Origin of the sequence: Streptomyces sp. NPDC059785, from assembly GCF_042732375.1 — a bacterium.
Lineage (GTDB): Bacteria > Actinomycetota > Actinomycetes > Streptomycetales > Streptomycetaceae > Streptomyces.
In genome coordinates this window covers 1-57,671 of record NZ_JBHWHV010000028.1, presented here as the reverse complement: position 1 = coordinate 57,671, position 57,671 = coordinate 1, and the positions used below count along the sequence as shown (strand labels likewise).

The following is a 57,671-nucleotide window of genomic DNA, read 5'->3' as shown; positions in this document are numbered from 1 at the left end:
GCAGCACGTCGGCGCCCGAACCGTCGCGCGGGTCGAAGGTGTTGAGGGCGATTCTGGTGATGTTCCCCGCCGTGTCGAGGAGCTGCCCGGTGATCTCGGTGGTGTTGCGCGCCATGCGTATCACGTCGTCCCGGCTGGGAAGCGACGGAATCGGGGACATGAGGCCCTCCTCGCCACGGAGACACGGAGACACGAAGGCATGCGCCGTGCAGGCCGTTCCGGCGGGCCGCCCCCGGAAACGAGGGGCGGCCCACCGGTGCCGGCCTCCAGCATGCCCCCTCCGGCCGCCAGGGACGCGGCATCCGGGCCATACGTGACAGCAACGCCCACGAGTGGCGCGCGAGTTGTACGTGTCCCGGGCCGCGCCCTCCTCCGGCGGTCTACAGCTTGACGATCATCTTGCCGGTGTTGTCGCCGCGCAGGACGCCGAGGAACGCCTCCAGGTTGTTCTCGATGCCCTCGACGACGGTCTCGCGGTACTTGAGCTCGCCCGAGCGGACCCAGGGGCCGACCTCCTCGACGAACTGCTTCTGGAGGTCGTAGTGGTCGCCGACCAGGAAGCCCTGGATGCGGCCGCGGGTCTGGATGAGCCGGGCGAGGTTCTTCGGGCCGGGCGCGGGCTCGGTGTTGTTGTAGACCGAGATCATGCCGCAGACCGCGATCCGGCCGTCCCGGTTGAGCGAGCCGATGGCGGCCTCCAGGTGGTCGCCGCCCACGTTGTCGAAGTAGACGTCGACGCCGTCCGGGGCGGCCTTGCGCAGCTGGTCGCTCACGGCGCCGTTCTTGTAGTTGAACGCGGCGTCGAAGCCGTACTCGTCGGTGAGCAGCTTCACCTTCTCGTCCGAGCCGGCCGAGCCGATCACCCGGGAGGCGCCCTTGAGCTTCGCGAGCTGGCCGACCTGGCTGCCGACCGCGCCCGCCGCGCCGGAGACGAACACCGCGTCGCCCTCCTTGAAGGCGGCGGTGCGCAGCAGGCCCGCGTACGCGGTGAGGCCGGTCATGCCGAGGACGCCGAGGTACGTCGAGAGCGGGGCGGCGTCCGGGTCGACCTTGACGGCCTGCTTGGCGTCGATCGTGGCGTACTCGCGCCAGCCGCCGAAGTGCAGCACGTGGTCGCCGACGGCGATGCCGTCGGCCTCGGAGGCGACGACCTCGCCGACCGCGCCGCCCTGCATGGCCTTGCCCAGCTCGAAGGGGGCCACGTAGGACTTCGCGGCGCTCATCCGGCCGCGCATGTACGGGTCGACGGAGAGGTACTCGTTGCGCACCAGGACCTGGCCGGGGCCCGGCTGCCGGATCTCCGCCTCGGCCAGCTCGAAGTCCTCGGGCTTCGGCCAGCCGACCGGACGGCTGAGCAGCCGCCACTCACGGCTGACGGCGGGGAGCTGGGGGGTGTCGCTCATGCGGGTGCACCTTTCGGGCGCTCGGATTTTTCCACTGATGGCTCAGTGTTAGTTCAGTACCTGAAACAACGATGCTGCTGAACATTTCACCATGTCAAGTAAGCGGGTACCCTGATCCCATGGCGGCACCCAAGAACCACCCCGATGCCCTGACGCTCGAGGTAGTCGGCCTCATCGGCAGCGTCGTGGCCCGGTACCACGAGGAGTACGAGGAGGCCGCCGCCGAGCACGCGCTCACCGGTGCGCAGGCGCGGCTGCTCAGCCTGCTCGCCCTGGAGCCGCTGCCCATGCGGCGGCTGGCCCGGAAGCTGAAGTGCGAGCCGTCGAACGTCACGGGGATCGTGGACCGGCTGGAGGCGCGGGGGCTGGTCGAGCGGCGCCCCGACCCCGACGACCGCCGGGTGAAGCTCGCGGCGCCCACGGACGAGGGGCTGCGGATCGTGCGGGATCTGCGGGATTCGCTGGACTTCGCGCGCGAACCGCTTTCCGCGCTCTCGCGCGCGGAGAGGGAGGCCCTGCGGGATCTGTTGGTGAGGATGCTGGCGGCGTGAACGCTTCGACGCCGTGAGGTGAGTGCCGCGGGCTGCCGGATGGCGGCTGCTGCGCCGTCGTGGCTGGTCGCGCCCACGCGGCGGAGCCGCATATCGATACAGCCCCGCGCCCCTACGGGGCCGCGGCCCCTTGGGCCGCCGCCTACCTCACGTGCACCACCACAAGAAGCGGTCGCAGTCCTCTGTTGGGGTCGGGGTCGGGTCCGGGTCCGGGGACGAGGGCTCCTCCGTGGGGGCCGAGGGGCTGTCCGGGGGTGTGGTGGTGCCGGGGGCCGTGGTCTGGTCGTCGCCGGTGGCGGAGTCCGACGACGACGGTTCGCCGCCCTCGTCCCCGCCCTCGTCCGGGTCGCCGTCCCCGTCCTCGTCCGCGCCCTTCCCGTCGTCCTTGCCCTTGCCCTTGTCCTTGCCCGATCTGGAGGACGAGGGGGACGCGGAGGGGTCCGCCGAGTCACCGGCGGCGGCGTCCTCGGCGGTCGCTCCGCCGGACCCCGCCGAGCCGCCGGCGGAGGCTGATTCGCTCTCGGCCGACTCCTGTCCCGAGGACGCGCTGTCCGGCGCGGATCCCGGTGCGTCGATGCCGAGTTCGGCCAGGCTCAGACCGCCGGCCGCGAGGAGCAGCCCGGCCCCGACGAGCAGCGCCCGGCGCCGTCTGCGCCGGTGCGCGGCGGCCTTGCGGTCCCGCCGCCCGGCCCGCCCCGCGGACTCGTCAGGCGCGTCCTCCGGCGCCTCGTCGTCGCCCGGTTCCTGACCCGGCGCCTCGCCCGGAGTCCCACCCGGAGTCCCGCCCCCGTCGGGTGCTTCGGCCCGGGTCAGCACCTCGGTCTCGTCCGGCGCTTCGGCCCGGGTCAGTACCTCGGTCTCGTCCGGCACTTCGCTCTCGACCGGTGCCCCGGTCTCGCTCGCGCCGCGGTCCCGCGCCCGGCCCCGGCTGCGGCCACGGCCGCGGCCCTGCTTGCGGGCGGCGGCGCGGCCCGGCCGCCCGGGAGCGGGGGCCGCGGGCGACGGGTCGGCGCCGTCCGGTTCCCGGTGCGCGCCGAGGTCGTCGGCGGGCGGCGGGAATCCGACCGGTGTGCCGCAGCCCGGGCAGGCGAGAGCGCCGTTCAGGTGCCTCTGGCACGGGTGGCAGTAGTCCATGACGCCGGAAGACTAAGTTCCTCACAGCCAACCTTCATAGTCGTGGCTGTGAAAGTTGTGTGGGGAAGGGCCCGCTGACGCATACGGCGGCCGGTTTCGCGGCATCGCGTGCGCGACGAGCGCGGCATACCACCGAAATCCGTCGCGGACGGTTGTGTTCGACCCATTGACACCCACGGGGCCGCGTCCTTACTGTCACGCCAGCATTTCGAACGTGTGACGAAATCTCGAACAGAACCAGACGACACAAGGGGCAACTGCCGTGCGCATCACGGGAATCAGCACGCACGTGGTCGGGACGCCGTGGCGCAATCTGACCTACGTCCAGGTGCACACCGACGAAGGAATCACGGGAGTCGGCGAGACCCGGATGCTGGGCCACACCGACGCGCTGCTCGGCTATCTGCGGGAGGCTCAGGCCAACCACATTCTCGGCTCCGACCCGTTCGCTGTCGAGGACCTCGTCAAGCGGATGAAGTACGGCGACTACGGGCGCGCGGGCGAGATCGTGATGTCCGGCATCGCGGTGATCGAGATGGCCTGCTGGGACATCAAGGGCAAGGCGCTGGGCGTGCCGGTCTGGCAGCTGCTCGGCGGCAAGGTCACCGACAAGGTCAAGGCGTACGCCAACGGCTGGTACACCACCGAGCGCACCCCGGAGGCGTACCACAAGGCCGCGCAGGGCGTGATGGAGCGCGGTTACAAGGCGCTGAAGATCGACCCGTTCGGGACCGGGCACTTCGAGCTGGACCACGAGCAGAGCCTGTACGCGGTGTCGCTGATCGAGGCCGTACGGGACGCCATCGGCCCCGAGGCCGAGCTGATGCTGGAGATGCACGGGCGCTTCTCCCCCGCCACCGCCGTCCGGCTCGCCCGCGAGCTGGCGCCCTTCAAGCCGGCCTGGCTGGAGGAGCCGGTGCCGCCGGAGAACCTGAAGGCGCTGGAGAAGGTGGCCGCCAAGGTCGACATGCCGGTGGCCACCGGTGAGCGCATCCACGACCGGATCGAGTTCCGCGAGCTGTTCGAGAGCCAGGCCGTGGACATCATCCAGCCGGACGTCGGCCACATCGGCGGTATCTGGGAGACCAGGAAGCTGGCCGCCACCGCCGAGACCCACTACATGCTCGTCGCCCCGCACAACGTGGGCGGCCCGGTGCTGACCGCCGCCTCGCTCCAGGTCGGCTTCACCTCCCCGAACTTCAAGATCCTTGAGCACTTCAACGACTTCGCGGACGCGGAGATCAAGAAGGTGGTCAAGGGCGCGCCGCAGGTGAACCCCGAGGACGGGTGCTTCCACCTGTCCGACGCCCCGGGTCTCGGGGTCGAGCTGGACACCGACGCCGCCGCCGAGTTCCCGCAGCAGCAGGCCCGGTTCGACCTGTGGGCGGACGGCTGGGAGCAGCGCAAGCCCAAGGGCACCCAGTGAGCACCCCCGACGCCACCGCCACCGCCGTCGTCGTCGAGGCGCCCGGCGAGCACCGGCTCACCGCGCACGAGCCCACCGCGCCGGCCGCCGGTGAGGCGCTGGTACGGGTGCACGCCGTCGGCATCTGCGGCAGCGACCGCGAGGTCTACCAGGGCAACCGGCCCGAAGGGTACGTGCGTTACCCGCTCACGCCCGGCCACGAGTGGTCCGGGACCGTCGAGGCGGTCGGGGCGGGCGTGCCCGGCTCGCTGGTCGGCCGGAAGGTGGTCGGCGAGGGGTTCCGCAACTGCCAGGTGTGCGACCGCTGCCACGCGGGCGAGACCACCCTGTGCACGGCCGGCTACGAGGAGACGGGCTTCACCCAGCCCGGTGCCATGGCCGGCACGCTGACGCTGCCCGCCCGGCTCCTTCACGTGCTGCCCGACGACGCCGATCTGACGGCCGCCGCCCTGCTTGAGCCCGCCGCCTGCATCGCGGCGGCGGCCCTGAAGGCGAACGCCCGGCCCGGCGAGCGGGTGGCCGTGGTGGGCACCGGCACCCTCGGCATGTTCGCCGTGCAGTTCCTGCGGGCCGGCTCCCCGGCGGAGCTGCTGGTGGTGGGCACCCGTCCGGACCGCGCGGCGCTGTCGAAAGAGTTCGGCGCCACCGACTTCCGCACCCGGGACCAGGAACTGCCCGACGACTTCGACGTGGTGATCGAGACCGCCGGGTCCGCGTCCGCCGCGCGCACCGCCGCCTCCCTGCTGCGGCGCGGCGGACGCCTGGTCCTCACGGGCATCCCGGCGCCGGGCGCCGAGGGCCTGGACCCGACCGATCTCGTCGTACGGCAGCTCGAGGTGCACACCGTGTTCGGGGCGCCGCCGGCGGCCTGGGCGCACACGGTGCGGGTCTTCGGTGCCGGGCTGCTCGACCCGTCGCCGCTGGTCAGCCACGAGCTGCCGCTTGCGGAGTTCCCGGCGGCCATCGAGCTGGTGGGGTCGGGCGATCCATCGGTCGGCAAGGTGCTGCTGCGCCCCTGAGCCGTACGCCGGTGCGCAGTCCCTGACGCTGCGCACCGGCGTACACCCACCGCAACGAACTGTGTCCGAAATACCGAACATGTCGAACACGAAGGACAGCTTGTGACCGACGCCCTCACGCCAGCCCGTCGACCCGGTGAGCAGGCGCTCGCCGCGCTCGGCCTGGGCGCGCCCGCCCCCTCCCCCGCCGACGCCTCGCCGCACACCTTCCCCGGGGGTGGCCGCTGGCGCACCGAGGTCCCGTCCGTCGAGGGGCCCGAAGCCCTGGGCGTGGTCCTCAAGGAGTCCTCCCGCCTCGACGTGCCGATCCACCGGATCAGCCAGGGCAGCGGCGTCTGGATGCTGACCGACGCCGAGATCACCGAGATGGTCGAGGCGACCGGCGAGCGCGACATCGAGCTGTGCCTGTTCACCGGTCCGCGCGGCACCTGGGACACCGGCGCCTCCGTGCGCAGCGACTCGCGCGGCGCCGGGCTGCGCGCCCGGGGCCACGACGCCGTCGCGGGCTGTGTCGAGGACGCCGTGCGCGCCACCGAGCTGGGTGTCAAGTGCCTGCTGGTCGCCGACGAGGGCGTGCTGTGGACGCTGCACCGGGCCCGCGTCGCGGGGATCATCCCGGCCGACACCACCCTGAAGGTCTCGGCGCTGATCGGTCCGGTCAACCCGGCCTCGTACTCCGTGTACGAGCGGCTGGGCGCCGACTCCGTCAACGTGCCCAGCGACCTGACGCTGAATCACCTCACCGAGATCCGGCGGGTGTCGGCCGCCCCCATGGACATGTACATCGAGGCGCCCGACGATCTGGGCGGCTATGTGCGGATGTACGAGGTCGCCGAGCTGATCCGGCGCGGTGCCCCGCTGTATCTGAAGTTCGGCCTCTCGAAGGCCCCCGGAATCTACCCCTACGGACACCATCTGCGAGAGCTGACCCTGGCCACGGCCAAGGAGCGGGTGCGGCGCGGACGGCTGGCCCTGGACCTGCTCGCGCGGCACGGCGCGGACGGTGAAATGGCCCCGCTCGGCAGCCGGTTGCCCGGCGAGCTGAGCAGGTTCGAAACCTCGTCATAACGTTCCGGCAAACGCTCTATCAGAACAAGACACGATCGCGCACAATCCCACACACCTGCTCTCGCCCTGCCACATCAAGGATGATGAACATGCGTAACCGCAGAGCCGCTCTCGCCGCCATCGCCTCCACCGCAACTCTCGCACTGACCCTGACCGCCTGCGGCCAGAACAGCGAAGGCGGCAGCGAGGAGGACAAGGGAGACGCCAAGGGAGGCACGATCGGCATCTCGATGCCGACCAAGTCCTCCGAGCGCTGGATCGCCGACGGGGCCAACGTGGTCAAGGACCTCGAGGCCAAGGGCTACAAGACGAAGCTGGTCTACGGCGAGGACGAGCCCGACCAGCAGGTCTCGCAGATCGAGAACCTGATCACGCAGGGCGTCAAGGCGCTGATCATCGCGGCGATCGACAACAAGTCGCTCAACAACGTGCTCCAGCAGGCCAAGGAAGCCGACATCCCGGTCATCTCCTACGACCGCCTGATCCTCGGCACGGAGGACGTGGACTACTACGCGTCCTTCGACAACGAGAAGGTCGGCAAGCTCCAGGGCCAGTACATCGTCGACAAGCTCGGCCTTGAGGACGGCAAGGGCCCGTTCAACATCGAGCTGTTCGCCGGCTCCAACGACGACAACAACACCCGGTACTTCTTCAACGGCGCGATGAGCGTGCTCAAGCCGTACATCGACGACAAGAAGCTGGTCGTCCAGTCCGGGCAGACCGACCTCAACAAGGTCACCACGCTGCGCTGGGACGGCGCGACGGCCCAGCGCCGGATGGACGACATCCTCACCAAGTCGTACAAGTCCGCGAAGGTCGACGCGGTCCTCTCCCCGTACGACGGCATCTCCATCGGCATCCTGTCCGCGCTGAAGTCGGACAACTACGGCACCAAGAGCAAGCCGCTGCCGGTCATCACCGGCCAGGACGCCGAGGTCGCCTCGGTGAAGTCCATCAAGGGCGGCCAGCAGACGATGACCGTCTACAAGGACCTCCGCAAGCTCGCCCAGGTCGCCACCGACATGGTCGACGCGGTGCTCAACGACAAGAAGCCCGAGGTCAACGACACCAAGTCCTACGACAACGGCTCCAAGGTCGTGCCCGCCTACCTGCTGGAGCCGGTGAGCGTCGACAAGAGCAACTACGAGAAGGTGCTGATCGACGGCGGCTACTACACCGCTGACGACCTCAAGTAACCCCCGGCACCTACTGATTGGAAGGCACGACCATGGCGGGACCCGTCCTGGAAATGCGCTCGATCGTCAAGACCTTTCCCGGTGTCAAAGCGCTCTCGGACGTCAACCTGACCGTCCGTCAGGGCGAGGTCCACGCCATCTGCGGGGAGAACGGCGCCGGCAAGTCGACCCTGATGAAGGTGCTGTCGGGCGTCCACCCGCACGGCACCTACGAGGGCGACATCCTCTTCGAGGGTGAGCACTGCCGGTTCAAGGACATCAGGGCCAGCGAACAGCACGGCATCGTGATCATCCACCAGGAGCTGGCACTGGTGCCGTTCCTCTCGCTGGCGGAGAACATCTTCCTCGGCAACGAGCACGCCAGCCGCGGCTTCATCAACTGGCACGACACGCTCAAGCACGCCAGTGAGCTGCTGCGCCGGGTCGGTCTCAGCGACCACCCGGAGACCCGCGTCAGCGACATCGGCGTGGGCAAGCAGCAGCTCGTGGAGATCGCCAAGGCGCTCTCGAAGAAGGTGAAGCTGCTCATCCTGGACGAGCCGACGGCGGCGCTGAACGACGAGGACAGCGGCAAGCTGCTCGACCTGATCCTGGAGCTCAAGGAACAGGGCATCACCTCGATCATCATCTCCCACAAGCTCAACGAGATCCGCCGGGTCGCCGACTCGGTGACGATCATCCGCGACGGCCAGACCATCGAGACCCTCGATGTGAAGGCGGCGGAGACCACCGAGGACCGGATCATCTCCGGCATGGTCGGCCGCGACCTCGACCACCGCTTCCCCGAGCGCACCCCCTTCGAGGGCGAGACGGGCGCGGCGCCGGCCCTGGAGATCCGCAACTGGACCGTGCACCACCCGATCGACCAGGAGCGCAAGGTCGTCGACGACGTGTCGGTCAGCGTCAGGCGCGGGGAGATCGTCGGCATCGCGGGCCTGATGGGCGCGGGCCGCACCGAGCTGGCGATGAGCGTCTTCGGGCGCACCTACGGCCGGCACGCGGGCGGCACGGTCCTCAAGGACGGCAAGGAGATCTCCACCCGGCACGTCTCCGACGCGGTCGGGCAGGGCATCGCCTACGTCACCGAGGACCGCAAGCACTACGGCCTCAACCTCATCGACACCATCAACCGCAACATCTCGCTCAGCGCCCTGGGCAAGGTGGCCAAGCGCGGGATCGTCGACGAGCACGACGAGCGGCAGGTCGCCGAGGGCTTCCGCACGTCCATGAACATCAAGGCGCCGACCGTCTTCGAGCCGGTGGGCAAGCTCTCCGGCGGCAACCAGCAGAAGGTCGTCCTCAGCAAGTGGATCTTCGCGGGTCCCGAGGTGCTGATCCTGGACGAGCCCACCCGCGGCATCGACGTGGGCGCCAAGTACGAGATCTACACGGTCATCGACAAGCTGGCCGCCGAGGGCAAGGCGGTCATCTTCATCTCCTCCGAGCTGCCCGAACTGCTCGGCATGTGCGACCGCATCTACACCATGGCCGCCGGGCGGCTCACGGGTGAGGTGGCGCGGGCCGACGCCACCCAAGAAGTGCTGATGCGCCAGATGACGAAGGACAAAGAGGTAACGCGATGAGCACGGATGTGACCGCCAAGAGCCCGGCCCCGGCGCCGGCCGGGAAGAGCGGCGGCTCGGGCGGCGGGGGTCTGCTCCAGCTCATGCTGGACGGACTGCGCCGCAACATGCGCCAGTACGGCATGCTGATCGCGCTCGGCCTGATCGTCGTCCTCTTCGAGGTGTGGACCGACGGGGACCTGCTGCTGCCGCGCAACGTCTCCAACCTGGTGCTCCAGAACAGCTACGTGCTGATCCTCGCGATCGGCATGATGCTGGTGATCATCGCGGGCCACATCGATCTGTCGGTCGGCTCGGTGACGGCGTTCGTGGGCGCCTTCGCGGCGGTGCTCACCGTGCAGCACAGCGTGCCGTGGCCGCTCGCCCTGATCCTCTGCCTGCTGATAGGCGCGGTCGCGGGCGCGGCACAGGGCTTCCTCATCGCTTATCTCGGCATACCGTCCTTCATCGTCACCCTGGCCGGCATGCTGCTCTTCCGCGGTCTGACGGAGATCCTCCTGGAGGGCCAGACCCTCGGCCCGTTCCCTGACGGACTGCAGAAGATCGGCAACGGCTTCCTGCCGGAGGTCGGTCCGAACACCAACTACCACAACATCACACTGCTGCTCGGCCTCGTCCTGGGCGTCTTCGTCGTCCTCCAGGAGATCCGGGACAGGAAGCGCCAGCAGGAGTTCTCGCTCGACGTGCTGCCGCGCAACATCTTCCTGCTGAAGCTGGTCGCCATCGTCGCCGCGGTGCTGGTCGTCACGCTGCTCCTTGCCAGCTACAAGGGCGCCCCGATCATCCTGCTGATCCTGGGCGTGCTGGTGGTCGGCTACGGCTACGTCATGCGCAACGCGATCTTCGGCCGGCACATCTACGCGATCGGCGGCAACCTGCCGGCCGCGAAGCTGTCCGGCGTCAAGGACAAGCGCGTCACCTTCCTGGTCTTCCTGAACATGGGCACGCTCGCGGCCCTGGCGGGTCTGGCGATCGCCGCCCGCCTGAACGCGGCCTCGCCGAAGGCCGGTCTCAACTACGAGCTGGAGGCCATCGCCTCGTCGTTCATCGGCGGCGCGTCCATGAGCGGCGGCGTCGGTACCGTCCTCGGCGCGATCATCGGTGGTCTCGTCCTCGGCGTGCTGAACAACGGCATGAACCTCCTCAGCGTCGGCAGCGACTGGCAGCAGGTCATCAAGGGACTCGCCCTGCTGCTCGCGGTCGGCTTCGACGTGTGGAACAAACGCAAGGTCGGTTCGTAGTCAGCCCGGGCCCCGCCGATCGGCGGGGCCCCTTCCTTTTCAGGAGCTGCGCACATGGAAACGAGCAGACGTACCGTCATCGCCGCCGCCGCGGCCGCGGGGGTCGCCGCCGCCACGGCGGGCACCGCGCACGCGAGCGGCGCGGGAGGCAGGAAACCGGTGAAGGAACTCTTCGGCACGCTCGCCGACGGGACGAAGGTGCACCGCTGGTCGCTGGAGAACGGCGGCACCCGGCTGAAGGTGCTGTCCTACGGCGGCGTCGTCCAGTCCCTGGAGATCCCCGACCGGCGGGGCCGCTACCGCAACGTCTCCCTCGGCTTCGCGAACATCGAGGACTACGTGGCCTCCAGCCCGTACTTCGGGGCGCTCATCGGCCGCTACGGCAACCGGATAGCCAAGGGGAGGTTCACCCTCGACGGCACCGCGTACCAGCTCTCCGTCAACGACGGCGAGAACAGCCTGCACGGCGGCGCGAAGGGCTTCGACAAGCGCGTGTGGGACGTGGAGGGCTTCACCTCCGGCTCCGACGTCGGGCTCGTCCTGCACTACGTCAGCGGCGACGGCGAGATGGGCTACCCCGGCACCCTGCGCGCCACCGTCACCTACACCCTCACCCGGGACGGCGACTGGCGCATCGACTACGCGGCCACCACCGACAAGGCCACCGTCGTCAACCTCACCAGCCACGTGTACTGGAACCTGGCGGGCGAGGGCAGCGGCTCGATCTACGACCACGAGCTGTCCATCGCCGCCGCCCGCTACACCCCCGTCGACTCGGGTCTGATCCCCACCGGGGAGCTGGCGAAGGTGGCGGGCACCCCCTTCGACTTCCGCCGTACGAAGGCGGTCGGCGAGGACATCCGCGAGGCGGACCAGCAGCTCCTGTACGGCCAGGGCATCGACCACAACTGGGTCCTCGACAAGGGGATCACGGCCCGCCCCGAGCACATCGCCACGCTCCGGGACCCGTCCTCCGGGCGCACCCTGAAGATCGCGACGACCGAGCCGGGGCTCCAGTTCTACTCGGGCAACTTCCTGGACGGCACGCTGGTCGGCTCCGGCGACCACATCTACCGCCAGGGCGACGCGCTGTGCCTGGAGACCCAGCACTTCCCGGACTCGCCGAACCAGCCGTCGTTCCCGTCCACCGTGCTGCGGCCCGGCGAGACGTACCGGACGACGACGGTGCATTCGTTCAGCGCGTAACGTCCGGACCGGTCCCGGGGTTCCCCGGGAGCCCGAACTCTCACTGGATTCACACGAGTTGAACAGTCCTTCCCCAGCATCCGTATGAAGGGGTGGCCCGCGCTCCCCCGCGCGGGCCACCCAGAGACGGAGGGCCGCCCTTCCCCGGCGGACCCCGCCCCATACGGAGGTTCCATGGCCGACGCGGTCACCTCGCTGTTCCGGAGCACGGCGGCGCACAGTCCCTCGATGGCCGCCCTGACGCGCGAGAGCGACGGTGCCGGCCCGATCGACTTCTGCATCCCGTGCAACCCGTACTTCCCGACCCCGGCCATGTTCGACGACCTGGCGGGCCGGCTGCGCGAGATCATCACGTTCTACCCGAGCAGCGCCGACACGATCACGGCCGAGCTGTGCAACCTCCTCCAGCTGCCGCCGCAGTGCGTGGCGATGGGCAACGGCTCCACGGAGCTGATCACCTGGATCGACCATCTGCTGGTCCGTGAATCCCTCGCCATCCCCGTCCCCACCTTCGGCCGCTGGACCGACCAGCCGATGGAGACCGGCAAGCGGGTCGACATGTTCCCGCTCCAGGAGTCCAGCGGCTTCGCCCTCGACCTCGCCCAGTACGCCGAGTTCATCCGCGCCCGCGGCACCCGCGTCGCCGTCATCTGCAACCCCAACAACCCCGACGGCGGCTTCCTGCCCCGGCACTCGGTCGTGCAGTTCATGGACGCGCTCGCCGACCTGGACCTGGTGGTGGTCGACGAGTCGTTCCTCGAATTCGCCGACGCCGAGTCCGAGCCGAGCGTGGTGGAGGACGCGGTGATGCGGCCGAACGTCATCGTGCTGCGCAGCCTCGGCAAGAACTTCGGCCTGCACGGCATCCGCTTCGGCTACCTGGTGGCGAACCCGGCCCTGGCCGGCAAGGTCCGCTCGATGCTCCCGAAATGGAACCTCAACTCCTTCGCCGAGACCGTGGTGTTCATGCTCAAGGAGCACGGCGCGGAGTACATGGAGAGCCTGCACATGGTCCGCCGGGACCGCCTCGACATGGCCCGCCAGCTCGCGGCCCTGCCCGGCCTCACCGTCTACCCCTCGCAGGGCAACTTCCTCTTCGTGCGCCTCCCCGTGGGCGCCGAGGGCACCGTGGTCCGGGACCGGCTCCTCACCGAGCACCGGATCCTGGTCCGCGAGTGCGGCAACAAGATCGGTTCGTCCAGCCGCTTCCTGCGGCTCGTGGTGCGCCCCCAGACGGACGTGCGTCGCCTGGTGTCCGGCCTGGAACAGGTGCTCTACGGGACCAGGAGGGGAACCGCCGTATCCGAGCTGGGCACCGGGACCAGCTACAGCTCGGGTACGGCGGCCGTCGACCGGCTGGTCAGCGCCACCAACGGCGCGGGCATGCAGAACCTCGCGGCCCAGGCCAACGCCTGGCCCCAGCCGGCCGCCGCCCAGCAGCAGTCCGCCCCGCTCCCCCCGCCGGCGGCGGCCCCCCTGCCCGTCGCCCCGCCCCCGGCGCCCGCCCCGATCCCGGCGCAGATTCAGGCGCAGATCCCTGCGCAGATCCCCGCCCAGCTCCCGCCCCCCGCCGTGATTCCGGCCCCCGCCGCTGCCGCCCCCGGCATGGCCCCGGCACCCGCCGCGGGCCTGACGGCCGTCGCCCAGACGGGCATGCCCGGCATGGCCGCGGCGGCCCAGGGCGGCCGCGGCAACGGCCTCGGCGCGGCCGGCGGCCTCACCGCCGCCCAGGTCCGCGGCCAGACCCAGCCGTCCCCGGGCGCCACGGCGTGGCCCGCGGCGGGCGGCTCGTACGGGCAGCAGGTCGGGTAGCCCCGTACGGCCGGAACGGGGCCGGGTAGGGTACCGATCACCCGACTCGGCTTCCTGGAAGGCCCCTTGACGTGAGCGCACCGCCGGAGCCGAAGGCCGCGCCGGAATACACCGCGAAGACCCTCGTCATCGGCCTGGTGATCATCCTGCTCGCGGGCTGCGCGGTCGTCGCGTACTTCAACAAGGGGCTCTACCTGCTGCCGGACAAGGTGTGCGACGGGGCCGTGTCGCGTGATGTGGTGATCCGGATCCTGCCGCGTACCCGCACGGCGGGGTACGAGGCCGAGCAGCACAACGAGGGGGAGGACTTCCACTTCGGGTGCCGCGTCGACACCAGCGCGGGTCCGCTCATCTCCGCCATGGGGGACATCGCGGACGTCTCCCTGAAGACCTGGCACACCCCCGACGACGACAGCGTCCAGGTAGCCGCGGACGGCGTCGAAGCCTTCGCCGAACTCGACAGCGATACCTCCAACACGTACGTGCCGTGCGTCCCTCGCGGGGCCGAGGCCGGCGACGCGCGCGAGTCGTACGCGCTCACCGTCGAGGTCGGTGTCATCGGCAAGGGCAGGGGCTCCCCGGCCGCGCTCCGGCAGGCCGTGACCGACTTCGCCTACCAGTTCACCGTGCACGCCTATGACCTCGCCGGGTGCCAGGGCACCCGGAAGTTCCCGGACGAACTGCCCCGCTACGAGGCGGCGGGCTGAGGGCCGCCCCGTAGCGGGAGTGCGGTCACACCGGGTTCAGCTTCCACTGCTGGCAGGTGTTGTTCAGCCACGACCACTGGCGTACGTCGGCCGAGTCCGCCGTCGAGCAGTCGGCCACGTCGGCGACCTTGCCGGTGGCCTGGTTGACGACGCGTACGTAGCCGCTGTCGGTGGTGAGGAAGCGGAAGCGCTGGCAGGTGTTGTTCAGCCAGGACCACTGGCGCAGGTCGGCGCCGTCGGCGCTGGAGCAGTCCGCGGTGTCGAGGACCTTGCCTGAGGCGACGTTGACCAGGCGGCTGGTGTCGTCGCCCTGGTCCTCGATGCGCCACTTCTGGTTGTTGCCGCCGTTGCAGGTGTACTGCTGCACGTTGGCCCCGTCGGCCGTCGAACTGCCCGCCACGTCGAGGCACTTGCCGCTGTTGCGGTTGGTGAGGGTGTACGTGGTGGAGGCGGTGGACGGTTCACCGGACGGGCCGGTCTGGGAGGCGCCGAGGGCCACCGGGGTGCCGAGGTTCGGCGTGCCGTCCGAGTTCCAGGTGAACTTCTGCGCCCGCGTCGTCCGGCCGTTGTCGCAGCCGTCGGACGAGGAGTCGTTGGCGTGGTAGACGATCCAGCTCTCCGTGCCGTCGGGTGAGGTGAAGAAGCCGTTGTGGCCGGGGCCGTACACGCCCGCCGAGTCGTTGCGCTGGAAGACGGCGGTCGACTTCTTCGTCCAGGAGGAGGCGGAGAGCGGGTCGGAGCCGGTGAGGGTGAGCTGGCCGAGCTTGTAGTCGGGGGTCCAGCAGCCGCTCGCCGAGTAGATGAGGAAGGTTTTCCCGCCTCGCTGGAGGATCTCGGGGCCCTCGTTGACCGAGCCTCCGGAGGTCTCCCAGGAGTACGTGGGGGTGGAGATCGTGGAGAAGCCCGTGGCCAGGGTGTACGGGTTGGACATCCGGGCCGCGACCAGGTTCTGGGTGCCGCCGCTCGCGCTGCCGAAGAGATAGAGCTGCCCGTTGATCGAGGCCACCGACGGGTCCAGCATCCAGGAGGAGTTGAGCTGGGCCTTGTAGGTGTAGGGGCCCTGCGGGTCGGTGCCCGCGCTCTCCAGGACGTGGGTGCGCTGGGTGGGGTTGTAGTCCGAGATGTTCTGGCCCGCGACGTAGTACAGGTACCAGTGCCCGCCGGAGTAGTAGAGCTCCGGTGCCCAGATGTTGCAGCAGCGGGAGGCGGCGTCGCCCTGCCAGACCTGGACGCTCGGCGCGGTCGCGAGGCCCGCGAGGGTCGCCGACTTGCGCATGGTGATGACATCGGTCCAGCTCGTCGTCACCAGGTAGTAGTTGCCGTTGTAGTAGGAGATCCAGGGGTCGGCGCCCTTGACCGCCTTGACGGGGTTGGTGAACGAGGCCGCGCTCGCCAAGGACTGGCCCAGCGACAGCGCGAGCAGCAGCGCGGCCAGCAGGGTCAGTAGGCGACGGGCCATCCGGTGCTCCAGTTCAGGAGGTTGATGCCGAGCTTGGGCGTGCCGTTGTCGTTGCCGTCGTAGTAGTGGTAGACGATCAGGTCGCCGTCCACGTCGTTCATGATCGACTGGCCGCCGGGGCCGATGATGCTGCCGTGCGACTCCAGGACGGCCGTCCCGCCGTTGTTGGTCATCGCGACGCCGCTCTTGTCGTAGTACGGGCCGGTGATGCTGGTGGCGCGGCCGACCTTCACCTTGTACGTGGAGCTGGTGCCGGCGCAGCAGGTGTCGTACGAGGCGAAGAGGTAGTAGTAGCCGTTCCGCTTCACGATGTACGGGGCCTCGACCGCCTTGGTGCCGGTGGGCCGGGAGGCGATCGAGTACCGGGTGGTGTTGGAGGAGAGCTGCTTGCCGGACGACGGATCGATCTGGATCATCTTCAGACCGGTCCACCAACTGCCGAAGGACAGCCACCACTTGCCGTCGTCGTCGACGAAGAGGTTGGGGTCGATGGCGTTGTAGTCGCTGGAGGTGGTGGAGGTGTAGACCGTGCCGTAGTCGGACCAGGAGCCGGGCAGTCCGGTGGACGAGCCCGCGAGCCCGATGGCGGACTTGTTGGAGCCGAAGGTGGAGACGGCGTAGTACATCAGGTACTTGCCGCCGTGGTACGAGATGTCCGGCGCCCACGCCTCGGTGGTGCCGTAGTTCGACCACCAGCTCGGCCGCGAGGTGAACGCGTCGCTGCCCGCGGAGAACGCGGTGCGGTTGGTGGAGGTCCGGTACGACAGGCCGCCGCCGGTGGCGTAGAGCAGATAGCGGCCGGAGGAGTCGCGGATCATCGTCGGGTCGTGCACGACGACGGAGCCCGTGACCGTGCCGGGGTTGGGGTACGCCGACGCGGTGGACGGCACGAGGGCGAGCAGGACGGCGGCGGGGACCGTGAGGAGCGCGGTCGCCCGGCGGCGGCTCCGGGGCGTGCGGGTGGTACGGGTCGTGCGGGAGGTGCGGCTCACGCGGGGCCTCCTTGCGAGTGGGGGGAGTCGGACGCTCGGCAGGCGCGACACCGGCCCGTGCGGCATCGAGCGGTCCGGCGCCGAAGGGGTCGGCGTCGGTACACCCGGATGCGTTCGGCATACCGAACGGCGGTCAGTACTTCGGACGGGAACGTAGAATCGAACACCGTGCGCGTCAACAGTCCGCGCAGCAACAGCGCCAACTCCCGGGAAACGGCGCGTGTCCGCGGTGACACACCGGTGAATTCCGGGCGGGGAACAGGGGCGTCCGCGGTTGACCGCCTCGTGTCCGGGCGACGCCGCCGGACTGCGCTCAGGGGACGCTGCACCTGCACGGCTCCACCGCGTTCGCGCCGGTGCTGCGGGGGGCCGCCAAGCAGTACACGGACACCTGCACGGGCGCCAGGATTCCCGTCGACGACAACCCCTTCAAGGGCAGCGTCGCCGGGCTGAACGCCCTCGTCGCGGCGGGCGAGCAGCCCGGGAAGGGGACCCCGGGGGGGGGGGGGGGACGAAGGCGGGCGACGACGGGCTGGGGGACGAGCTGACGTTCAGCGACGGCCCCACGCCGGACGGCCGCCCGCAGCTGCTGCCCAGGCCCATCGCCCTGTCCCTGTTCACCCTGGTCGCCAGCGAGGACGCCGGCGTCAGGACGCTGTCGCTGAAGCAGGTCCGCGACCTCTGCGCCGGGCGGATCACCAACTGGAAGGAGGTGGGCGGCGCGGACCTCCCCGTCCACCTCGTCAGCCGCAACCCCGGCTCCGGCACCCGCTCCACACTGGAGCAGCGGGTCCTCGCCGGCGCGGACCTGCCGAAGGTCACCGTCGACGACTGCGTGGGCCTGGACCCGGACCGGCCGGGCCGCTGCGAGGTCGGCGACACGGACACCCTGCTGAGCACCGTGGCCCGGACGCCCGGCGCCCTCGGCCACAGCGAGGTGCGCCGCCACCGCCCACGACGACCTGGTGCGGGTGCGCATCGACGGGGCCGAGGCCACGACCGAGGGCGTCGAGGACGGCGCGTACCCGTACTGGCAGACCGAGTACGCCTGCACCTACGGGAAGCCGCCGGCGGACTCGATCGAGTGACCGCGGCCGGCCGCGGGCCGCGTCAGTGGTCGTTCTCCAGGTGCAGCTTGAGCAGGTCCACGCCGTAGTCGTTGCCGTTGGGCGTGCGGATGATGGTGTGGATGTGCTGCTGGGTGGGGGTACCGCCCATGCCGCCCATGCCGCCGCCTCCGGGGCCGCCGCTGGGAGCACCGCTGGGCGCGCCGCCCGTGCCGCCGCTGGGCGCGCCGGACGGCATACCGCCCGCGTTGCCGCCGCTGCCGGTCTTGGTGCCGTACGCGAGCGGCGACTGCGCGTCGTACTCGATCAGTACGACGGGGCTGTGCACGCGGTAGTAGAAGGCGGAGGAGTCCTTCGTCGCGCCGAGCCAGTAGAAGTAGGTGTCGTCGAGGTGTTCCTCCACCTCCGCCAGCCGCACCTTCGCGTGCCCCGCGTCCATGTAGCCGACGTACACGCCGACCAGGTCGAGGAGGGCCTGCTTCTGCGCGGCGGTCAGTGAGTCGCAGCGCAGGCCCGCGTAGGCGAGCTTCAGGTTGTCCTGGCCCGCCCCGGCCAGCATGTCGGTGCCGCTCTTCTCCTTGCTGGAGTCGATGGCCTTCTTCTGCTGGGCCGTGGTCAGGGACCGCAGCATCACCAGACCGGCCTTGGTCTCCGGCTTGAAGAGCGTGATCTTCTCGCCCTTGTAGGTGGCGGAGGTCGGCTCGGAGCCCATGAAGGTGGGCGTCATGACGACCTGGTCGCCGAGGACGAAGTAGTTGATGACGACGTGGTGGCCCTCGTACTGGAAGCCCCAGGGCTTGGTGGTCGACGGGGTGCCCATGAAGGTGAAGAAGTAGGCGCCCTCGGTCAGGGTGTCCTTGTTGCCGCCGTTGTAGTCACCCAGGAACGCGTTGAGCTTCATGATGTTGCGGGTCTGGGTGAGCCCGTCGGCGGAGAGGGCGGCGCCCAGCAGCGCGTAGCCGAGGTTGCGCTGCTCGGCGGTCAGGTCGCCCATCCGGGCGCCCTCGCGCTGGTAGCCGTCGACGTTGCTCCAGGCCAGCCATTCGTCGTCGTCCACGTCGAAGACGGAGGCCTTGCGCTCCTTGGCGGTCAGCCCGTCCAGGAACGCCTGGGCGGCCTGCACCACCTTGTCCGTCGACACGTCGGTGGAGTGGATCGAGTACAGGTCGTCGACGATCGTGCCGTCGGTGGTGACGCCCTTGAAGTCGGCGTACTTGACCTCGGTCGCGCCGGGCCCCATGCCGTTGCCGCCGCCGGGCATGCCGCTCGGGGCGCCGGACGGGGCCGCGGAGGAGGACGAGGCGGCGGTGCCGGAGGAGCCCGCCGAACAGCCGGTCATCGTCGCCACGGCGGCGGCTCCGCCGAGCAGCAGCGACTTGTTCATGAACCAGCGGCGGGAGCGCTCGGTCTGGAGGGTGCGTGGTCGGTGTCCGTGCATACGGACCAAAATCCATGACGTACCTGAAGTGTTTCTGTCAACGCTCCCTGAGGTCCGCGTGCGGCCGGGCGGGGAGCGGCGGGAACCCGCCGTAGTCGTGACGGACGGGGCCCACGGGGCGAGGGAGGTCAGGCGCGGCGCACCACGCAGGTGCGGCACCGGCACCCCCGGCCCATTCGCATATGCCTGGAACTCGTGCGTCCGGTACGGGACTTGACAGAGTGTCACTTTACCCGGCACACAGCTTGCTGCCAGGTGACGCCCTTAAGGTGCCGTGTCCATGACAGACAATAACTCCCCCCACGTCCGGCGCCGCACCGTGCTTATCGGTACGGGCGCCACGGCCGCCGCGCTCACCGTGACCGCCGCCGCCGCGTCCCAGGACTCCGCCGCCGAGGTACGGACCGACCGCACCGAGCCGGTCGCCGCCGCGGCCGTCTGCACCCTCACCAAGGAGCTCACGGAGGGCCCCTACTACCTGGACGGGGCACTCGTCCGCGCCGACATCAGGGAGGACAAGCCGGGCATCAAGCTCGACCTGGTCCTCACCGTCGTCGACGACAGCACCTGCGCGCCGCTGAACGAGGCGCTCGTGGAGGTGTGGCACTGCGACGCGCTCGGCGAGTACTCGGGCTTCGTCGGCAACAACGGGCACAGCGAGCCCGACAACGGCAAGTTCCTCCGCGGCGGCGTGCTGACCGGCAGCGACGGCGTCGCCCGCATCACCACGGTCTACCCCGGCTGGTACCAGGGCCGGGCGATCCACATCCACATCAAGGTGCACACGGACGTCACGCTGACCTCGGACGGCTCGTTCACCGGCGGGCAGACCCTGCACACCGGGCAGCTCTTCATCAACGAGACGATCACCACCGCGGTCGCCGCCGTCTCCCCGTACTCGACCAACACGGTCCGCCGCGTCCCGCTCTCCCAGGACGGCATCTACGGCAACGGAGGCGCCGCCGCGGGCCTCATGACCGTCACCGGCTCCACCTCGGCGGGCTACACCGGAAGCCTGACGCTGGGCATCGACGAGTAGCTGAGGTGTCAGCGCCCCCCAAGGGGCGCCGGGCCGTGCGAGGTGCGGCTCCGCCGCGTGGGCGCGACCAGCCACAGCGGGCCGGCAGCCGAAGCACCGGCCCGGCGGCCGGCCGGAGCGCCTACGCTCCGGCCGGCTGCCGCTGTTCACCCCCGGTCAGCGTGGCGGCAGCCGCCCGCTCCCGCAGATGCGCCCGGACCGAGTACGCCAGCGCCGCCGCCCACACGGCGTACAGGAAGACATAGAGGCAGACGGCCGCGGTGCCCGTCACGCTCGCCCAGTCGCTGTTGATCAGGGTGCGGATGTTGGTGACGACGATCAGGCCGCCGACCGCCGAACCCAGGATGCGCGGCGCCACGAAGCGCACCAGCCACGCCGCGACCGGGGCGATCACCATGCCGCCCAGCAGGAAGGCGAGCACCCACGACCAGTTCACCCCGTGCGAGCCGAGGGAGAGCAGGAAGCCGAGGCTGGCGGCGACGGCCACCAGGAACTTGCTGGCGTCGACCGAACCGATCACCTTCCGCGGCTCCATCCGGCCACTGGCCAGCAGGGCCGGCGTGCCGATCATGCCCCAGCCGCCCCCGCCGGTCGCGCCGAGGAACCCGGCGACCAGGCCGAGCGGGACGAGGAAACGCGTGCGCAGCGGACGGCCGAGCCCGCCCTGCGGCAGTCCGCGCAGGGTGAAACGGACGGCGACGTAGAGGCCCAGTGCCAGCAGGATCGCGGCCATCACCGGCTCGGCCGTGTCCGTCGAGAGCCGGGAGAGCACGGTCGCACCGAGGAAGGCGCCCGCACAGCCCGGCGCACCGATCCGGGCGACGACCCGCCAGTCGACGTTGCCGAGGCGCGCGTGCGAGGCGCCCGACACCAGACCGGTGCCGATCTGGGCGAAGTGCACGACCGCCGAGGCGACCGCCGGTCCCGTGCCCAGCGCGAGGAGCAGCGCGGTGGAGATGACCCCGTGCGCCATACCGAGGCTGCCGTCCACGAGCTGGGCGCCGAGGCCCGCGAGGGCGAGCAGGATCAGCGTGCGCATGAGGGGTCCCGTCGTTTCCCGGTATTCCCACCGGATTGGTGGGGATGAGCGGGACGCGACGTTAGGTCCTCAACCTGAGGACCGCCTTAGACCTGAATGAGGGTCAGACACAGGAACGCCCCGGCCGGCGGTGACCGACGGTCCTACGGGTTCTCCCAGGCCGCCGGTTCCGCCGCCAGGTCCCGTACCGGTTCCGGCAGCGCGTCCGCCGCCAGATCGGCCACCGTGACGCCCTCCAGGACCTGGCGCACGTTGGCGCGCAGCGCGATCCACAGCGGGAGCAGCGGCTCGGCGGTGCCGGTGTAGGCGAGACCGGTGGGGCGCTCGCCGCGCACGGAGACGATCGGGCCGTCCACGGCGCGGATCACGTCCGCGACGGTGATCTCCCCGGCGGCCCGCGCCAGCCGGTAGCCGCCGCTGCCGCCGCGCCTGCTGCTGACCAGGCCGCCGCGCCGCAGATCGCCCAGGATGCCCTCCAGGAACTTGTGCGGAATGTCCTGAGCGGTGGCGACGGTCTCCGCCTTCACCGGCCCTTCGTCCTGCCGGACGGCCAGCTCCAGTACCGCCCGTACCGCGTAATCCGCCCGCGCCGAGATCCTCATGCACCCATTGTCGGGTCTCCCACTGTGGACAATGGCCGCACCCGCGCCCCTCCCTCTCCCCCCTCCCCTCCCCCTCCCCTCTCCGCTCCCCTCTCCGCTCCCCCGAGGAGACTCCGTTGGTGTTCAGCAGACGTACCTTCAGCGCGATCGCCGGGAGTACCGCGCTCGGCCTGTCGCTCGGCGGAAGCGCCGCCGAACTGGCCCGGGCGGCGTCCACCGCGCCCACCGGCCCAGCGCCCCGGCCGCCGGTGGCGGACGGCGCGGCCCACACCGTCGGCTTCGACCGGTACTCCCTGCTGGTCGACGGCCGCCGGGTGGTGCTGTGGTCGGGCGAGGTGCACCCGTTCCGGCTGCCGAGCCCGTCGCTGTGGCGGGACGTCCTGCAAAAACTGCGCGCCCACGGCTACAACGCGATCAGCATCTACGTCTCCTGGAACTACCACTCCCCCGCCCCCGGCTCGTACGACTTCACCGGTGTGCGCGACCTGGACCTGTTCCTGCGCACGGCCGCCGAGACCGGCCTGTACGTGATCCTGCGGCCCGGCCCCTACATCAACGCCGAGGTCGACGCGGGCGGCTTCCCCGGCTGGCTGACCGCCACCGAGGGCACCGCCCGCACCTCCCACCCCACCTATCTGCGCTATGTCGACGAGTGGCTCACCGAGGTCGACCGGATCGCCGCCCGGCACCTGTACACCAGGGGCGACGGCACGATCGTGCTCTACCAGCTGGAGAACGAGTACGCCGACCACGTCACCGAGCCCGCCGGCCGCGACTACATGGCCCACCTGTACGCGAAGGTCCGCGCCGACGGCATCGACGTCCCCCTCTTCCACAACGACAAGGGCAGGAACGGCCACTGGGCGCCGGGCACCTTCGACACCGGCGGCGAGGAGGGCCGCTGGCTGTACGGCTTCGACGGCTACCCGTCCCCGTCCCAGCCGCCGCCGGACTGGGGCTACTTCGGCGCCGGGGGCGTCAAGGGCGGCTCGACGGCGAGCCCGGCGACCCCAGGGCTGCTTGCCGAGTTCGGCGGCGGCTGGTTCGACCCGTGGGGCGGCGCCGAGTTCGGCGGCCAGGGGTACGCGGAGTCCCGGCGGACCCGCGACGCGGCGTACGAGCGGCGCTTCTACCTCACCAACCTCGCCAACGGCATCAAGATCCACAACGTCTACATGACCTTCGGCGGCACCACCTGGGGCTGGCTGCCCGCGCCCATCGTCTACACCTCGTACGACTACGGGGCCGCCCTGGACGAGGCCCGGCGGCCCACCGCCAAGCTGGTCCCGATGCACCAGCTCGGGCAGCTCCTGGGCAGCGTGCCCGAGCTGGCCAAGCTGGACCGGGCGGCGGACGCCGCGGACGAGGGGACCGGCGCGGGGATCAGGGCGTACCACCTCGTCAACCCGGACACCGGGGCGCACGTGCACGTGCTGCGCAACGACGCCGCCGACGAGTCCGTGGCCAGGATCGCGCTCGCCGGCACGGACGTCTCCGTGCCCGTGCCCGGCCGCGACGCCCGCCTCCTCGCCGCCGGGATCTCGCTCGGGCGGCGGACGCTGCGCTGGTCCACCGCGCAGCCCATGCTCCGGCTCACCACCGGCCGCCAGGACATCGCCGTGTTCACCGGCCGCGCCGGGGACCCGAGCAGGACCGTCCTGGAGTCCCCGGACGAGCCCGCCGTCACCGTCCTCGGCGGAGACGCCCGGCACGCGTACGAGAACGGCGCGCTGCGGATCGACACCGTGCTCGGCGGGCTGACCCGGGTACTGGTGACCGGCGGGGGCGTCACCGCGCCGCTGCTGCTGCTCCTCGCCGACGACGAAGCCTCCGCCCGCCTGTGGCGGTACGACACCCCGTCCGGGACGGTGCTGGTGCGCGGGCCCGCGCTGCTGCGCACCGCCGCCCTGCACGGCTCGGCCGCCGACCTCACCGGCGACACGGTCGAGGACGCGGACCTGGAGGTCTGGGCACCGCGCGGCGTCGACGAGGTCACCTGGAACGGCTCGGCCGTACGGACCCGGGCCACCCGCTCGGGCAGCCTGCGCGCCGAACGGCAACTGCCCGGCGTCCCCCGGGTGACACTGCCCCCGCTGACCGGCTGGCGCAGACGGTGGGAGAACCCGGAGTCCGCGCCCGGCTTCGACGACTCCGCGTGGCGCACGGCGGACAGGACCGTCTCCTTCAGCACGACCCCCGTCCCCGGGGGCCGCCCGGTCCTCTTCCGCGACGACTACGGCTTCCACTACGGGGACGTCTGGTACCGGGGGCGTTTCACGGGCGCGGCCGGAGCCGGGTCGGTGTCCCTGTCGTACACCGCGGGCACCCAGGGGCTGCTGATGGCCTGGCTCGACGGCCGTCCGCTGGGCACGCACCGGATGCCGGTGCCCGACCGGAAGACCGTCCGGCAGGGCACGTGGAGCGCGATCGCGACCTTCCCCGTCGAGGTGTCCGGCACCGGACCGCACGTGCTCTCCGTGCTCGTCCGCCCCATGCAGCACGACATGGACGGCGAGGCGGACGACGCGCACAAGGTGGCGCGGGGCCTGACCGAGGTCTCGTTCGCGGGCGCCGCACCCGTGGTGAGCTGGCGCATCCAGGGCATGACGGCCCCCGACCCGGTGCGCGGACCCCTCAACCACGGGGGTCTGTACGGGGAGCGGAAGGGCTGGCACCTGCCCGGCTTCCGGGACACGGGGTGGGAGACGGCCGCCCTGCCGCGCGGCGACCGGGGGCAGGGCGTGTGCTGGTACCGCACGGAGTTCCGGCTCGCCGTCGACCCGGCGGTGGACGCCTCCGTCGGACTGACCTTCACCGACGACCCGGCCCGCGCCTACCGCGTACAGATCTTCCTCAACGGCTGGAACATGGGCCAGTACATCAACGACGTGGGCCCGCAGCGCACCTTCGTGCTCCCCAACGGCATCCTGCGCACCCGGGGCACGAACACCCTCGCGCTGGCCGTGCTCGCCGACGGCACCACACCGTCGGGTCCGGGCGAGGTGGAGCTGACGCTGCTGGGCAGCGCGGCCGGGGGAGTCCCGGTGGACACCGTGGACTCCCCCGGCGCGCAGCCCGGCTGACCGCTACGCCAGCCGGATCACGTTCCAGGACATCGGCTCCAGGACGGCGCTCAGCGTGCCGTCCCGGAGGGCCGTCCCGTCGACCGGGTGCGGGGCCACCCGCTCCGGGTCGGCGAGCGTGTTCCTGGCGTCCGGGTCGGCGTCGGCGAGCGCGCTGTGCTCGACCACCCGGGACAGGTCCAGGCCGTTGAGGGCGACCTCCAGCGGCAGCGCCCCGGTCCGGCCGCGGTTGACGGCGAAGACGGTGACCGTGCCGTCCTCGGCACGCACCGCCGTGGCGTGCAGCAGATCCGTCTCGCCGTACTTCTCCGTCTCGTACGTCGGCGAGTCCACGCGTACGTCGAGGACCTCGCCGCGTCCGTACCGCGACGCCTGCGCGAACGGGAAGAACGTGGTCTGCCGCCAGGCCGGGCCGCCCGGCTCGGTCATGATCGGCGCGATCACGTTGACGAGCTGGGCGAGGCAGGCGGCGGTCACCCGGTCGGCGTGCCGCAGCAGCGCGATGAGCAGCGAGCCGAAGACGACCGCGTCCATGACGGAGTAGCTGTCCTCGAGGAGGCGCGGGGCCTCCGGCCAGTCGAGCGGGTTCTCGGCGGCCTCCTTCTGGTGCTCCAGGAGGTACCAGACGTTCCACTCGTCGAAGGAGAGGTTGATCTTCTTCTTGGACTTGAGGCGGGCGCCGATGTGGTCGCAGGTGGCGACGACGTTCTCGATGAAGGACTCCATGTCCACGGCCGAGGCCAGGAAGGAGTCCACGTCGCCGTCGACGGGCTCGTAGTAGGCGTGCAGGGAGATGTGGTCGACGACGTCGTACGTCTCCTTGAGGACCGTCGCCTCCCACGCGGCGAAGGTGTCCATGGACTGCCCTGAGGAGCCGCAGGCGACGAGTTCGAGACCCGGGTCGATCTGGCGCATGGCGCGGGCGGTCTCGGCGGCGAGCCGGCCGTACTCCTCGGCCGTCTTGTGCCCGGTCTGCCAGGGCCCGTCCATCTCGTTGCCCAGGCACCACATCCGGATGTCGAACGGGTCCTTGTCGCCGTGCGCCACGCGCAGGTCGGACAGGGTGGTCCCGGAGGGGTGGTTGGCGTACTCCTGGAGCTCCAGGGCCTCGGCGACGCCGCGTGTGCCGAGGTTGACGGCCATCATCGGCTCGGCCTGCGGCCCGATCTTCTTCAGGAAGGCGATGTACTCGGAGAGGCCGAAGCGGTTGGTCTCCGTCGAGCGCCAGGCGAGGTCGAGCCGGCGCGGCCGCTCGTCCACCGGCCCCACCGAGTCCTCCCACTTGTACCCGGAGACGAAGTTGCCGCCGGGGTAGCGGATGGCGGTGACGCCCAGCTCGCGGACCAGGTCGAGGACGTCCTGGCGCAGGCCCGCCTCGTCGGCGGTGGGGTGGTCCGGTTCGAAGATGCCCGTGTACACGCAGCGGCCGAGATGCTCCACGAAGGAGCCGAAGAGTCGGGGGTTGACTTCGCCGACGGTGAAGGCGGGGTCGAGGGTGAAGCGGGCGGATCGCATGTGCGCCTTTCTGGGTTTCACTGGGGCGTTCACTGGGAGGGGGTCAGACCTTCGGCCAGCCGTTCCTGGTCCAGGTCAGGGTGTTGAGGCCGAGCTTGGGCGTGCCCTCGTCCTCGGCGTCGTAGTAGTGGTAGGCGAGGACGTCGCGGCCGTGGTCCCTGAAGACCGACTGGCCGCCCGTGCCGACGTACCGGCCGTGCCCGGCGAGCAGCAGGTCGCCGCCGCCTTCGAGGAGGGGCGTGCCGCTGCTGTCCTGGTAGGGCCCGGTGACGGACGTGGACCGGCCGACGCGGATCTTGTAGGTGCTGTTCACGCCGGAGCAGCAGGCGTCGTAGGAGGCGAAGAGGTAGTAGTAGCGGCCGTGCTTGACGATGTACGGGCCCTCGACCGCGTACGGCTCGTCGGGGCGGGTGGCGAGGTGGTGGACGGTGGCGCCGGTGACCGCCTTGCCGGTCCTCGGGTTCAGCTCGACCATGCGGATGCCGGTCCAGTAGGAGCCGAAGGCCATCCACAGCCGGCCGTCGGCCTGGATGACGCCGGGGTCGATGGCGTTCCAGGTGTCGGTGGTCTCGGAGGTGAAGACCTTGCCGTGGTCGGTCCAGGTGCCCGGCAGCCCGGACTTCGACGTGGCGACGCCGATGGCGGAGTGGTTGGTGCCCCAGGAGGAGACGGCGTAGTAGAGCCAGTAGCGGCCGTCGCGATAGGAGATGTCGGGGGCCCAGGGGTCGCCGGTGCCGTTGTACTCGTACCACCAGGACGGCGGTTCGGCGAAGGCGTTGCCCGCGTCGTCCCACTGCTTGCGGTCCTTCGACGTCCGGGCGCCGATGATCCCGCCGGTCGAGTAGGCCACGTACCCGCCCGACCTGAGGCGGATGACGGACGGATCGTGGATGATCTCCTGCCCGGTGACGGGCTGGGGGTCGGGGTAGGCGGTGTCGGCCTGTGCGGTGGCGGGGAGCAGGGCGAGGAGGGCCGCGGCGAGGACCGCGGCCGGCCTGAGGCTCTTCAACTGCGCAGCTCCTTCTGTGGAGTTACTGTCCGGCGAGACCGGTGTGCGCGATACCGGCGACGATCTGGCGCTGGAAGAAGATGAAGACGACGATCAGCGGGAGCCCCGCCATGAGGCCGCCGGCCATGAGCTGGGCCCACTGGATGCCGTAGGAGTTCATGACGGTCGCGATGCCGTTCGGCATGGTCATCAGGTCGGGGTTGTTGGTCACCATGTACGGCCACAGGAAGTTGTTCCAGGACGCGATGAACGTGAAGATGCCGACCGCCGCGAGGGAGGGGCGGGAGAGCGGGAGCACGACGGTGAAGAAGACCCGCCAGCGTCCGGCGCCGTCGATGAACGCGGCCTCCTCCAGTTCGCGCGGGATGCCCTGGAAGAACTTGTAGAGGATGTAGACCATGGCGGCGGGCGCGCACTGCGGCAGGATCATGCCCCAGTAGGTGTCGACCATCCCCATCTGCTGCACGGTGGTGAACAGCGGCACGCCGAGCACGGCGGGCGAGACCATCAGGCCCGCCATCACCACGCCCATCAGGACGTTCTTGCCGCGGAACTCGGTGCGGGCGAAGCCGTACCCGGCCAGGGCGCTGACCAGCAGCACGATGGCGGTGACGCAGACGGAGACGACGAGCGAGTTCACGAACCAGTCGGTGATGTTGCCGGTCTCGAAGATGGCGGACCAGGCCTGGCCGGTCCACTCCTTGGGCAGCCAGTGCGTCGGTACCTCGACGGACTCGGTCTCCGACTTCAGCGAGGTGAACAGCGCCCACAGCAGCGGGGAGAGGATGACGGCGGAGACGGCGGCCCCGAGCAGGGTGAGCACGATCTGGCTGGGCGTCCAGGCGCGACGGGACTTGACGGGGACCTGGGTTCCGGCGGTGCTGGTGGTCATCGGCCGCCCTCCTCACGGTTGCGCAGCAGCCACATGCGCGCGAGGGCGACGGCCGCGATGATCACGAAGAAGATGATGGACATCGCGGAGGCGTAGCCCACGCGGTAGCTGGTGAAGCCCTGTTCGAGGGTGTACTGCACGAAGGTGCGGGTCGAGTCCTCCGGTCCCGAGCCGAAGTCCAGCATCACGACGGCCTGGTCGAAGACCTGGAGCGAGGCGAGGATCTGGAGGGCGATGACGAGCCCGGTGATGTTGCGCAGCATGGGCAGCGTGATGTGCACCATGCGGTGCCAGGCGTTGGCGCCGTCGAGCTTGGCCGCCTCGTAGAGGTGGTCGGGGATGCCCTGGAGGGCGGCGAGGTAGAGCAGGAAGCTGAAGCCGACCGTCCACCACAGGGTGCAGATGACGATGGCGAGCATGGCGTACGACTTGTCGGTCAGCCAGGGCGTCTCGATGCCGAAGACGTGGTTGATCATGCCGCTGCCGGGGTTGAACAGCCACTGCCACAGGTTGGCGGCGACGGTGGACGGCAGCAGGAACGGCAGGAAGAAGCAGAGCCGCCACAGCCACTTGGCGCGCTCGATGTGGTGGGCCAGCATCGCCAGGAGGAAGGCGAGGACGGTGATGCAGGGCACGACGAGCAGCGTGAACCAGGCACTGTGGCCCAGCGCGTCCCACATCAGCGGATCGTCAAAAGCTTCGGTGTAGTTGTCGAACCCGATGAAACTCGCGCTGTCGCCGGAGATGTTGGCGTCGGTGAAGCTGAGGTAGAGGCCGCGCAGCAGCGGCCAGATCACGAAGAGCGCGAACAGCGCGAGGAAGGGGGCGACGAACCAGCCCCCGTGCTGGAAGCCCTGTTTACGGCGTGTGGTGGCGCTCGCCGCGGTGGTCCTGTCCTGCGGGCGTATGACGGTCTCTGCACTGGTCGTCGTCACGCGACCGCACCTCCCTGCGCGGCGGTCTTGCCGTCCATCGGGTTCTTCATGGCGAGGAGCTGGGCGAGCGTGCTCTTCATCCGCCCCGCGACGGCGTCGGGCTTGGCCGAGCCGGTGGTCGAGGAGACGACGATCGGCCCGACGCGCTGGGCGAGGATGCCGGTGGACCCGGCGAACCACACCTTCGGCTCGGTGGCCTGGTGGTCCATCGCCGAGACGTACTCGTTCTGCGGCTCGAGCTTCTGGTACGCGGCCGTGGACAGGGTCGGTGTGTAGGCGGGGATGTGGCCGCCGGCCGCCCACTGCCTGGCGTGCTTGACGACGTAGGCGGCGAGCCGGTGGGCGCCCTCGTTGGCGGGGCCTCCGCGGTCCGCCTGGTGCGGCAGGACGAAGGAGTGCGACTCGGCGTGGGTGGCCTGCTTGCCGAAGACGGGCGGCAGCGGGACCGCGCCGTACTCGACCTTGGCCGTGTCGAAGACCGGCACCGACCAGTTGCCCTCCCAGGCGAAGGGGGCGCCGTTGACGAACTGCTCGGCGCCGGCGGCTCCGCCGAAGTTGGGATTGGCGTACCCGTCGGTGATGTGCCGCCGCAGAAACTCAAGTACCTGCTGGGCCTTGCCGGTATCAAAAACGACTTCGGTGTTGTCGTCGTTGAACCACTTCCCGCCGAGCTGGGTGTAGAAGGCGACGAAGAACCACCACTGGAAGTTCTGGTCGTTGTGCCACAGCCCGATGGTCTGGAGCCCGCTCTTGGTGGCCTTCTTGGCCTCCTTGAGCATCCCGAACCATTCGTCGACGGAGGTCGGTGACGTCATCCGCCCGTCGTCGCCGAGCAGCCCCGCCTTCTTCAGCACGTCCTTGCGGTAGTAGCAGAGCTGGACGTGGATATCGAGCGGGAGGGCGTAGAGCTTGCCGTCGATGACGGCGCGCTTCCACAGGGCCGGATTGAAGTCGGCCTCCCGCACGCCGTACTTGGCGAGGAGGTCGACGTCCCAGGGGTCCAGGAGCCGCCCGGGCGAGAATCCGGTGACCCGGCCCAGGTGCATGACGCCGAGGTCCGGCGCGCGGTTGCCGGCCGCCGCCATGGCCAGCTTGGTGTAGAAGGGGCTGCCCCACTGGAGGGTCGAGTCCTTCACGTCGATGTCCGGGTTCGCCTTACGGAAGGAGTCCAGCATCGCGATCATGTTGTAGCCGTCGCCACCGCTGAAGAGGTTCCAGTACCGGACGCGGCTGCTCGCGCTGGACGCGAGCGCGTCGGCGCCGGTCCCGAGCGCGGCGAAGCCGAAGCTGCCCGCGACCGTCAGCCCACCGAGTCCAGCCAGGATCTGCCTGCGATTCAGGCCAGGTCGTCCCATGCCCTGCCCTTACTGTTCAGATTGCGAATGTTCGATATTTCGACGAGTGCTCGTAACTTCGAACGGACCGTAGATTCGAAGCGCTTGCGCGTCAATGGGTTGCGCAGAACTTTGGAGCGGCTGTTCATCGCGGGGGCGGTGGCTCACCGCGGGAGACGTACCGCGCCAGCAGCCCCTTCGGGGGCAATGCGCCCCAATAGTTCAGATGAGCATGATTTGCGCGTTTGTGGGGTATCACGACTCGGCCAATACCCCAGAGAGGGAGACGTGGAGGGGGAGATCCAGATGACGACACCGCTTCCGCCCTGTGTCGTGCTCGACATCCCGCAGGGCCTGCGACTTGACCTGCTGGGCCTCGTGGTCGAGATCGGCCAGGTCCGCATCGTCGCCGACCGCTCGGGCCTGCTCGGCAACCTCATAGCCTCTTTGACCTGCGGCGGCGGCACGGCCGCGGCGGAAAACCTGGAGGCGGTGGCGCAGATGCTGCGGGCACAGGAGCGGGCGATGGGGGCCGGCGAGCCGGCGTCGCCGCCGGGCCGCTGACGGCTCGTACGCCTGCTGCGAGCACCGCCGTTCCGTCCACTGCGGGGCCGGTCAGATGCCCTTGCCACGATCAGCGCGCAACGGCTCCTGCGGTTCAGTCGCCCTGCAGTTCCGCCCGCATGACGGAGCGGAACTCCACGACAAGTCGCTGCATCGCGTCCAAGTCGTCCACTTCCGTGGCCACTCGCCACGCCTCAGCGAAGTGGCAAGCCTCGTCGCTGCCGAAAGCATGCACGGCAGCTAGTGCTTCCATGCTCATCTCGACCCGCTTGGCCTTCGTCCAATACCGCTCCACTTCACGGAGCTTCCTCCTTTTGCCCTCCCGCTCGTACCTCAGGCGGCGTACGTCGAGGACGGCCACGCGGAGTGCCGCGAAGTACGCATCGCGCCGCTCCGTACGGAGATAAGCATCTTGCTCCGCTGCTTGCGTCCGGGCGACCATGCGTTCAGCGTGCGCTCTGCCCTGCGCACCCGCGAGCCATGTAAAGACAACTCCGATAGCTCCTGAAACGCCGGTGACGACGGGCGCTATCCACTCCGATGCCATGCACATATCGTGCCCGGGCGAGCGCGAGTTCCAGGTGATCCCACCGGAAACGGCAGCGGTGAACGAGTCACTTCGTTTCTGCCCGCGTCAGTCGTCGAGATCGATGCGAAAGTCGACGATGGTGGTGTCTCCGCGACGTACGATCGGGTGCGCCACTTCTACGATCCTGCCCGTATCGGCGATGTGCCTGCGCGTGTAGCGAAGGACTGGAACGCCCGCGCCGATGCGAAGCGTCGCCGCCTCATACTCGGTCGGCATTCCGGCCGTGAACGACTCTGCGATCTGCACAACGCGGATGCCGAGGCCGGCCAACTGCGCGCGGGTCCCGCCCGGCCACGGCTCGTTGATGGGATCCGCGACCGGCGTACCGGCGACGTCGGACCAGCGCACGTAGCTGGTCGACATCTGGGTCGGCTGACCGTTGTCATTGAAGACGAAGTGCCGGGCGAGAAGCCGCTCGCCGGCCTCGCACTCGAAGAGCGCGGCCAACTCCGCGTCCGCCTGGACCTTCTCGAACCGCTTGTCGAGCCGGTACTCGGACCAGCCGATGCCCTGGTCCTTTGTGTACGGGGTCGACTTGGCACCGGTCGCCGTCCGGTAGCGGTCGGCGACCATGCGGTGGATCGGCGGCCGCGGCCGGACGCGGGTGCCCGCCCGTGCCCGGGTCTCGATGAGGCCCTCATTGGCCAACAGCCGGAGAGCGTTCCGGATCGTTGTCTCGGAGACTCCGCCGTACTCCGTGCACAGCGCGGGAAGCGTGGGGATCTGCTCCCCCGGCCCCCACTCGCCAGAGGAGATGCGACGCCGCAGGTCAGCGGCGATCCGTAGGTACTCAGGCTGTGCCACCGAGGGACCCCGCTTCGAATGATCGCGTCAATCTGAGTACACATACTCTCTCGGTTCGCTTGACCAGCGCCAATCGGCCGGAGATTCTGTGTACAGATAAAAATTATCCGTACTCGGATAACCACTTGCAGGGGGACAGCCATGCCCGATACGGGCCATTCGTGGCACAAGGCATTCAAGGCGGAGCCCATCAAAGCGGCCCACGTCCGCTCCTGGACCGTTGGCTACGTCGGGCACCCCGACGCGCCGCTCATCGCCGGCGAGCTGTACGTCGCCGTCCTCGGCTGGGGATCACTTGTCGTCGTAATGGCCCTGTCGACGGCAGGTTCCCGCTTCAAAGTCACAGCACAGGGCGACGAGCCGATCCCCGCTGCCTGCCACGACTTGCTCGCCTGGAGGCTGGTCACCGGGCTGTCCGACTCGGCTGGGCGCACAGCCGACGGATTCGGGCTCTGGGCGCAACTGAGGACGAACGAACCGACGACTCAATTCCCCAGGGCCGTGCGAACGGCCCGAAGTAACAGCCGAGGAGCATCAGCATGAGGCACGGCACAGCCCAACCAAGCGAACTCGCCCCCTGCGAGCCAGAAGCAGCCAGAACGTTCGAGAGACAGGCGGTCTCAGCGGCGAATTGCTGGTCGTGGGCCAGCTTGCTCATCTCGTTCGACACTACGCGCCGTTGGCCACGACGGCCGGACACGGAGTGTCTGCGAGGGGTGACATGACCGTGATGGCAGACATCCTCCCAACCCTCGCGACGTGCATCGAGATGCGGCAGAAACTCAAGGGTGCGGCCTCATCGGCATGTCCAGCCCGCGGACTCGTGGCCCGCACACTGGAGGGTCGGGGATTGCCCGCCGCCGTACCGGCCGGCGAGTTGGTCGTGACCGAGCTGGTGGCAAACGCGGTGAAGCACACCCGCTGCCCGGTGATAGTCGTAAAGGTGACCCGGCTGGCTCAGGACCGGACGCGAATCGCCGTGTTCGACCCCTCCGAGGAACGGCCGGTGCCGGGCAAGCCAGCACCGGAGCAGGAGGGCGGCCGGGGGCTGACCATCATCGCCGCCATGGCCGCCGACTGGGGCGTGGAGACGCGAGCAACCGGCAAGTGGGTGTGGGCCGAGTTGGACGCCAAGGGCAGCTGGTGAAAGGAAGCACCGCGCAGCTCCTGTACGTGCTCGCCGTCGCCATCCTGCTGATGCTGCTCGGCTGGGGCGTCGTCCGGTCATGACGGCCGAGGCATCACCGCCTATGCGTTCACCACCACCCGCCGCTGCGCCCGGTACGAGCTGCGCCTCGACCCGCTACCGGTCCCACGAGCCAAGCGGATGGCCGCGTCAACCTGCCGCGCACGTCCCTGTACGGCAGTGGGAGGCACCGCTCGCCGCGCAGCTCGCAACCCGTCCCTGCCCTCTGGCCTCGCCGTTTACGAGTTGCCGACGTGAGCGGTGCCCCATCGCACGACCTGACCGATCCACCGAGACCTGTCCCGTCCACCGAGAGGAACGCAATGTTCAACCACGCGGATCGCATCCCGACCGGAACCCCGCTCCCGCAAGGACACCTCACCCCCAAGCCCTGGGGCACGCGGCGCTTCGCCCCGTACCCAGTGGCCGAGGATGAGCACAGGCACGTCGAGATCGACCCAACGACGCAGACCAGCCGCTACTTCAACGCAGCCGGCGTCCCGGTGGCGTCACCGGGGCACGGCACGAGCAGCGGCACCAACCCGTCGACGGGCACCTCGCCCGACGGACAAGGCGGCGGCAACACCGACTCGGACACGGGAAACGACACCGACCAGTGACACAGGACGACGACGCTCGTCCGGTCGCGGTCGTCACGAACGACGACGACCCGACCGCCGACTTCGTGATCGCCGAGTTGCACGGCCGGGGGTGTCCCGGTCGTGCGGCTCGACTCCGGTCACTTCCCCGCAACCCTGTCGTGTTCCGCCCACATCGGCGGCGGCACGGCTCGGTGGCAGGGCAGTCTCGCGACCCCGACCCGCGTCGCGGAGCTCGACGGCGTGCGGGCGCTGTACTACCGGCGCCCATCCGGGTTCGCGTTCCCCCACCTCGGCGAACAGGACGCCCGCTTCGCTGCCGCGCAGGCCCGGTACGGGCTCGGCGGCGTGCTCGTATCGCTGCCCGACTGCCTGTACGTCAACCACCCGCACCGCATCGGCGACGCCGAGTACAAACCGGCCGGACTTGCCGCCGCGGCCGAGGCCGGGTTCGTCCTGCCGCCGACCCTAATCACGAACCGCCCGGTCGACGCCCGCACGTTCGTGAAGGAGCACGGGCCCGTGATCTACAAGCCGCTTGCGACCCCCCTGTACCTCGTCGACGGGCAGGCGCAGACCGTGCGCGTCGACGAGGTCGCCGAGGACGAGATCGACGACGATGTCACCGGGACCATGCATCTGTTGCAGGCCCGCGTCGACAAGGTCGCCGACGTCCGCGTGACCGTGATCGGCGAGCGGGTGTTCGCGGTGCGGATCGACTCGGGGCTGCTCGACTGGCGCACCGACTACGGCACGCACACCTATACGCCGGTCGAGACCCCGCCCGCCGTTGAGCACGCGCTGTTCGCATACCTGCGGCATTTCCGGCTCGTCTTCGGCGCGTTCGACTTCACGCTGTCCGCCGACGGCACGTGGACGTTCATCGAGTGCAACCCTTCGGGACAGTGGGCTTGGATGGAACCTCCGACCGGGCTGCCCATGACCGCCGCGCTCGCTGATCTCTTGGAACGAGGAACGAGGCACCCATGACCGAAGCCAGACCCGATCTTGATCTCGACGAGATGGTCGCCGAGCTGAGGCCCGAGTTCGTCGGACGCCTCACCGCCGAGGGCAAGCTGAACGCCCCCGAGTGGCGGGCCGCCGTCGAGGGCGTGCCCCGTCACGAGTGCACGCCGCGTTTTTACGTGCCGAGCGACGCCCCCGGCATCACGACGTACGTACCGTTCACCCGGGAACTCGTCGGTACCGAGCCGTGGTTGCGCCGGGTCTACAGCGACGAGACGCTGATCACGCAGTTCGACGGGCGTGACCTCGACTGGTCGGACCCGCAACCGATCAGGGGCGCCACCCCTACGTCGTCCTCGACGATGCCCTCGCTCGTCGTGCAGATGCTCGACGCCCTCAACGCCGATGACGGAACGACGGTGACCGAGTACGGCACCGGAACCGGCTACTCGACCGCCCTCATGTGCCACCGCCTCGGCGCCGCGAACGTCACCTCGGTCGAGACCGATCCCGGGGTCACCGCCCGTGCCCGTGACGCCCTCGACCGCTGCGGCTACGCCCCGCGCCTGGTCGTCGGCAACGGGCTCACCGGCGCCGACCGCAGGGTTCCGGCCGAGCGCACGATCGCCACCATGGGCGTACGCGGTATCCCGTGGGCGTGGGTCCGCGAGACCGAGCCGGGCGGGCTCATCGTGGCCACGTTGCGCGGGTGGCTGCGCTCGCTCGGCCTCGTACGGCTGACGGTCGAGGACGGTCGGCACGCGACCGGGCGGTTCATCGCGGCCGATCCGGCGTTCATGATGGCGCGGCAGCAAGAGGCCCCGAGGAACTTCGGCATGCTGCCGGGCGACGACGCCGGCAAGGTACGCGAGACACCGCACGGGCCCGGGCTGCTGCGCATGCCCGACAGCGGATTCGTGGCACAGCTCGCGATGCCGAATGCCCGCACCTTCGACATGACGGCCGACGACGGCACCGTGCAGACGTACGTCCTCGACGCGGCGAACGACTCCTTCGCGGTGCTCTCAAGAGACGGTGCCGGCACCGGATGGAAGGTGCGCGAGGGCGGCCCGGTATCGCTGTGGGCCGAGGTCGAGCACTTTCTCGCACTGTGGCACGCGGCGGGCTCACCGGCCGCGACCGCGTTCGGGATGAGCGTCGAGCCGGACTGTCAGCGGGTGTGGCTGGATGACCCCGAGGACGGACCGAGTTGGCGCCTACCGGTCATGCCGGGCGCGTGAGCGTCCCCGTCGGCCGGTTCCGGCCGGTGACGAGAACGACGCGCTGTCGCCTCACGCTCCCATAACACCTATCGAAGCCGGGGGCACCAGAACGTTCTGGTGCCCCCCTGCCTGCTATCTGTCCACATGCTCAGGAGTGGGACATCACATCGCCGAACATCGGGTCCTCGCCCGTGTTGCCGATGCCCACCGTCGTCGCGCTGAAGCTCACCGCGCCGGTGGCCGTGATGCCCGTGGTGGAGCCGTGCAGGCTCCAGACCGCGCCGTCGTCGCTGTTCTCGCCGCCCGCGCCCACCGACAGGTCGGCGCGGCCGTCCTTGTCGTGGTCGGCGAGGTGGACGGCCGTGCCGAACATGTCCGAGGACTCGTTCGCGCCCGGTACGCCCTCGGTGCCCTGGTTGAAGGACTGCGCGCCGGTCGCCGTCAGACCCGAGGCGCCGCCGCGCAGCACCCAGACGTTGCCCGCGCTGTCCGCGTCCCCGATCGCCTCGAAGACCGCGCTGACGGCGAGGTCCGCGTAACCGTCGCCGTTCACGTCGCCCGCGGCGAGCGCGCCGCCGAACATGTCGTCGGACTCGTCCGCTCCCGGCACGCCCTCGGTGGCCTGGCTGATGACGGTGGTGCGCGTGGTGTCGACGCCCGTCGCACCGCCGTAGAAGACGGTGACGTAGCCGCCCTCCGCCGTCGAGTCGAAGATGTCGAGGAAGTCGGTGCCGACCACCAGGTCGTCGTGCCCGTCACGGTCGAAGTCGGCCACGGTGAGCGCGCCCGCGTACCCCGAGCCCGCCTCCGTCTGGAACACGGGCCCGCTCTCCGCGCCCCGGTAGACGAAGTTGCCCGCGGCGGACCCCACGACCACGTCGTCCACCCCGTCGCCGTCGAAGTCACCGGCCGCGAGGTGGACGGCGCCGTCGGGGTACGCGCCGGAGTCGATCTGCGTCGCCTCGAAGCTCAGCTTCCCGGCCGCGCCGCCCGACTTGGTGAAGCCGCCCTTGAAGATCCACACGTCCTTGCCGGTGGAACCGACCGCCAGGTCCGTCTTCCCGTCCCCGGTGAAGTCGCCCACCGCCAGGGACTGGCCGAACCGGTCGTGGCCCGACGGGTCCGGGTCGCTGACCGTCGTACCGCCCGACAGGCCCGACGCGCTCCCCCACAGGATCGTGACCGAACCGCCGTCGACGTCACCGTCGACGTCCTCCAGCGGCGTGCCCACGACGAGATCGCCGTAGCCGTCGCCGTTCAGGTCGCCGTGCGCGAGCTCGGTGCCGAAGCGGTCGTCGTCCTCCGAGGCTCCCGGCACATCGGCGGAGCTCTGCGAGGTGATCTTGTGGTTCGCGGCGGTGATACCGCTCGCCGAGCCGTAGTTGACGACGACCGCGCCCGCCTTCGCCTTCCCGTTGGCCACCGCGCCCGGCGCACCGGTCGCCAGGTCGCGGTAGCCGTCACCGTTGAAGTCGTCGGCGAGACCCGACGCGGCGGCGCTCGCGGCGCCGGGCAGGGCGACGACCAGACCGCCGGCCACGGCAGCCGCGACGGCGGTGGCGCTCAGGACGGCGGAGAGCCGGGAGCGCCGGTACTCGCGCTTGTACTTGTAGTGGGGGCGGGACGTGAGCGGGCGGGACATGGGTTCCCCTCCAAGTCGTACGTGCGAACTCAGAGTTGACCTTCGATGAACCCGAAGGGTTGTACGGGAGAGGAGAGTCGTACGGGGCAGGAGTGCTTTTCCTCAGCCCGCGAACGCCCGTTGCGGCAGCCCCTTCCCCGCGCCCGGTACCACCAGTACCGATCCCGACAGCGGATGCGGCGCCGTCAGGCCCGTACGCGCTGTCGTGATGTACAGGTCGGTCAGGTCGTCGCCGCCGAAGGCGCATGCCGTGGGGCGGCGGACCGGGAGGGGGACGGTCCGGTCCAGGACGCCGGAGGGGGTGTAGCGACGGATCGCGCCGCCGTCCCACAGGGCCACCCATACGCAGCCCTCCGCGTCCACCGTCAGGCCGTCCGGGAAGCCGGCGCCCTCCTCGATCGTCGCCAACTCCCGCCTGGCGGTGGGGAGTCCACCCCCGTCGACGTCGAAGACGTCGATCCTCCGGGTCGGCGAGTCGATGTAGTACACCTGCCGGCCGTCCGGGCTGAAGCCCGTACCGTTGCTCACCGCCACGTCGTCCAGGAGCGTGCGGACCGTGCCGTCCGCGGAGAAGCGGGACAGCGTGCCGCCGCCCGCCGCCTCGTCGTAGCGCATGGTGCCCGCCCAGAGGGTGCCGTCCGGGGCCACCGCCGCGTCGTTGCCCCTGCGGCCCGGGACCGGTTCGTGGTGCAGCCAGTGGAAGCCCTCCGACACCGAAGAATCGGACCCCGGCGGGCCGTAGAGGGCCACTCCGTCCCGGAGGTTCACCACCAGACCGCCGCCCTCGCGCGGCTTCGCCGCGCCCACGTGCTGTTCGGTGAGCATGACCGTGCGGCGGCCCGAGGACGGGTCGTAGGTGTGCACCCGGCTGCCGAGGATGTCCACCCAGATCAGGCGGCCCGCGGCCGCGTCCCAGGTCGGGCCCTCGCCGAGGATCGCGGACGCCCGTACGGCGAGTTCGACGCCGCCGATGTTCACCGTGCTCATGACGCGCTCCGGTGGCCGAGGCGCTCCGACAGTTCCGCGGCGCCCTTGGCCGCGAGCTGCTCCAGTTCGCCGAGCCGCTCCTCGCTCCAGCGGATCATCGGTACGGAGATGGAGAGCGCGGCGACGACCCGGCCGGTGCGGTCGCGCACCGGCGCCGCCACACAGCTCACGTCGGGATTCGACTCGCGGCTCTCCACCGCGACGCCGCGCCGGCGGATCTCGGTGAGCGCCTCGCGCAGGGCGGCCGGCTCGGTGATGCTGTTCGGCGTCATCGCGACCAGTTCCGCGTCGTCGGGGACGCGGGCCGCGAGCTCCGGCTCGGGGAGCGAGGCCAGCAGCATCTTGCCGACGGAGGTGCAGTGCGCGGGCAGCCTGCGTCCGGCGGCGGACACCATGCGTACGGCGTGCGTGGAGTCCACCTTCGCGATGTAGATGACGTCGGCACCCTCCAGGATGGCCACGTGCACCGTCTCGTCACAGGTCTCCGCGACGGAGCGGGCGACCTGCTGGCCCTCGGCGGCCAGGTCGAGCTGCTCGGCGTACCGGCTGCCCAGCTGATAGGGGCGCACGCCCAGGCGGTAGCGTCCGGGCTGGCCCGGTACCTGGACGATGTACTGCCGGGCGGCCAGAGTGGTGACCAGCTCGTGCACGGTGGTGCGCGGCAACTGGAGCTTGCGCACGATGTCCGGGGCGGAGAGCGTGCCGTCCCCGTCGAGGAAGAGCTCCAGTATGTCGAGAGCCCGGGTCACGGCAGGTACGAGGCGTCCCACGAGCAGCCCCTCCCTTTTGTTCGAAATTTCAACTGGCGATCGGGATGACGAACACAGGCTACTCAAGGGTCGTCTGGCCAGGCAATGGGCTCAGCGTCGGGGGCGTGCCTCCCCCAGCTCTCCCCGTAATCGCTGCGCCCGCAGCACCAGTTCCAGTTCGAAGCGGCGGTCCGGGTCGTCCACCTCGTCGCCCCACAGCTCCCGGATCTGGCGCAGGCGGTAGCGGACGGTCTGCGGGTGGACGCCCAGGCGGGCCGCGACCTCGGGGGCGCCGCCGCGCGTCTCCAGCCAGGCGAGCAGGGTCTCGGCGAGGCGGCGGCCGTGGGTGGGGCCGCAGTGCGCGAGCGGGGCGAGACAGCGCAGCGCCAGGTCGTCCAGCAGTTCCTCCGGCTGGAGCAGGACCAGGGCCTCGGTGTGCTCCGTGCACAGCAGGACCTCGCCGGCCGGCAGCAGCCCTCGTTCCATGAGCCGGACCGCCGCCTCCGCCCAGCGCAGCGACTTGGCGGCGTCGGCCGGCGGCACCGGCGGGCCGATGGCGCCCGCCCAGCCGGCCAGCGCCCGGTGCAGCAGTTCGGAGCGGCCCGCCGCGTCCGGTTCGGGGACGACCATGCGGGGCTGCTCGCACTCCATGTCCAGCAGCACCTCCTGGGCGACGGCGGGGGCGACGGCCTCGCGGGCCGGGCGCAGCAGTACGCCGACGGCGACCCGGGCGGGCAGCGGCCAGCCGACCCGGGCGGCGCGTTCGGCGAGCGCGTCGGCGGGGTCGTCCCGCAGCCCCCGCGGTCCCTGCGGATGCTCGGAGAGCAGCAGTTCCATCAGGCGGCGCTGGAGGCGCAGCCGTTCACCGGCCTGGCGGGCGGCCGCCTCGGCGTAGCCGCGCACGGACTGGTCGACCAGGCCGTCCAGGTACTCGTAACCGGCGTCCACGAGTTCGTACATCGCGGGCGGCGGGATCTCGACCCGCTGCCCGATCTCCGCGAAGCGGCGCCAGGCCAGGCGTACGCCGAGGCGGTAGATCGCCTGGAGCGCGTCGAGGCTGCGGCCGTGCAGGCCCTCGCCGCGGCCGAACTCCTGGAAGACCTCGGGGTGGACGCGGGGGCGGCCCTCGGCGGTCTCCAGGTGCTGGACGAAGACCTCGATCGCGCGGCGGATGCCGACCAGCGCCATCGGCTCCCCGGAGTCGTCCAGGACGACCGGCAGGTGCGGGTACTCCCGGCGGATCTCGTGCAGGATCTCCTCCGCCAGGACCGGCGCCTCGGCCATCGCGAGGTCCGCGAACTGCCTTACCTGGAGCCGGGGTACGTCCCGCCAGGCCGATCCGGCCGCCCCGGCCGCCCCAGAGGACGAGGTCGAGGACGAGGACGGGCCGACCAACCCGGCAGACCCCGCCGACCCGACCGACCCGGCAGACCCCGCCGACCCGGCCGGCCCGGTGGATCCCGCCGACCCGGCCGGCCCGGTGGATCCCGCCGACCCGGCCGACCCCGTCGCGACCGTTCCCGGGCGGGAGGTCACGGCGAGCGCTCCCCGCCCGCCTGCTCATAGGTGATCAGCGGGGTGTTCGGCTGCTCCGGGGTGGCCTCCAGGAGGGCGACGATCCCGAGCGCGGCGCCCACGGCGAGTACGGCGGCGGCCACGACGGTGAGTGCGGCGGCTAGCAGTCTGGACATCGCAGGGTCAGCCCTTCAGTCGACTCCCGGTCGAAAGGTCCACACCCGATCCCGGTCGAAAGGCCCACACCCGAACACGTCGTACCGCGGGCACGACTGCGCACGAGTCCTCAGTCTCAGCAATGCATTGACACCCCGTCAAGGGTGCGCCTACGGTTCCCGGCCCATACCGCACGCGCACTTTCCCCCCTCGGTGCCGCCACCCCGACGGTGTCGCCGCCTCAAGCCCTGGAGTGCCCGGATGCGCCGGAACGCCTCGTTACGTACCGCCTCGCCCCTCTCCCTGATCCTGCTGGGCCTCGGCACCTTCCTGCTCGTCCTGGCCCCGATGCTGTCGTGGTACGTGGAGCCGCGCGCCGCCGTGAACCCCGTCGACATCGACACCACCGCCGTCTACACCGGCACCGGCAGCGTCTTCGACCTCGAGAAGATCAAGACCGTGCCGAAGCAGCGGATCACCGTCACCCAGCGGGTGCGCGGCGACGTCGCCGACAGCGAGCGCAGCGGGAAGGCGGTGTGGGACGTGACGACGACGGTCGACACGGACCGTTCGCTGCCCGCCGCCGACCCGCACGACGCGCTGGAGTTCACCCCGCACCGCTGGGTCACCGACCGGCGCACCAACGCGCCCGTGCACTGCTGCCACGAGAAGCCCTACATCGAGGGCGAGGCGTACCTGAAGTTCCCCTTCGACGTGCGCAAACGGGCCTACCGCTGGTGGGACAACACGCTCGGCGCGGCGATCACCCTGGACTACCGCGGCACCCGGAAGATCCGCGGCTACGAGGGGTACCGCTTCACCGGCACCGTGCCCGCCACCAGGACCGGGACCCGGCTCGTGCCGGGCACGCTGGTGGGGCAGCCGAAGCGGAGCCAGGTGCTCGCCGAGGAGTGGTACGCCAACCACCTGGTCGAGCTGGTCGTCGACCGGCGCACCGGCCGGGTGATCTACGCGCGGACCGGCCCGCGCCGGACGCTGCGGGCGCCCGGCTCCACGAAGGACGCGACGGTGCTGCTCGACAGCCGCAAGATCGCGTTCACCCCGGCCACCCAGAAGGACCAGGTGGCACAGGCGAGGACGGAGAGCGGTCAGCTGCGCCTGGTGGGCGAGACGCTGCCGCTGGTCGCCGCGGTCCTGGGCTTCGTCCTCGCGATGGCGGGTTCCGTTTTGGTGGCGCGCGGCCGGCGGCGTCCCGGTACGTCCGAGTCGTCCGGAACGTAACTCACGAACTGATGTGCTGTCAGCTCCACAAAGCCCGGAAATTGTCACGTCGGTGAGTAGCAGCATCGAACCACTGGGCGAAAACTGTCCACCCCACCCGAGCACAGCACGCCCACACTCCGATGCGTTCCACAACCCACACCGTCCGTCCCCCCGCGTCCATCCCCCCACGCGAAGTTCCGCACCCTGAGACGAGTTGGAGCACCCATGCCCCAGCACGTGCCTTCCTCACTGCGCGAGGCGTTCCCGCGCTCCGCGCAGTACCCCCCGGCGCTCCCCCCACGTCCGCGCCGGATCGTCTTCCTCGCCCACCGTGATCTCGGCCATCCGGCCGCCGGCGGCTCCGAGCTGCTGGTCGACCGGCTCGCCTCGGGACTGACCCGGCTCGGTCACCAGGTGACCCTGCTGTGCGGCGGTCCCGCGTCGCCGCCGCGCGAGTACCGGGTCGTCTCCGCGGGCGGCGACCTCGGCCATTTCCTGCGGGCCCGGTCCGCCTTCCGGCGCCGGGTCGGCGACGCCTGCGATCTGCTGGTCGAGGTGTGCAACGGGATGCCGTACCTGGCGCCGTACTGGCACCGGGGGCCCACCCTCTGTCTGGTGAACCACGTCCACACCGATCTGTGGCGGATGCGGTTCGGCGGGGCGCTGGCTCCCGCCGCGCGGGTCGGCCGAAGACTCGAACAATGGGCGCTCACCGGCGCCCAGCACCGCGGCCTGCTGGTCGCCGTCTCGCCGTCCACGGCACACGCGCTGCACGGCATCGGCGTCGAGCGGGACCGTATCCGGATGGTGCACAACGGGGTCGAGGAGCCGGGGCCGCGGGCGCCGCGCTCGCCGGAGCCGCTGTTCCTGGCGGTGGGACGGCTCGTCGAGTACAAGCGGATCGATCTGCTGCTGCGGCTGTGGGAGCGGGTGCGGCCGGTCACCGGCGGCCGGCTGGTGATCGTCGGCGACGGTCCGCAGCGCGCCCGCCTCGGACGGTTGGCGGGAGCGGACGTGGAGTTCGCCGGTCATGTCGACGAGGCGGAGAAGCACCGGCTGCTGTGCGCCGCCTGGCTGCTGCTGCATCCCTCGGCGGTCGAGGGCTGGGGCCTGGTGGTCATGGAGGCGGCGGCCCGGGGGACCCCGGCGATCGCCTTCGACGTACCCGGTCTGCGGGACTCCGTGGCCGACGGCAGGACCGGGATACTGGCCCACGGCGAGTCCTCGTTCGCGGCGGCCTGGTGCACGCTGGCGCTCAGCGGGCGGCGCCGCGCGCTGCTGGGCGGGGCCGCCCGCGAACGGGCCGCCCGGTACCGCTGGGCGCACACGGTCCGCCGGTTCGAGGCGGTGGCCGCGGAGGCGGCGCGGAGCTGGACACCGTGAGGGCACGGCCGGAGGCGGGAGCACACGGGGCGAGTACCGGCGGCGGTGCAAGGGCCGGTACGAGTACGGGTGCCGGCACCGGCTTCAAAGATCCCTCCCTGCGCCGCTCCCTCGCGCTCCTTCGGGCCTTCCGGCACGAGCAGGCCGACCCCGGGCGCTGCTACTCGCTCCTCGCCCGCGACGCCGCCGACCAGGTCGAGGCGGCGTACGGGCCCGTACGGGGGCGGACGGTCGTCGACGTCGGCGGCGGGGGCGGGTACTTCACGGCGGAGTTCCGGCGGCGCGGGGCGCACGCCTTCCTCTTCGAGCCGGACGTGCGGGAGTTCGGGGACCGGCCGCCGGACGGCGCCGTCGTCGCGGACGGCTATCTGCTGCCGCTGGCGGACGGGGTGGCGGACGTCTGTTTCTCGTCCAACGTCCTGGAGCACGTGGCCGATCCGCAGACGTTCCTGAGCGAGTTGGTGCGGGTGACCCGGCCCGGCGGGCTGATCTACGTGTCGTTCACCAACTGGCTGTCCCCGTGGGGCGGTCACGAGTGGGCGCCCTGGCACTACCTCGGTGCCCGGCGGGCGCGGGCCCGCTACCGGCGCCGTACCGGGAAGGACGCCAAGCACACCCTCGGCGAGAACCTGTTCGCCGTGCACATCGGACCCACCCTGCGGCAGGTGCGCGCCCGCGACGACGTCCGCGTGGTCTCGGCGCGCTCCCGCTACTGGCCGTTCCTCGCGTCGGCCGTCGCGAAGGCGCCGGGGCTGCGCGAGTTCGCCACCTGGAACCTCCTCCTCATCCTCCGGCGGTGTCCCCCATGACGAGCACGGTCCAGGCCCCACCCCCGGCAGCCGTCCGCCCCGTCGCGACCGCCGCGGGCCCCCCGGAGGGTCCGCGGTCGCGGTGGTGGCTGCTGGGGTTCTGGGCCGTGGTGTTCGTGCTGCTCCTGGCCGTGCACCCGGGCCGTACGACGTTCGACACGAAGCTCGGGGTCGTGCTCGACCCGTGGCAGTTCCTGTCCGATCTCGGTCAGTTGTGGCACGACCGGGGCGGCTTCGGCGGTCTTCAGGACCAGTACGCCGGATATCTGTGGCCGATGCTGCCGTTCTACGGGCTGTGCGAACTGGTGCACCTGCCGGTGTGGCTCGCCGAGCGGCTGTGGCTGTCGCTGATCGTCTCGGTCGCGTTCTGGGGCGCGCTGCGGCTCGCCGAGCGGCTGCGCTTCGGTTCGTCCGCGTCCCGGCTGCTCGCCGCGGTGGCGTACGCGCTGTGGCCGGTCTTCACCACCGTCGTCGGCTCGACCTCGGCCGCGGCCCTGCCGGGCGCCTTCCTGCCGTGGGTGCTGCTGCCGCTGACGAACGAGCGGTGCGCCGCCCGTGTCGCCGCCCTGCGCTCGGCGCTGCTCGTGCCCTTCATGGGCGGGGTGAACGCGGCGGCGACCCTGGCGTCCCTGCTGCCCGTCGGCCTGTACCTGCTGTCCCGGCCGCGCGGGCCCCGGCAGCGCAAGCTGATCGCCTGGTGGGTGCCGGGGGTGGTCCTGGCTACGGCCTGGTGGGTGATCCCGCTGCTCGTCCTCGGCGTCTACGGCGAGAACTTCCTGCCGTACGTGGAGACGGCGCAGGTCACGACGGAGACCATGTCGGCGGCCGAGTCGCTGCGCGGCGCCGGGAACTGGGTGGCGTACCTGCACTTCGGCGAGCCGTGGCTGACGGCCGGCTGGACCGTCGCCGCCTCCGTGGTCGTGATCGTCTGCTCGGCGCTCGCGGCCGGGCTCGGCCTCGCCGGACTCGCCCGGCGGGACCTGCCGGAGCGCCGGTGGCTGGTGCTGACCGTGATGTCGGTGGCGCTGATCACGCTGGCGGGGTACGGCGGCAGGGCCGGGGCGCCGTTCCACGGGCTGGTGCAGGACTGGCTGGACGGCCCGCTCGTCCCGTTCCGCAACATCTACAAGTTCCAGACCGGGCTCGCGCTCGCCCTGGTGCTGGGGCTCGCGCACCTGGTGGGCGTCGCCACCTCGCCGCGCGGGGCCCGCCGGGTGCGCGGGCGCCGCTTCGCCCCGCTGATCGCGGCGGTCCTGGTCCTGCCGGGGCTCGCCTGGCCTTACCTCAACGGGTCGATCCTCAACCCCGGTTCGTTCCGCGAGCTGCCCCGGTACTGGCAGACCACGGCCGACTGGCTGGCGAAGCAGTCGCCGGACTCCCGCGCCCTCGTCGTCCCGGCCACCGCGCACGGCCTCTACGCCTGGGGCTCCCCCATCGACCACCCCCTCGACGTGCTCGCCGAGTCCCGCTGGGCGCAGCGCGACTTCGTGCCCTTCGGCACCCCCGGCAACCGGCGCGCCATGGACGCGGTGGAGGAAGCCCTGCTGACGGGGTCCGAAGTGCCCGGTCTCGCCGACTACTTGAGCCGGGCCGGGCTGTACTACGTCGTCGTCCGCAACGACCTCGACCCCGACGAGCTGGGTTACGTGCCCACCGCGACCGTCAAACGGACCCTGGAGCAGTCGGGATACGTGCGGGAGACCGGGTTCGGTCCGGTGATGACCGGCGGGCGGATCGCCGAGGACACCCCGTTGCAGGTGGAGGGGTTGTATCCGCGGCAGCGGGCGGTGGAGGTCTACCGGCCCGCGGACGCCGCCGTGCCGCGCCCCGGGCAGGCGGCGCTGCGGGCGGTCGGCGACACCGCCGTGGTCTCCGGCGGCCCGGAGTCGCTGCTGCCGCTGTCCGCCGACCCGGCGATGCGGAACCGGGCCACCGTGCTCGCGGGCGACAGCCATCCCGGGCTCGGCACCCCCGAGGTGCAGGTCACGGGCGACGGGCTGCGCCGCGCCGACACCCGGTTCGGGCTGGTCAACTCCAACACCTCGTACACGTACACGCGCGACCAGCGCAACGATCCCGGCAGTGTGCAGAACCCGGGCGAGGAGCCGCACCAGATCCTGCCGGGGGGCACGGCCGGGGGCACCGGCCGTCAGACCGTGGCCGAGCTGCGCGGCGCCCGTTCGGTGACCGCCTCCTCGACCGGCAACTGGCTCTTCCACCTGCCGCAGGCCGACCCGGTGAACGCCTTCGACGGTAATCCGGACACCGCGTGGGCGGAGGGCTCGGCCGGGTCGGCGAACGGGCAGTGGCTGCGCATCGCCTTCACCGGCTCCGTGGACATGCCCTCGTCGGTCGAGGTGACCCCGCTGCCGCAGGAGGGGGTGCGGTCGGCGGCCACCCGGGTGCGGGTGGAGACGGAGCAGGGGGCCGTCACCAGTTATCTACAGCCGGACGGCTCCACCCAGCGGATCAGGGCGCGCGCCGGGGCGACGGAGTGGCTGAAGATCACGATCGTCGGCTCCACCGCCCGCAAGGCGGGGCTCACCGGCGCCGGGTTCGCCGAGGTCGGCATCCCGGGCGTGCAGGTCACCCGGCTGCTGCGGCTGCCCACGGACGCCACGGTCGCCGACCAGGTGGACGCCGCCGCCGGGATCGTCTCGCTGCACCGCGCCGCCGACCCCACCGGGCTCTCCCCCACGGGCACGGAGGCGGGCCTGCACCGCCGCTTCTCCACCGAGCAGGCGGAGACGTACGAGGTGAAATCGACGGCGGTCCCGGTCCCCGGCGCGGCGCTCGACCAGCTCCTCTACGACGTCGCGCCCGAGCAGCAGAAGCGGATCACCGCCACGGCCGACTCCACGGCCCGGCTCGGCAGCGGGCTGTCGGCGCGGAATCTGACCGACGGCGACCTCACGACGGCGTGGCTCGCGGGCAGCCGTCCGGTCATCCATCTGAGCTGGCCGGGCAAGAAGAAGATCAGCTCCATCGTCCTCGCCCCGGCGGGCGGACTCTCCACCCGGGCCACGAAGGTCAGCATCGGCTCACCGGACGGCGCCGCGATCACCGGCGTCGACGAGAACGGCTGGGCCCGCTTCGACCCCATCACCACCGACCGGCTCGACATCACCGTCACCGGGACCGCGCCGCTGACCGTCCACAACCCGGTCGCGGGCGACAACCTCCAGCTTCCGGTCGGACTGGCGGAGGCGTACGTCCCCGCGCTCGCCGAGTACCGCACCCCGCAGCCGTCGGGCACCCGCGCCTTCTCGCTGCCGTGCGGCAAGGGGCCGGTGCTCGCGATCGACGGTGACCTGTACGAGACGGCGGCCAAGGGCACCGTGCGGGACCTGGTGGAGCGCCGGGGCGTCGAGGTGACGCTGTGCCAGCAGGGCGGCCGGGACAGGACGCTGCGGCTCGACGCCGGTGAGCACCGGGTCGAGGCCGGGGACGCCGGGCCGCTGGCCGTCACCGACGTGACGCTGACCCGGGGCACCCTCACGGAGGCGGCGCCCGCCGGGCGGAACCTGCGCGTGCGCGACTGGCTCGGCGACCGCCGCGAGGTGACCGCGAGCGCGGGCGCCGCCGCGTATCTGACCACGTACGAGAACTACAACGACGGCTGGCGGGCCACCCTGGGCGGCCGGAAGCTGTCGCCGGTACGGCTCGACGGCTGGCAGCAGGGCTGGCTGGTCCCGGCCGGCGCGGGCGGCACGATCAAGCTGTCGTACGAGCCGGCGGACACGTACGAGGCCGGGCTGATCGGCGGCGCGGTCGCGGTGGCGGCGCTCGCCGGGCTCGTCCTGTGGCGGCGGCGCACGCCGAACCCCGACGCCCCGCAGCCGGTGCCGCCGAACCCCGGGCTGTGGCTCGGCACGGTGGTGCTCACGCTGGTGGGCATCGTGATCGCGGGCTGGTTCGCGGCCCTCGTCCCGCTCCTCGCGCTGCTCGCGTGGAAGCGGCACGCCCTGCTGGTGCCGCTGGCGCTCCTCGCGCTCGCGGGGGCGGGAGCCGCCGCAGCGGTCGGCGCCGGGTCGGCGCCCGCGGAGGGTACGGGCGCGTTCGGGCCCGTGGCCCAGGTCCTGGCCCTGGCCGGCCTCTTCGCCGGCTTGGTGAGCGTGCGCGAACGCACCGCGCCGGACGCCCCGGGCACGACCCTCCAGTGGCAGCCGCCCCCACCCTCCGAGGCCCCGACGCAACCCCTCCCACGCCGCCGCCGGGGCGAGACCCGGGGCCCGGGAGCACGACGCCCGCTGGGGCCGCGGCCACCCGTCGAGAGGGGGCCGGGCGAGGGAGCCCGGCGGGGCGGCGAAGGGGCGCGGACGCCTGGCGAGCAGTCACGCACGCCCGGCGAGGGCTTACCGCGGGAGCGCGGGCGCGGGGTCGGGGACGCATCCGGGGCGGGGCACGGACGGGGCCCCGGTCCCGGGACCGGGCCCGGGACCGGCCACCCGCCGGGCAGGACGTCCGGGCCGACGACCACCGGGACGGCGGAGCCCGGCTACGAAGACGCACCCGGGGCGGGGCACGGGCGAGACTTCGGACCGGGCCCCGGCCCCGGTGCCGGACCCGGGGTCGCTGTCGGGCCGACCGTCTCCGCCCGTGGGCCCGGTGCCCCGCCGCCGGAGGCGCCGCCGTCGCGGAAGCCGCGGTTCCGGGCGGGGTCCGGTGCGGAGGGTGGCCGTGGTGGCTCCGGGGAGCGGGCCGGCTCGCGGGAGGACGACGACTCCGGGAAGGACGGGAGCGCATGACCGCGGTGGAGCGTCCGGCACGGGACGGGGCCGAAGGGCCCGGGAGGGCCGGCGGGCTCGGGGGGTCCGGCGGGCTCGGGGGGTCCGGCGGGACCGGGGGGTCCGGCGGGACCGGGGGATCCGGCGGGACCGGGGGGTCCAGCCGGCTCGGGGGGCCCAGCGCGCTCGGGAGGCCCAGCGGGGCCGGGGGGCCCAGCGGGACCGGGGGGCCCAGCGGGACCGGGGGGCCCAGCGGGACCGGCGGGACCGGGACGCCCAGCGGGACCGGGACGCCCGGCGGGGCCGGCGGGGCCGGGGGATCCGGCGGGGCCGGGGGATCCGGCGGGGCCGGCGGGGCCGGCGGGACCGGCGGGGCTGGCGGGACCGGGACGCCCGGCGGGACCGGGAAGTCCGGTGGGACCGGGAAGTCCGGCGGGGACGCGTGGTCTCCGGTTCGGGTGCCGTTTCCCGTGGTCGACGAGGTCGCCCGGCACTGTCATCAGGACGAGGAGCCGGAGACCGTGCACATCGAGGTGCATCTGCCCGGACGGCTCGACCGGGCCCGGCTCACCCGGGCGTTCACCGACGCGCTGCACCGCCACCCGCGCATCCTCATGCGCGAGGCCGCGGGCCCCTGGTACCGGCGCCGCTACGAGTGGGAGCTGACCGCGGACCCGGACCCGGACGTACCGGTGGTGACGTTCCCGCCGCCGCACCGCGACGCCCTCCGGGAGGCCAGGACCAGGGCACTGTCCCAGGCCCCGCCCCTGTCCTCGGCCCCGCCGATCCGGCTCGAGGTGGTCGAGGGAAGCAAGGAAGACGAGGGCACCGTCCTCTTCCTCACCATCAACCACACCGCCCTCGACGGCCCCGCCTGTCTGCGCATCCTGGCCACGGCGGCCGAGCTGTACGGCGGCCGGGACAACGCCCCCGCCGCGCCACCGGTCCGCGCACCCGACAGCGCCCCGCCCGCGCGCGGAGACACCCCCTCCACCTGGGCCCCGCCCGCCCGCGTGGCCCCCGGCACCCCCGAGCCGTCCCCCGGCAACGCAATGCTCGTCACCGAGCTGTCCGTCCCGCGCCGCCCCAAGGGCGCGCCCTGGACCGTGAACGACCAGCTGATGGCCGCGACCGCGCTGACGATCGCCCACTGGAACCGGGAACACGGCGCCCGCCCCCGCCCGCTGCGCATCACCATGCCGGTCGACGACCGCCCCCGGGGCACGGACATGCCGATCGGCAACGGCACCCGGCTGGTCGAGGTCCCCTTCGCCCCGGAAGAGCTGGAAGGGACGGAAGACCCTGCCCGGATGGCGGCGCTGCTGCGCCGCACGGCCGACCGCACCCGGGCGCTCAAGTCGCTGCCCCGGCCCCAACTGGGGCGCGGTGCAGCCCTGTTGACCGCACCGGTCGTCCCGGTGGCGTGGCGCGCCGCCGTCACCCGCGGGCTGCGCCGGGCCGCCGTGCCGTGGACGTCGACCACCCTGCTCAGCAACATCGGCCGGGTCCCGTACCCGCTGGACTTCGGCGAGGGCGCCGGACGCGCGCACGCCGTCTGGTTCTCCGCCCCGGCCCGGATGCCGCGCGGCCTGACCGTGACCACCGCCGCCACCGCGGGCCGGCTGCACCTCACCCTGCGCTGGTCGCGCACCCTGCTCGGCCCCGGCGACGGCGCCCACCTCCGTGACCTCTTCGAGCACTACACGCACACGACGCAGGAGCCCTCATGACCACGACCGCGCCGGCCCGGCGGACAGAGCTGCGGGACTTCTACGAGGATCCCGCCGTCCCCGTGGCCTCCGGCGCCGCGCGCACCCTGCGGCAGGCCCGGATGCTGGCCGCCGCGCTCGGCCCGGCCACGGCGGGCCCGCGCACCGTCCTCGACCTCGGCTGCGGCGACGGCACCGCCGCGGCCACCGCCGCCCCGCTGCTCGCGGGCCACCGGATCGTCGGCGTCGACTGGTCGCAGGACGCCCTGCGCCGCGCGCACGCCCGGCTGCCGTACGCCGTACGCGGTGAACTCGGCGACGGCGGGCTGCCGTTCGCCACCGGGTCGGCGGACGCGGTGCTGTTCAGCGAGGTGCTCGAGCACCTGGTGGACCCGGACGCCGCGCTGGACGAGATCCGCCGGGTGCTGCGGCCCGGCGGGCACCTGATGCTCTCCACGCCGAACCTGGCCGCCTGGTACAACCGCGTCCTGCTCGCGGCCGGGGTCCAGCCCGTCTTCTCGGAGGTGAGCCTGCGCGCGGTCCACGGCAGGCCGGGCCGCGAGGTGGTCGGCCACCTGCGGCTGTACACGGCCCGCGCGCTGCGGCAGTTCGTGACCGCCGCGGGCTTCGAGACCGTACGGCTGCGGGGTGCTCCGTTCCACGGGGTGCCGCGTGCGCTGCGGCCCCTGGACCGGCTGGCCTGCGCGGTCCCCCCGGCCGCCTCGATCCTGCTGCTGCACGCGCGCAGGACGTAGCCGTGTGGTGGGGGGTGGCCGCGGCGCTGCTGGCGAACGTGCTGTACAGCACCGGTTTCGTGCTGGAGAAACGGGCGCTGTCGGCGCTGCCCGAGGTGAACATCCGCCGCCCCGCCCGGCTGCTGCGCCTGGTCGTCGGCAGCCCGCTGTGGCTCGGCGGCTCGCTGGCGCTGGCCGCCGGTTTCGGCGCGCAGCTCGCCGTCTACCGGACGCTGCCGATCGCCGCCGCCCAGGGCCTGTTCGTCTCCGGGCTCGTGCTGCTCGTGCTGCTGTCGGCCCGGCTGCTCGGCGAGGAGACCACGGGCCGGGAGCGGTACGCGCTCGCGGCGGTCCTCGCCGCGCTGCTGATGGTGGTGCTGTCGCTGCGCGAGGACTCCGACACCGTCGGCAGGGGCGCGCCGGCCCCGCTGATCCTGCTGGTCTGCCTGCCGTCGCTAACCGCGGGCGTCTGGCTGTACGGCTCCGCGGAGCGCCGCGCCCGCCACCGGCACCGGCTGCCGACCACCGGCGTCGAGTACGGCGTGGCGGTGGGGCTGCTGTACGGGGTGAGCTCGCTGGCCATCAAGGGGGTGTCGAGCTTCCTGACGTCCGACGGCCCCGGCGCCGCGCTCCTCGGGCTGCTGCGCTCGCCGTACCCGTACCTGCTGCTGTTCACCGGCGCCTTCGGTCTGGTGATGTCGCAGGCGGCGCTGCAACGCTGCCGCGCCTCCCTCATCGTGCCGGTCTGCACGACCGTGACCTGTCTGTTCACGGCGGTGCTCGGCACGCTCGCGTTCGGCGAGGCGCTGCCGCACGAACCGGTCCGGCTGGCGCTGCGCCTGGCGGGCACGGTCCTCGCCGTCGGCGTACTGCTGACCATGCCCAAGCACGACACGGGCCCGCAGCACGACGCCGCTCCGCCGCACGACACGGGCCCGCAGCACGACGCCGCTCCGCCGCACGAAACGAGCCCGCGGTACGACACGGCCCCGCAGCATGACGCCGCCTCACAGCACGACACCGCCTCGCAGCACGACACAGCCCCACAGCACGACAACGCCTCACAGCACGACACCGCCCCGCCCCGACCGCCGAGGAGCTGACCCCCATGAACCCCGACGACCCGCTGCTGAAGATCCTCGCCTGCCCGCTGGACAAGGGCCCGCTGCTGCTGCTCCGCCCCGACGACGCGCTGTACAACCCGCGGCTGCGCCGCCGCTACCCGATCGTCGACGGCATCCCGCAACTGCTGCCGTCCTCCGGGGAGCAGGTGTCGCAGGACGAGCACGAGGACTGCCTCCGGCGGACGGAACAGGCACCGCCGCGGGTGCCCCCGGCTCCCCGGACAGCCCCGTGACGACGACACTGGCCGCCCGGGTCGCCCCGCTGCTGCCCGTCCGGCTGGTCGCCGCGACGGCCCGGCTGGTCTACCCGCGCTTCGAACCGGAACTGGCCCGGCTCGCCGACCTGTGCCCGCCCGGCTGCGGCACGGCGGTGGACGTCGGCGGCTGGTACGGGCCCTGGACACACCGGCTGGCCGCGCGGGCCCGGCAGGTGGTGGCCCTCGAACCGGTGCCCCGGCTCGCCCGGCTGCTGTCCTCGGGCGCGCCCCGCAACGTCCGGGTGGTCGGCGCCGCCGCCGCGGACCACCACGGCACCGCCCGGCTCTGGCTGCCCGCCGGGGACGCGGGCGACCGCGGGGTGTCGTCGCTGGTCCGCCGGGACATCCACGCCCGCTCGGTGGAGGTGCCGTGCGTCACCCTGGACGGCCTGGGCCTGCGCGACGTCGGCTTCGTCAAGATCGACACGGACGGCGGCGAACTGGCCGTGCTGCGCGGCGCGGAGACCCTGCTGCGCCGCGACAGCCCGGCCCTCTTCGTGGAGCTGGAGTCCCGCATCCAGCCCATCGCCCCGGTCGTCGGCCACCTCGCCGCCCGCGGCTACGCGGGCTGGGTGCTGCCCGGCGACACCTGGCTGCCGCTGGACATCTTCCCGCTGGCCGAACACCAGGCCCGTACCTGCCACGTCGCCGCGCACGGACTGCTGCGCCGGGTGCTCCCGCCGCGCGGGCCCCGGTACGTCAACTCGGTGCTGTTCCTGCCGGACGGCCGCCGTCCGGACGGGCCGGGGATGCGCGACGATGGACGGCATGCCCGCCGACCGTCCCGCCGCCCCGTTCACCCCGCTCGACTTCCAGCTGGTCCTGCTGCGCCGCATGGCCGACCACAACGCCGACCTGGTCGATGACGCCCGCCACCGCCTCGGCGTGTCCGTCGCCGACCTGCGGGAGGCGAACCGCCGCTGGCAGGCGATGGTGCGCGGCCCCCGGTCGCGGGCGGCCCTGAGCCGCTACCGCTCGGTGCTCGGCGCCCCGGAGTCGGTGGCCCGCCGCCGGATCGGCGACCTGGACTGCGAGGCCCTGCGCTGGCCCGTACCGCTCTGGCCCGAGCTGCGCTTCGAGGTGCTGGCGGGGCCGGACCGGGCGGTGTGGAACGAGTGGCTGGTACGGGCGCCGGACGCGCCGGCGCCCGATCTGCGCACCGTCGAGGACCTGCGCCCGTGGTCGTGCACGGTCGACGAGGCGGCCCGCGCCTTCGCCCCCGCCCGCCCCCTCGAAGGCACCGCGCCCACCCGCTGGGGCCTGGCCTTCACCGCCCCGGACGGAACGGGCACGCCGCACGCCTGCACGGCGGAGTTCACCTGGGGCCTGCTCCAGCGGGTGACCGTCGGCTAGCCGTGCCCCGGCGGACCGCGCGTCGGCGGACCGCACCCCAGCGGACCGCACGCCGGCGGTCCGGCGCCGTCGGACGCGGCCCCCGACGATCCCGGGCCCGACGATCCCGGTCTCGGCTGCCAACGCGGCCTCGGAGACCGCCGGTTCGGCGGCCAGGGGTGGCTCGTGGGAGACACCACGGCGAGCGGGCGCCGCCGTACTTCGGCGGACGCCTCCCGCACGCCGGCGGCAAGGACGCCGTACCGGAGCGGGGGCGGCCTGCGACGCGCCCGAGGTGCCCGTGTGCCGCGCGTACGGCCGCACCGTCGCGGTCGTGCCCTGCTCGTGCGGACGCCGTGTCCAGCCCGGCGGACCCGTACCGGACGGCGTACCGGCCGCCCGCCCCGCGGTCGGCCCGATCACGTACTCGTGGTCGCCGGGGAGGGCGCCGGGACCGACGGGTTCACCCGGGGCGAAGTACCCGGCGGGGGCTACTGCGACGCCCGCACCGTCTCGCCGGCCGGCCCGACCAGTCCCGCCGGCCCGACGGGCTTGCCCGTACCGCGGCCCGTACCGGCCCCCCTCACCCACGACCGGAACTCGCCCGCCAGCCGTACGCCGAAGTCCTCGGCCTGGGCCTCCTCCGCCGCGTGGGAGCCGTCACGGGCGGCCACGGTGAGCGCGATCCGGGTGCCGACGCCGGTAGCGGTGCCGGTACCGGGGCCGCCCGACAGCGCGGGGAGGGCCGCCGCGCCGGTCACGTGGTGGTCGCGGTGCCCCTGCCGCATGTGCCACAGCTCGTGACCGAGTATCACCAGCTGCTGCACCGCCTCGGCGCGCTCCTCGACGATGACGAGGTCGAAATCCTCGAACTCCAGCCAGAGTCCGGTCACCTCGAGCTCGTCGGGGAACCGCTCGAAGCGCAGGTCCACGGGGCGGCCGCCGCGCCGCCGGCTCATCTCCGCGCACAGCGCGCGAGCCAGGTCGCGCACGTCCACCGGGGCGTCGAGCCGGTCGCGCAGGGCGCGGGCCAGACCGGCCGTCAGCCGGCGCATCTCGCCCGCGGCCCGGCGTCGCAGCAGCAGCGCGACGAGGCCCGCCGTCACGCGCGCCCGGCCGGCCGGGCCCCGTCTTCCGCCGACGGGGTTCACCGTCGGTTCTCCGTGCCGCCCGGCCCCCGCAGGGCCCGCAGCGGGCTACGCGCGTCGAACCGCGCGCGTGTCGAAGCAGAAGGCAGGGACTCAGTCACCCATGTACTCCCGGCAGTTGACCCGTCAAGTAGCCACACCCAGGGCCCCGAGACTACGGGTCCGCCGGAGCGTGCGCCATGCTTACCGGGCTATCGCCCGCCGGGCGGGACGGAACGGGACACCCAGGAGCCGACGGGCGGCACACCCGTCGCCGGAGGGGCGCCCCCCGGGGCGGATCCGGGTGGCGCGATCGCCCTCCCGGACGACGCGACCCGGCCGCCGGCGAGGCACGATCGCCTCATGGCGATCTCAGGAACGGACGCGTACGACCGGACCGAGGAACCGTTTCCCCCGCTCGTCCGGCGGGCGGTCGCCGCCGCGCGGCGCGCCGGCTTCCAGCACTCCTGCCGCCCCGAGCAGGGCCGGCTGCTGCACCTGCTGGCCAGGGGCGCGCAGCGCCGGATCGGCGAGACGGGCACCGGGTGCGGCGTGGGGCTCGCGTGGCTGGCGTCGGGGGCGCCGGAGGGGGTGCCGCTGGTCAGTGTCGAGCGGAACCGGGAGCGGGCCGGCATCGCCGCGGAGGTCTTCGCCGGTCACCCGGCGGTCCGCGTGGTGCACGGCGACTGGCAGCGCATCGGCGACCACGGCCCGTACGACCTGCTGGTGCTCGACGGGGGCGGGCACGGCAAGGAGCACGACGCGCGTACGGCCGGGCTGTTCCCGCTGCTCTCCCCCGGCGGCACGGTGGTGATCGACGACTTCACCCCGGCCACCTCCTGGCCGCCGCTGCACCACGGCGTGCCCGACCGGGCCCGGCTGCACTGGCTCGGCCATCCGCTGCTGTACTCGACCGAGGTCCGCCTCGCCCCGGACCTGAGCACGGTGGTCGGCACCCGCAGACCCCCGGCCGCCGACCGGCTGCACGCGCTGGAGCGCGGCCAGATCTGCCGGGGCGTCATCACGCACACCCCCCGGTTCGGCGTGTTCGTCGACCTCGACGGCATCGAGGGGTTCATCCGGGTCCCCGAACTGACCTGGCGGCACGTGAACTCGGTCGACGAGGTGGTGCGGGTCGGGCAGGAGATCACCGCGCAGGTACTGGACATCGACGTGGAACGGCAGCAGGTGCAGTTGTCGCTGCGGGCCCTGGAACCGGACCCGCTGGCCGGGCTCGCCCGGGACGGGCTCGGCCGGGTGCTGCGCGGAGCCGTCACGCACCTCGCGCCCTTCGGTACGTTCGTGCAGGTCGCCGAGGGGTTGCAGGGGCTGCTCCCCAACGACGCGTTCACGCACCTGCCGGCCGCGCCGCGGATCGGTGACGAGCTGACCGTGGAGATCGTCGGCATCAATCTGGTGCTCAGGAGGATTTCCCTGGCGCTGGTGTAGGAAGAACGGTCAGAGCCTGTGTCTAAACCCCGGCCGGGCGCGCGACGCCTGGCCGGGGTTTAGACA

At 71.8% G+C, this 57,671-nt stretch carries 47 protein-coding genes and 3 pseudogenes (1 of these 50 running past the window's edge); 29 read left to right on the top strand and 21 right to left on the bottom strand.

Annotated features, from left to right (window positions below; genetic code table 11):
• Positions 1-160 carry the start of a hypothetical protein gene (locus ACFV6E_RS21845; protein WP_385163947.1) on the bottom strand. It extends 704 nt beyond the left edge of the window, so the window shows 160 of its 864 coding nt (coding positions 1-160); the start codon lies at positions 158-160; the stop codon falls past the left edge of the window.
• 220 nt (positions 161-380) lie between these two features.
• Complete coding sequence (locus ACFV6E_RS21840; protein WP_385163950.1) at positions 381-1,403, bottom strand: NADP-dependent oxidoreductase; 1,023 nt, start codon at positions 1,401-1,403, stop codon at positions 381-383.
• A 119-nt stretch (positions 1,404-1,522) separates the two neighbouring features.
• Here ACFV6E_RS21840 and ACFV6E_RS21835 point away from each other — a divergent pair, with 119 nt between their 5' ends.
• Positions 1,523-1,954 (top strand): MarR family winged helix-turn-helix transcriptional regulator, encoded by a 432-nt coding sequence (locus ACFV6E_RS21835; RefSeq protein WP_385463770.1) that lies wholly within the window; start codon positions 1,523-1,525, stop codon positions 1,952-1,954.
• 147 nt (positions 1,955-2,101) lie between these two features.
• Here the strand turns inward: ACFV6E_RS21835 and ACFV6E_RS21830 are convergent, their stop codons facing one another.
• A complete protein-coding gene (locus ACFV6E_RS21830; RefSeq protein WP_385463767.1) occupies positions 2,102-3,088 on the bottom strand; it encodes a hypothetical protein in 987 nt (328 codons plus the stop codon).
• Between the two features lie 262 nt (positions 3,089-3,350).
• Here ACFV6E_RS21830 and ACFV6E_RS21825 point away from each other — a divergent pair, with 262 nt between their 5' ends.
• The 9 genes from ACFV6E_RS21825 (at position 3,351) to ACFV6E_RS21785 (ending at position 14,346) form a co-directional block, all read left to right on the top strand.
• The gene (locus ACFV6E_RS21825; protein ID WP_385463764.1) at positions 3,351-4,514 is read left to right on the top strand and encodes a mandelate racemase/muconate lactonizing enzyme family protein; all 1,164 of its coding nucleotides are present in this window, start codon (positions 3,351-3,353) and stop codon (positions 4,512-4,514) included.
• Positions 4,511-5,533, top strand: coding sequence for a zinc-binding dehydrogenase (locus ACFV6E_RS21820; protein ID WP_385463761.1), 1,023 nt, complete (start codon positions 4,511-4,513; stop codon positions 5,531-5,533). Before ACFV6E_RS21825 ends, ACFV6E_RS21820 begins: the two co-directional genes overlap by 4 nt.
• A gap of 102 nt (positions 5,534-5,635) precedes the next feature.
• Positions 5,636-6,601 (top strand): hypothetical protein, encoded by a 966-nt coding sequence (locus ACFV6E_RS21815; protein ID WP_385463758.1) that lies wholly within the window; start codon positions 5,636-5,638, stop codon positions 6,599-6,601.
• A gap of 89 nt (positions 6,602-6,690) precedes the next feature.
• Positions 6,691-7,797 carry a multiple monosaccharide ABC transporter substrate-binding protein gene (gene chvE / locus ACFV6E_RS21810; protein ID WP_385160765.1) on the top strand — a complete coding sequence of 369 codons (1,107 nt, stop codon included), beginning with the start codon at positions 6,691-6,693 and terminating at the stop codon, positions 7,795-7,797.
• A 32-nt stretch (positions 7,798-7,829) separates the two neighbouring features.
• Positions 7,830-9,380 (top strand): multiple monosaccharide ABC transporter ATP-binding protein, encoded by a 1,551-nt coding sequence (gene mmsA, locus ACFV6E_RS21805; RefSeq protein ID WP_385160767.1) that lies wholly within the window; start codon positions 7,830-7,832, stop codon positions 9,378-9,380.
• Entirely contained in the window at positions 9,377-10,621 is a 1,245-nt protein-coding gene (gene mmsB, locus ACFV6E_RS21800; protein ID WP_385160769.1) for a multiple monosaccharide ABC transporter permease, read from the top strand. Before mmsA ends, mmsB begins: the two co-directional genes overlap by 4 nt.
• 54 nt (positions 10,622-10,675) lie before the next feature.
• Positions 10,676-11,827, top strand: a complete 1,152-nt coding sequence (locus ACFV6E_RS21795; protein ID WP_385463755.1) for an aldose epimerase family protein — start codon at positions 10,676-10,678, stop codon at positions 11,825-11,827.
• Between the two features lie 174 nt (positions 11,828-12,001).
• Entirely contained in the window at positions 12,002-13,639 is a 1,638-nt protein-coding gene (locus ACFV6E_RS21790) for a pyridoxal phosphate-dependent aminotransferase (RefSeq protein WP_385160772.1), read from the top strand.
• Positions 13,640-13,710: 71 nt separating this feature from the next.
• Positions 13,711-14,346, top strand: coding sequence for a hypothetical protein (locus ACFV6E_RS21785; RefSeq protein WP_385463752.1), 636 nt, complete (start codon positions 13,711-13,713; stop codon positions 14,344-14,346).
• A 25-nt stretch (positions 14,347-14,371) separates the two neighbouring features.
• On the opposite strand, the gene ACFV6E_RS21780 is transcribed toward ACFV6E_RS21785, so the two are convergent.
• Both ACFV6E_RS21780 and ACFV6E_RS21775 read right to left on the bottom strand, forming a co-directional pair.
• A complete protein-coding gene (locus tag ACFV6E_RS21780) occupies positions 14,372-15,805 on the bottom strand; it encodes a family 43 glycosylhydrolase (RefSeq protein WP_385463749.1) in 1,434 nt (477 codons plus the stop codon).
• A complete protein-coding gene (locus tag ACFV6E_RS21775; RefSeq protein ID WP_385463746.1) occupies positions 15,787-16,797 on the bottom strand; it encodes an arabinan endo-1,5-alpha-L-arabinosidase in 1,011 nt (336 codons plus the stop codon). Before ACFV6E_RS21775 ends, ACFV6E_RS21780 begins: the two co-directional genes overlap by 19 nt.
• Before the next feature lie 274 nt (positions 16,798-17,071).
• Between ACFV6E_RS21775 and ACFV6E_RS21770 the strand changes: the two are divergent.
• A pseudogene (locus ACFV6E_RS21770) lies at positions 17,072-17,683 on the top strand (substrate-binding domain-containing protein); the annotation flags it as partial.
• Between the two features lie 224 nt (positions 17,684-17,907).
• Here ACFV6E_RS21770 and ACFV6E_RS21765 read toward each other — a convergent pair.
• The gene (locus ACFV6E_RS21765) at positions 17,908-19,302 is read right to left on the bottom strand and encodes a DUF3500 domain-containing protein (RefSeq protein WP_385463743.1); all 1,395 of its coding nucleotides are present in this window, start codon (positions 19,300-19,302) and stop codon (positions 17,908-17,910) included.
• Positions 19,303-19,582: 280 nt separating this feature from the next.
• On the opposite strand from ACFV6E_RS21765, the gene ACFV6E_RS21760 reads away from it, so the two are divergent.
• Positions 19,583-20,341, top strand: a complete 759-nt coding sequence (locus ACFV6E_RS21760; RefSeq protein ID WP_385463741.1) for an intradiol ring-cleavage dioxygenase — start codon at positions 19,583-19,585, stop codon at positions 20,339-20,341.
• A 121-nt stretch (positions 20,342-20,462) separates the two neighbouring features.
• Here ACFV6E_RS21760 and ACFV6E_RS21755 read toward each other — a convergent pair whose 3' ends face one another.
• Together ACFV6E_RS21755 and ACFV6E_RS21750 are read right to left on the bottom strand one after the other, a co-directional pair.
• Positions 20,463-21,380 carry a sulfite exporter TauE/SafE family protein gene (locus ACFV6E_RS21755; protein WP_385463738.1) on the bottom strand — a complete coding sequence of 306 codons (918 nt, stop codon included), beginning with the start codon at positions 21,378-21,380 and terminating at the stop codon, positions 20,463-20,465.
• Between the two features lie 143 nt (positions 21,381-21,523).
• Positions 21,524-21,982, bottom strand: coding sequence for an RrF2 family transcriptional regulator (locus tag ACFV6E_RS21750; protein WP_385160786.1), 459 nt, complete (start codon positions 21,980-21,982; stop codon positions 21,524-21,526).
• 116 nt (positions 21,983-22,098) lie between these two features.
• Between ACFV6E_RS21750 and ACFV6E_RS21745 the strand changes: the two genes are divergently transcribed.
• Positions 22,099-25,065, top strand: coding sequence for a beta-galactosidase (locus ACFV6E_RS21745; RefSeq protein WP_385463735.1), 2,967 nt, complete (start codon positions 22,099-22,101; stop codon positions 25,063-25,065).
• A gap of 3 nt (positions 25,066-25,068) precedes the next feature.
• Here the strand turns inward: ACFV6E_RS21745 and ACFV6E_RS21740 are convergent, their stop codons facing one another.
• The 5 genes from ACFV6E_RS21740 to ACFV6E_RS21720 are packed head-to-tail and all read right to left on the bottom strand — an operon-like array spanning position 25,069 to position 30,771.
• A complete protein-coding gene (locus ACFV6E_RS21740; protein ID WP_385463733.1) occupies positions 25,069-26,580 on the bottom strand; it encodes an alpha-N-arabinofuranosidase in 1,512 nt (503 codons plus the stop codon).
• 43 nt (positions 26,581-26,623) lie between these two features.
• Positions 26,624-27,589: an arabinan endo-1,5-alpha-L-arabinosidase gene (locus ACFV6E_RS21735; protein WP_385160792.1), complete on the bottom strand. Its 966-nt coding sequence runs from the start codon at positions 27,587-27,589 to the stop codon at positions 26,624-26,626.
• 22 nt (positions 27,590-27,611) lie between these two features.
• The gene (locus ACFV6E_RS21730; protein ID WP_385160794.1) at positions 27,612-28,481 is read right to left on the bottom strand and encodes a carbohydrate ABC transporter permease; all 870 of its coding nucleotides are present in this window, start codon (positions 28,479-28,481) and stop codon (positions 27,612-27,614) included.
• The gene (locus ACFV6E_RS21725) at positions 28,478-29,416 is read right to left on the bottom strand and encodes a carbohydrate ABC transporter permease (protein ID WP_385160796.1); all 939 of its coding nucleotides are present in this window, start codon (positions 29,414-29,416) and stop codon (positions 28,478-28,480) included. Before ACFV6E_RS21725 ends, ACFV6E_RS21730 begins: the two co-directional genes overlap by 4 nt.
• Positions 29,413-30,771: an extracellular solute-binding protein gene (locus tag ACFV6E_RS21720; RefSeq protein WP_385463730.1), complete on the bottom strand. Its 1,359-nt coding sequence runs from the start codon at positions 30,769-30,771 to the stop codon at positions 29,413-29,415. The genes ACFV6E_RS21725 and ACFV6E_RS21720 overlap by 4 nt, the downstream gene beginning before the upstream one ends.
• Before the next feature lie 285 nt (positions 30,772-31,056).
• Here ACFV6E_RS21720 and ACFV6E_RS21715 point away from each other — a divergent pair, with 285 nt between their 5' ends.
• Positions 31,057-31,314, top strand: coding sequence for a hypothetical protein (locus ACFV6E_RS21715; RefSeq protein ID WP_385463728.1), 258 nt, complete (start codon positions 31,057-31,059; stop codon positions 31,312-31,314).
• A gap of 94 nt (positions 31,315-31,408) precedes the next feature.
• On the opposite strand, the gene ACFV6E_RS21710 is transcribed toward ACFV6E_RS21715, so the two are convergent.
• Together ACFV6E_RS21710 and ACFV6E_RS21705 are read right to left on the bottom strand one after the other, a co-directional pair.
• A complete protein-coding gene (locus tag ACFV6E_RS21710) occupies positions 31,409-31,861 on the bottom strand; it encodes a hypothetical protein (protein ID WP_385463725.1) in 453 nt (150 codons plus the stop codon).
• An 87-nt stretch (positions 31,862-31,948) separates the two neighbouring features.
• Positions 31,949-32,707 carry a GntR family transcriptional regulator gene (locus ACFV6E_RS21705; protein ID WP_385160804.1) on the bottom strand — a complete coding sequence of 253 codons (759 nt, stop codon included), beginning with the start codon at positions 32,705-32,707 and terminating at the stop codon, positions 31,949-31,951.
• A gap of 721 nt (positions 32,708-33,428) precedes the next feature.
• Here ACFV6E_RS21705 and ACFV6E_RS21700 point away from each other — a divergent pair.
• The 4 genes and pseudogenes from ACFV6E_RS21700 (at position 33,429) to tgmC (ending at position 36,699) form a co-directional block, all read left to right on the top strand.
• Positions 33,429-33,854 (top strand): ATP-binding protein, encoded by a 426-nt coding sequence (locus ACFV6E_RS21700; protein ID WP_385463722.1) that lies wholly within the window; start codon positions 33,429-33,431, stop codon positions 33,852-33,854.
• 362 nt (positions 33,855-34,216) lie between these two features.
• Complete coding sequence (gene tgmA, locus ACFV6E_RS21695; RefSeq protein WP_385463720.1) at positions 34,217-34,513, top strand: putative ATP-grasp-modified RiPP; 297 nt, start codon at positions 34,217-34,219, stop codon at positions 34,511-34,513.
• Positions 34,510-35,482: pseudogene (gene tgmB, locus ACFV6E_RS21690) on the top strand (ATP-grasp ribosomal peptide maturase). The gene tgmA and the pseudogene tgmB overlap by 4 nt, the downstream one beginning before the upstream one ends.
• Positions 35,479-36,699, top strand: coding sequence for an ATP-grasp peptide maturase system methyltransferase (tgmC, locus tag ACFV6E_RS21685; protein WP_385463717.1), 1,221 nt, complete (start codon positions 35,479-35,481; stop codon positions 36,697-36,699). Before tgmB ends, tgmC begins: the two are co-directional and overlap by 4 nt.
• 130 nt (positions 36,700-36,829) lie before the next feature.
• Here the strand turns inward: tgmC and ACFV6E_RS21680 are convergent, their stop codons facing one another.
• From ACFV6E_RS21680 to ACFV6E_RS21660, 5 genes are all read right to left on the bottom strand, one after another.
• Entirely contained in the window at positions 36,830-38,323 is a 1,494-nt protein-coding gene (locus ACFV6E_RS21680) for an FG-GAP-like repeat-containing protein (RefSeq protein ID WP_385463714.1), read from the bottom strand.
• Positions 38,324-38,425: 102 nt separating this feature from the next.
• Positions 38,426-39,310: an SMP-30/gluconolactonase/LRE family protein gene (locus ACFV6E_RS21675; protein WP_385160809.1), complete on the bottom strand. Its 885-nt coding sequence runs from the start codon at positions 39,308-39,310 to the stop codon at positions 38,426-38,428.
• The gene (locus ACFV6E_RS21670; RefSeq protein ID WP_385160811.1) at positions 39,307-40,080 is read right to left on the bottom strand and encodes an IclR family transcriptional regulator; all 774 of its coding nucleotides are present in this window, start codon (positions 40,078-40,080) and stop codon (positions 39,307-39,309) included. Before ACFV6E_RS21670 ends, ACFV6E_RS21675 begins: the two co-directional genes overlap by 4 nt.
• Before the next feature lie 90 nt (positions 40,081-40,170).
• Positions 40,171-41,343: a helix-turn-helix domain-containing protein gene (locus ACFV6E_RS21665; RefSeq protein WP_385463711.1), complete on the bottom strand. Its 1,173-nt coding sequence runs from the start codon at positions 41,341-41,343 to the stop codon at positions 40,171-40,173.
• Between the two features lie 248 nt (positions 41,344-41,591).
• Complete coding sequence (locus tag ACFV6E_RS21660; protein WP_385160815.1) at positions 41,592-41,750, bottom strand: hypothetical protein; 159 nt, start codon at positions 41,748-41,750, stop codon at positions 41,592-41,594.
• A gap of 241 nt (positions 41,751-41,991) precedes the next feature.
• Here ACFV6E_RS21660 and ACFV6E_RS21655 point away from each other — a divergent pair, with 241 nt between their 5' ends.
• From ACFV6E_RS21655 to ACFV6E_RS21610, 10 genes and pseudogenes are all read left to right on the top strand, one after another.
• Complete coding sequence (locus tag ACFV6E_RS21655) at positions 41,992-42,972, top strand: DUF3068 domain-containing protein (RefSeq protein WP_385463708.1); 981 nt, start codon at positions 41,992-41,994, stop codon at positions 42,970-42,972.
• Positions 42,973-43,179: 207 nt separating this feature from the next.
• Positions 43,180-44,337, top strand: a complete 1,158-nt coding sequence (locus ACFV6E_RS21650; protein WP_385160819.1) for a glycosyltransferase family 4 protein — start codon at positions 43,180-43,182, stop codon at positions 44,335-44,337.
• Entirely contained in the window at positions 44,334-45,146 is an 813-nt protein-coding gene (locus ACFV6E_RS21645) for a class I SAM-dependent methyltransferase (RefSeq protein ID WP_385160821.1), read from the top strand. The genes ACFV6E_RS21650 and ACFV6E_RS21645 overlap by 4 nt, the downstream gene beginning before the upstream one ends.
• Entirely contained in the window at positions 45,143-49,894 is a 4,752-nt protein-coding gene (locus ACFV6E_RS21640) for an alpha-(1->3)-arabinofuranosyltransferase family protein (protein WP_385463705.1), read from the top strand. Before ACFV6E_RS21645 ends, ACFV6E_RS21640 begins: the two co-directional genes overlap by 4 nt.
• A 449-nt stretch (positions 49,895-50,343) precedes the next feature.
• Positions 50,344-51,603: a condensation protein gene (locus tag ACFV6E_RS21635; protein ID WP_385463702.1), complete on the top strand. Its 1,260-nt coding sequence runs from the start codon at positions 50,344-50,346 to the stop codon at positions 51,601-51,603.
• A complete protein-coding gene (locus ACFV6E_RS21630; RefSeq protein WP_385463699.1) occupies positions 51,600-52,337 on the top strand; it encodes a class I SAM-dependent methyltransferase in 738 nt (245 codons plus the stop codon). Before ACFV6E_RS21635 ends, ACFV6E_RS21630 begins: the two co-directional genes overlap by 4 nt.
• A gap of 14 nt (positions 52,338-52,351) precedes the next feature.
• Positions 52,352-53,254 (top strand): annotated as a pseudogene (locus tag ACFV6E_RS21625) (hypothetical protein); the annotation flags it as partial.
• A 170-nt stretch (positions 53,255-53,424) separates the two neighbouring features.
• Positions 53,425-53,673 (top strand): Trm112 family protein, encoded by a 249-nt coding sequence (locus ACFV6E_RS21620; RefSeq protein ID WP_385160829.1) that lies wholly within the window; start codon positions 53,425-53,427, stop codon positions 53,671-53,673.
• The gene (locus tag ACFV6E_RS21615) at positions 53,670-54,563 is read left to right on the top strand and encodes an FkbM family methyltransferase (protein ID WP_385463696.1); all 894 of its coding nucleotides are present in this window, start codon (positions 53,670-53,672) and stop codon (positions 54,561-54,563) included. Before ACFV6E_RS21620 ends, ACFV6E_RS21615 begins: the two co-directional genes overlap by 4 nt.
• Positions 54,457-55,050, top strand: a complete 594-nt coding sequence (locus ACFV6E_RS21610) for a hypothetical protein (protein WP_385160833.1) — start codon at positions 54,457-54,459, stop codon at positions 55,048-55,050. The genes ACFV6E_RS21615 and ACFV6E_RS21610 overlap by 107 nt, the downstream gene beginning before the upstream one ends.
• Before the next feature lie 470 nt (positions 55,051-55,520).
• Here the strand turns inward: ACFV6E_RS21610 and ACFV6E_RS21605 are convergent, their stop codons facing one another.
• Complete coding sequence (locus tag ACFV6E_RS21605; RefSeq protein WP_385463694.1) at positions 55,521-56,180, bottom strand: toxin-antitoxin system, toxin component; 660 nt, start codon at positions 56,178-56,180, stop codon at positions 55,521-55,523.
• 339 nt (positions 56,181-56,519) lie between these two features.
• On the opposite strand from ACFV6E_RS21605, the gene ACFV6E_RS21600 reads away from it, so the two are divergent.
• Positions 56,520-57,605 (top strand): S1 RNA-binding domain-containing protein, encoded by a 1,086-nt coding sequence (locus ACFV6E_RS21600; RefSeq protein ID WP_385160853.1) that lies wholly within the window; start codon positions 56,520-56,522, stop codon positions 57,603-57,605.
• Positions 57,606-57,671 lie beyond the last annotated feature (66 nt).

Bases quoted from the DNA above. Each gene is read 5' to 3' on its own strand.
- ACFV6E_RS21840 (WP_385163950.1), bottom strand. From the start codon at position 1,403: ATGAGCGACACCCCCCAGCTCCCCGCCGTCAGCCGTGAGTGGCGGCTG.
- ACFV6E_RS21835 (WP_385463770.1), top strand. From the start codon at position 1,523: ATGGCGGCACCCAAGAACCACCCCGATGCCCTGACGCTCGAGGTAGTC.
- ACFV6E_RS21830 (WP_385463767.1), bottom strand. From the start codon at position 3,088: ATGGACTACTGCCACCCGTGCCAGAGGCACCTGAACGGCGCTCTCGCC.
- chvE (WP_385160765.1), top strand. From the start codon at position 6,691: ATGCGTAACCGCAGAGCCGCTCTCGCCGCCATCGCCTCCACCGCAACT.
- mmsA (WP_385160767.1), top strand. From the start codon at position 7,830: ATGGCGGGACCCGTCCTGGAAATGCGCTCGATCGTCAAGACCTTTCCC.
- mmsB (WP_385160769.1), top strand. From the start codon at position 9,377: ATGAGCACGGATGTGACCGCCAAGAGCCCGGCCCCGGCGCCGGCCGGG.
- ACFV6E_RS21795 (WP_385463755.1), top strand. From the start codon at position 10,676: ATGGAAACGAGCAGACGTACCGTCATCGCCGCCGCCGCGGCCGCGGGG.
- ACFV6E_RS21790 (WP_385160772.1), top strand. From the start codon at position 12,002: ATGGCCGACGCGGTCACCTCGCTGTTCCGGAGCACGGCGGCGCACAGT.
- ACFV6E_RS21780 (WP_385463749.1), bottom strand. From the start codon at position 15,805: ATGGCCCGTCGCCTACTGACCCTGCTGGCCGCGCTGCTGCTCGCGCTG.
- ACFV6E_RS21765 (WP_385463743.1), bottom strand. From the start codon at position 19,302: ATGCACGGACACCGACCACGCACCCTCCAGACCGAGCGCTCCCGCCGC.
- ACFV6E_RS21760 (WP_385463741.1), top strand. From the start codon at position 19,583: ATGACAGACAATAACTCCCCCCACGTCCGGCGCCGCACCGTGCTTATC.
- ACFV6E_RS21755 (WP_385463738.1), bottom strand. From the start codon at position 21,380: ATGCGCACGCTGATCCTGCTCGCCCTCGCGGGCCTCGGCGCCCAGCTC.
- ACFV6E_RS21750 (WP_385160786.1), bottom strand. From the start codon at position 21,982: ATGAGGATCTCGGCGCGGGCGGATTACGCGGTACGGGCGGTACTGGAG.
- ACFV6E_RS21740 (WP_385463733.1), bottom strand. From the start codon at position 26,580: ATGCGATCCGCCCGCTTCACCCTCGACCCCGCCTTCACCGTCGGCGAA.
- ACFV6E_RS21730 (WP_385160794.1), bottom strand. From the start codon at position 28,481: ATGACCACCAGCACCGCCGGAACCCAGGTCCCCGTCAAGTCCCGTCGC.
- ACFV6E_RS21720 (WP_385463730.1), bottom strand. From the start codon at position 30,771: ATGGGACGACCTGGCCTGAATCGCAGGCAGATCCTGGCTGGACTCGGT.
- ACFV6E_RS21715 (WP_385463728.1), top strand. From the start codon at position 31,057: ATGACGACACCGCTTCCGCCCTGTGTCGTGCTCGACATCCCGCAGGGC.
- ACFV6E_RS21710 (WP_385463725.1), bottom strand. From the start codon at position 31,861: ATGGCATCGGAGTGGATAGCGCCCGTCGTCACCGGCGTTTCAGGAGCT.
- ACFV6E_RS21700 (WP_385463722.1), top strand. From the start codon at position 33,429: ATGACCGTGATGGCAGACATCCTCCCAACCCTCGCGACGTGCATCGAG.
- tgmA (WP_385463720.1), top strand. From the start codon at position 34,217: ATGTTCAACCACGCGGATCGCATCCCGACCGGAACCCCGCTCCCGCAA.
- tgmC (WP_385463717.1), top strand. From the start codon at position 35,479: ATGACCGAAGCCAGACCCGATCTTGATCTCGACGAGATGGTCGCCGAG.
- ACFV6E_RS21680 (WP_385463714.1), bottom strand. From the start codon at position 38,323: ATGTCCCGCCCGCTCACGTCCCGCCCCCACTACAAGTACAAGCGCGAG.
- ACFV6E_RS21675 (WP_385160809.1), bottom strand. From the start codon at position 39,310: ATGAGCACGGTGAACATCGGCGGCGTCGAACTCGCCGTACGGGCGTCC.
- ACFV6E_RS21665 (WP_385463711.1), bottom strand. From the start codon at position 41,343: ATGGCCGAGGCGCCGGTCCTGGCGGAGGAGATCCTGCACGAGATCCGC.
- ACFV6E_RS21660 (WP_385160815.1), bottom strand. From the start codon at position 41,750: ATGTCCAGACTGCTAGCCGCCGCACTCACCGTCGTGGCCGCCGCCGTA.
- ACFV6E_RS21655 (WP_385463708.1), top strand. From the start codon at position 41,992: ATGCGCCGGAACGCCTCGTTACGTACCGCCTCGCCCCTCTCCCTGATC.
- ACFV6E_RS21650 (WP_385160819.1), top strand. From the start codon at position 43,180: ATGCCCCAGCACGTGCCTTCCTCACTGCGCGAGGCGTTCCCGCGCTCC.
- ACFV6E_RS21640 (WP_385463705.1), top strand. From the start codon at position 45,143: ATGACGAGCACGGTCCAGGCCCCACCCCCGGCAGCCGTCCGCCCCGTC.
- ACFV6E_RS21630 (WP_385463699.1), top strand. From the start codon at position 51,600: ATGACCACGACCGCGCCGGCCCGGCGGACAGAGCTGCGGGACTTCTAC.
- ACFV6E_RS21620 (WP_385160829.1), top strand. From the start codon at position 53,425: ATGAACCCCGACGACCCGCTGCTGAAGATCCTCGCCTGCCCGCTGGAC.
- ACFV6E_RS21610 (WP_385160833.1), top strand. From the start codon at position 54,457: ATGGACGGCATGCCCGCCGACCGTCCCGCCGCCCCGTTCACCCCGCTC.
- ACFV6E_RS21600 (WP_385160853.1), top strand. From the start codon at position 56,520: ATGGCGATCTCAGGAACGGACGCGTACGACCGGACCGAGGAACCGTTT.